45 protein-coding genes, 1 tRNA gene and 1 pseudogene (1 of these 47 running past the window's edge) are annotated in these 57,671 nt (G+C 60.7%); 23 read left to right on the top strand and 24 right to left on the bottom strand.

The window, feature by feature from the left end; translation table 11 throughout:
- Positions 1-743: the 3' portion of a dTDP-4-dehydrorhamnose reductase gene (gene rfbD / locus M729_RS0132830; RefSeq protein ID WP_027164109.1), read on the top strand. It extends 160 nt beyond the left edge of the window; the window shows 743 of its 903 coding nt (coding positions 161-903); its start codon lies beyond the left edge, outside the window; it ends in the stop codon at positions 741-743.
- Entirely contained in the window at positions 740-6,043 is a 5,304-nt protein-coding gene (locus M729_RS1000000136730; protein ID WP_050596408.1) for a glycoside hydrolase family 99-like domain-containing protein, read from the top strand. The genes rfbD and M729_RS1000000136730 overlap by 4 nt, the downstream gene beginning before the upstream one ends.
- Positions 6,044-6,202: 159 nt before the next feature.
- Here the strand turns inward: M729_RS1000000136730 and M729_RS0132820 are convergent, their stop codons facing one another.
- From M729_RS0132820 to M729_RS0132775, 10 genes are all read right to left on the bottom strand, one after another.
- A complete protein-coding gene (locus tag M729_RS0132820) occupies positions 6,203-6,850 on the bottom strand; it encodes a sulfotransferase (RefSeq protein ID WP_027164108.1) in 648 nt (215 codons plus the stop codon).
- Positions 6,847-7,707: a class I SAM-dependent methyltransferase gene (locus M729_RS0132815; RefSeq protein ID WP_198032160.1), complete on the bottom strand. Its 861-nt coding sequence runs from the start codon at positions 7,705-7,707 to the stop codon at positions 6,847-6,849. Before M729_RS0132815 ends, M729_RS0132820 begins: the two co-directional genes overlap by 4 nt.
- A gap of 234 nt (positions 7,708-7,941) precedes the next feature.
- Positions 7,942-9,084 (bottom strand): acyltransferase, encoded by a 1,143-nt coding sequence (locus tag M729_RS0132810; RefSeq protein ID WP_027164106.1) that lies wholly within the window; start codon positions 9,082-9,084, stop codon positions 7,942-7,944.
- Between the two features lie 80 nt (positions 9,085-9,164).
- Positions 9,165-10,676: a glucosyltransferase domain-containing protein gene (locus M729_RS0132805; protein WP_027164105.1), complete on the bottom strand. Its 1,512-nt coding sequence runs from the start codon at positions 10,674-10,676 to the stop codon at positions 9,165-9,167.
- Complete coding sequence (locus M729_RS0132800; RefSeq protein ID WP_027164104.1) at positions 10,670-11,050, bottom strand: GtrA family protein; 381 nt, start codon at positions 11,048-11,050, stop codon at positions 10,670-10,672. The genes M729_RS0132805 and M729_RS0132800 overlap by 7 nt, the downstream gene beginning before the upstream one ends.
- On the bottom strand, positions 11,040-11,990 hold the full coding sequence (locus M729_RS1000000139805) for a WxcM-like domain-containing protein (protein ID WP_027164103.1): 951 nt from the start codon (positions 11,988-11,990) through the stop codon (positions 11,040-11,042). Before M729_RS1000000139805 ends, M729_RS0132800 begins: the two co-directional genes overlap by 11 nt.
- A complete protein-coding gene (locus M729_RS0132790; RefSeq protein WP_198032159.1) occupies positions 11,987-12,925 on the bottom strand; it encodes a glycosyltransferase family 2 protein in 939 nt (312 codons plus the stop codon). Before M729_RS0132790 ends, M729_RS1000000139805 begins: the two co-directional genes overlap by 4 nt.
- Positions 12,922-14,040 carry a DegT/DnrJ/EryC1/StrS family aminotransferase gene (locus M729_RS0132785; protein ID WP_024503679.1) on the bottom strand — a complete coding sequence of 373 codons (1,119 nt, stop codon included), beginning with the start codon at positions 14,038-14,040 and terminating at the stop codon, positions 12,922-12,924. Before M729_RS0132785 ends, M729_RS0132790 begins: the two co-directional genes overlap by 4 nt.
- A 33-nt stretch (positions 14,041-14,073) precedes the next feature.
- Positions 14,074-14,814: an ABC transporter ATP-binding protein gene (locus tag M729_RS0132780; protein ID WP_024503680.1), complete on the bottom strand. Its 741-nt coding sequence runs from the start codon at positions 14,812-14,814 to the stop codon at positions 14,074-14,076.
- A 7-nt stretch (positions 14,815-14,821) separates the two neighbouring features.
- The gene (locus M729_RS0132775) at positions 14,822-15,613 is read right to left on the bottom strand and encodes an ABC transporter permease (protein ID WP_024503681.1); all 792 of its coding nucleotides are present in this window, start codon (positions 15,611-15,613) and stop codon (positions 14,822-14,824) included.
- Positions 15,614-16,024: 411 nt separating this feature from the next.
- Here M729_RS0132775 and M729_RS0132770 point away from each other — a divergent pair, with 411 nt between their 5' ends.
- From M729_RS0132770 to M729_RS0132760, 3 genes are all read left to right on the top strand, one after another.
- Entirely contained in the window at positions 16,025-18,013 is a 1,989-nt protein-coding gene (locus tag M729_RS0132770; RefSeq protein ID WP_027164101.1) for a nucleoside-diphosphate sugar epimerase/dehydratase, read from the top strand.
- A gap of 93 nt (positions 18,014-18,106) precedes the next feature.
- Positions 18,107-19,042: a glycosyltransferase family 2 protein gene (locus M729_RS0132765; RefSeq protein ID WP_027164100.1), complete on the top strand. Its 936-nt coding sequence runs from the start codon at positions 18,107-18,109 to the stop codon at positions 19,040-19,042.
- A 122-nt stretch (positions 19,043-19,164) separates the two neighbouring features.
- Positions 19,165-19,704 (top strand): sugar transferase, encoded by a 540-nt coding sequence (locus M729_RS0132760; RefSeq protein ID WP_024503684.1) that lies wholly within the window; start codon positions 19,165-19,167, stop codon positions 19,702-19,704.
- Positions 19,705-19,766: 62 nt separating this feature from the next.
- Here the strand turns inward: M729_RS0132760 and M729_RS0132755 are convergent, their stop codons facing one another.
- Genes M729_RS0132755 through M729_RS1000000138695 form a run of 3 tightly spaced genes read right to left on the bottom strand, consistent with a single transcriptional unit; the run spans position 19,767 to position 22,194 of the window.
- Positions 19,767-20,702, bottom strand: a complete 936-nt coding sequence (locus tag M729_RS0132755) for an NAD-dependent epimerase/dehydratase family protein (RefSeq protein ID WP_027164099.1) — start codon at positions 20,700-20,702, stop codon at positions 19,767-19,769.
- The gene (locus M729_RS0132750) at positions 20,699-21,997 is read right to left on the bottom strand and encodes an O-antigen ligase (protein WP_027164098.1); all 1,299 of its coding nucleotides are present in this window, start codon (positions 21,995-21,997) and stop codon (positions 20,699-20,701) included. The genes M729_RS0132755 and M729_RS0132750 overlap by 4 nt, the downstream gene beginning before the upstream one ends.
- Entirely contained in the window at positions 21,994-22,194 is a 201-nt protein-coding gene (locus M729_RS1000000138695; RefSeq protein WP_027164097.1) for a hypothetical protein, read from the bottom strand. The genes M729_RS0132750 and M729_RS1000000138695 overlap by 4 nt, the downstream gene beginning before the upstream one ends.
- Before the next feature lie 287 nt (positions 22,195-22,481).
- On the opposite strand from M729_RS1000000138695, the gene cysD reads away from it, so the two are divergent.
- The 3 genes from cysD to cysQ are packed head-to-tail and all read left to right on the top strand — an operon-like array spanning position 22,482 to position 26,129.
- The gene (gene cysD / locus M729_RS0132740) at positions 22,482-23,387 is read left to right on the top strand and encodes a sulfate adenylyltransferase subunit CysD (RefSeq protein ID WP_013532711.1); all 906 of its coding nucleotides are present in this window, start codon (positions 22,482-22,484) and stop codon (positions 23,385-23,387) included.
- Between the two features lie 2 nt (positions 23,388-23,389).
- Complete coding sequence (cysN, locus tag M729_RS0132735) at positions 23,390-25,327, top strand: sulfate adenylyltransferase subunit CysN (RefSeq protein ID WP_024503688.1); 1,938 nt, start codon at positions 23,390-23,392, stop codon at positions 25,325-25,327.
- Between the two features lie 10 nt (positions 25,328-25,337).
- The gene (gene cysQ / locus M729_RS0132730) at positions 25,338-26,129 is read left to right on the top strand and encodes a 3'(2'),5'-bisphosphate nucleotidase CysQ (RefSeq protein WP_027164096.1); all 792 of its coding nucleotides are present in this window, start codon (positions 25,338-25,340) and stop codon (positions 26,127-26,129) included.
- Between the two features lie 14 nt (positions 26,130-26,143).
- On the opposite strand, the gene M729_RS0132725 is transcribed toward cysQ, so the two are convergent.
- The 4 genes from M729_RS0132725 to M729_RS0132710 form a co-directional block, all read right to left on the bottom strand.
- Complete coding sequence (locus tag M729_RS0132725; protein WP_024503690.1) at positions 26,144-27,286, bottom strand: DegT/DnrJ/EryC1/StrS aminotransferase family protein; 1,143 nt, start codon at positions 27,284-27,286, stop codon at positions 26,144-26,146.
- Positions 27,287-27,533: 247 nt separating this feature from the next.
- Positions 27,534-28,457, bottom strand: a complete 924-nt coding sequence (locus M729_RS0132720) for a carbohydrate kinase (protein ID WP_027164095.1) — start codon at positions 28,455-28,457, stop codon at positions 27,534-27,536.
- Entirely contained in the window at positions 28,454-28,900 is a 447-nt protein-coding gene (locus M729_RS0132715; protein WP_027164094.1) for an RbsD/FucU domain-containing protein, read from the bottom strand. The genes M729_RS0132720 and M729_RS0132715 overlap by 4 nt, the downstream gene beginning before the upstream one ends.
- Positions 28,900-30,126 (bottom strand): ROK family protein, encoded by a 1,227-nt coding sequence (locus M729_RS0132710; RefSeq protein ID WP_024503692.1) that lies wholly within the window; start codon positions 30,124-30,126, stop codon positions 28,900-28,902. The genes M729_RS0132715 and M729_RS0132710 overlap by 1 nt, the downstream gene beginning before the upstream one ends.
- A 228-nt stretch (positions 30,127-30,354) precedes the next feature.
- Here M729_RS0132710 and M729_RS0132705 point away from each other — a divergent pair, with 228 nt between their 5' ends.
- The 10 genes from M729_RS0132705 (at position 30,355) to M729_RS0132660 (ending at position 46,623) form a co-directional block, all read left to right on the top strand.
- Positions 30,355-31,371, top strand: coding sequence for a sugar ABC transporter substrate-binding protein (locus M729_RS0132705; protein WP_024503693.1), 1,017 nt, complete (start codon positions 30,355-30,357; stop codon positions 31,369-31,371).
- Between the two features lie 159 nt (positions 31,372-31,530).
- Positions 31,531-32,592 carry an ABC transporter permease gene (locus M729_RS0132700; RefSeq protein WP_013532703.1) on the top strand — a complete coding sequence of 354 codons (1,062 nt, stop codon included), beginning with the start codon at positions 31,531-31,533 and terminating at the stop codon, positions 32,590-32,592.
- Positions 32,568-33,377: an ATP-binding cassette domain-containing protein gene (locus M729_RS0132695; protein WP_224621066.1), complete on the top strand. Its 810-nt coding sequence runs from the start codon at positions 32,568-32,570 to the stop codon at positions 33,375-33,377. The genes M729_RS0132700 and M729_RS0132695 overlap by 25 nt, the downstream gene beginning before the upstream one ends.
- Positions 33,378-33,609: 232 nt before the next feature.
- Positions 33,610-36,078 carry a glycogen/starch/alpha-glucan phosphorylase gene (locus tag M729_RS0132690; protein WP_024503694.1) on the top strand — a complete coding sequence of 823 codons (2,469 nt, stop codon included), beginning with the start codon at positions 33,610-33,612 and terminating at the stop codon, positions 36,076-36,078.
- 108 nt (positions 36,079-36,186) lie between these two features.
- Positions 36,187-38,400 (top strand): 1,4-alpha-glucan branching protein GlgB, encoded by a 2,214-nt coding sequence (glgB, locus tag M729_RS0132685; RefSeq protein WP_027164093.1) that lies wholly within the window; start codon positions 36,187-36,189, stop codon positions 38,398-38,400.
- Between the two features lie 52 nt (positions 38,401-38,452).
- Entirely contained in the window at positions 38,453-39,718 is a 1,266-nt protein-coding gene (glgC, locus tag M729_RS0132680) for a glucose-1-phosphate adenylyltransferase (protein WP_027164092.1), read from the top strand.
- 3 nt (positions 39,719-39,721) lie between these two features.
- Positions 39,722-41,167 carry a glycogen synthase GlgA gene (gene glgA / locus M729_RS0132675; protein WP_027164091.1) on the top strand — a complete coding sequence of 482 codons (1,446 nt, stop codon included), beginning with the start codon at positions 39,722-39,724 and terminating at the stop codon, positions 41,165-41,167.
- Positions 41,168-41,170: 3 nt separating this feature from the next.
- Positions 41,171-42,799, top strand: a complete 1,629-nt coding sequence (locus tag M729_RS0132670) for an alpha-D-glucose phosphate-specific phosphoglucomutase (protein WP_027164090.1) — start codon at positions 41,171-41,173, stop codon at positions 42,797-42,799.
- A 199-nt stretch (positions 42,800-42,998) separates the two neighbouring features.
- Positions 42,999-45,014, top strand: a complete 2,016-nt coding sequence (glgX, locus tag M729_RS0132665) for a glycogen debranching protein GlgX (RefSeq protein WP_027164089.1) — start codon at positions 42,999-43,001, stop codon at positions 45,012-45,014.
- Positions 45,001-46,623 carry an alpha-glucosidase family protein gene (locus tag M729_RS0132660; RefSeq protein WP_027164088.1) on the top strand — a complete coding sequence of 541 codons (1,623 nt, stop codon included), beginning with the start codon at positions 45,001-45,003 and terminating at the stop codon, positions 46,621-46,623. Before glgX ends, M729_RS0132660 begins: the two co-directional genes overlap by 14 nt.
- 10 nt (positions 46,624-46,633) lie before the next feature.
- Here M729_RS0132660 and M729_RS0132655 read toward each other — a convergent pair whose 3' ends face one another.
- A complete protein-coding gene (locus tag M729_RS0132655) occupies positions 46,634-48,415 on the bottom strand; it encodes a TadG family pilus assembly protein (RefSeq protein WP_013532694.1) in 1,782 nt (593 codons plus the stop codon).
- Positions 48,416-48,829 carry a TadE/TadG family type IV pilus assembly protein gene (locus M729_RS01000000136355; RefSeq protein ID WP_174564973.1) on the bottom strand — a complete coding sequence of 138 codons (414 nt, stop codon included), beginning with the start codon at positions 48,827-48,829 and terminating at the stop codon, positions 48,416-48,418.
- 412 nt (positions 48,830-49,241) lie between these two features.
- On the opposite strand from M729_RS01000000136355, the gene M729_RS0132645 reads away from it, so the two are divergent.
- The 4 genes from M729_RS0132645 to M729_RS0132630 all read left to right on the top strand — a co-directional run bounded on the left by M729_RS0132645 (position 49,242) and on the right by M729_RS0132630 (position 54,706).
- Positions 49,242-50,834 (top strand): peptide ABC transporter substrate-binding protein, encoded by a 1,593-nt coding sequence (locus tag M729_RS0132645; protein ID WP_013532692.1) that lies wholly within the window; start codon positions 49,242-49,244, stop codon positions 50,832-50,834.
- Positions 50,835-50,998: 164 nt separating this feature from the next.
- Complete coding sequence (locus M729_RS0132640) at positions 50,999-51,922, top strand: ABC transporter permease subunit (protein WP_013532691.1); 924 nt, start codon at positions 50,999-51,001, stop codon at positions 51,920-51,922.
- Positions 51,915-53,039 carry an ABC transporter permease subunit gene (locus M729_RS0132635; RefSeq protein WP_013532690.1) on the top strand — a complete coding sequence of 375 codons (1,125 nt, stop codon included), beginning with the start codon at positions 51,915-51,917 and terminating at the stop codon, positions 53,037-53,039. The genes M729_RS0132640 and M729_RS0132635 overlap by 8 nt, the downstream gene beginning before the upstream one ends.
- A gap of 47 nt (positions 53,040-53,086) precedes the next feature.
- Positions 53,087-54,706, top strand: coding sequence for an ABC transporter ATP-binding protein (locus M729_RS0132630; RefSeq protein ID WP_013532689.1), 1,620 nt, complete (start codon positions 53,087-53,089; stop codon positions 54,704-54,706).
- A 33-nt stretch (positions 54,707-54,739) separates the two neighbouring features.
- On the opposite strand, the gene M729_RS0132625 is transcribed toward M729_RS0132630, so the two are convergent.
- The 5 genes from M729_RS0132625 to M729_RS0132600 all read right to left on the bottom strand — a co-directional run bounded on the left by M729_RS0132625 (position 54,740) and on the right by M729_RS0132600 (position 57,081).
- Complete coding sequence (locus M729_RS0132625) at positions 54,740-55,084, bottom strand: hypothetical protein (protein WP_027164087.1); 345 nt, start codon at positions 55,082-55,084, stop codon at positions 54,740-54,742.
- Between the two features lie 222 nt (positions 55,085-55,306).
- Complete coding sequence (locus M729_RS1000000139610; RefSeq protein WP_027164086.1) at positions 55,307-55,747, bottom strand: hypothetical protein; 441 nt, start codon at positions 55,745-55,747, stop codon at positions 55,307-55,309.
- A 6-nt stretch (positions 55,748-55,753) separates the two neighbouring features.
- Positions 55,754-55,996: a hypothetical protein gene (locus tag M729_RS0132610; RefSeq protein ID WP_027164085.1), complete on the bottom strand. Its 243-nt coding sequence runs from the start codon at positions 55,994-55,996 to the stop codon at positions 55,754-55,756.
- Between the two features lie 180 nt (positions 55,997-56,176).
- A complete protein-coding gene (locus M729_RS0132605) occupies positions 56,177-56,467 on the bottom strand; it encodes a hypothetical protein (RefSeq protein WP_024503706.1) in 291 nt (96 codons plus the stop codon).
- Positions 56,468-57,004: 537 nt separating this feature from the next.
- Positions 57,005-57,081, bottom strand: a tRNA-Pro gene (locus M729_RS0132600).
- 201 nt (positions 57,082-57,282) lie between these two features.
- On the opposite strand from M729_RS0132600, the pseudogene M729_RS01000000136350 reads away from it, so the two are divergent.
- A pseudogene (locus tag M729_RS01000000136350) lies at positions 57,283-57,671 on the top strand (phosphomannomutase/phosphoglucomutase); the annotation flags it as partial.

Below are 57,671 nucleotides of genomic sequence, written 5' to 3'. Positions count from 1 at the left end.
ATATCGTCGTGTCGGCTGCCGCTTACACGGCGGTGGATCAGGCCGAGGACGAGCCCGATCTGGCATTCGCGGTGAACGCCGTCGGCGCCGGCAAGGTGGCGCAAGCGGCGGCGCTGCTTGGCGTTCCCGTCATCCATCTTTCGACCGACTATGTTTTCGACGGCACCAAGGACGCAGCCTATGTCGAGACCGACGTGACCGCACCAGCCAGCGTCTATGGCGCCTCCAAGCTTGCCGGCGAACAGGCGGTTGCATCGGCCAATCCGCGCCATCTGATCCTGCGCACGGCATGGGTCTACAGCCCGTTCGGCAAGAATTTCGTGAAAACCATGCTGCGGCTGGCCGCCGACCGCGACGAGATTTCGGTTGTGGCCGATCAGTGGGGAAATCCAACATCGGCACTTGATATCGCCGACGCAATCCTGCATGCGGCGGCACGGCTGCACGAGGGCGCCGCCACATCCGGCATCTATCATCTGGCCGGAACCGGCGAGGCCAACTGGAGCGGCTTTGCCCGCCATATCCTCGACACAAGCCGCGTGTTGGGTGGTCCCTGGGGGCGGGTACGGGACATTGCTACGATGGACTACCCAACCAAGGCGCGCCGCCCCGCCAATTCCCGGCTATCGAACGCGAAATTCGCCGACATGTTCGGCTGGAATGCACCGGACTGGCGTCAATCGACGGAGGCAGTGGTGCGCCGGCTTCTCGACGGTGAGACGAAGCAGGCATTGACGGCATGAACAAGCACCCTTCGCCAGACGCGGTGCGCGACGCGATACCTGCCGGCAAGGCACGCGCCAAAGCCAAAACGGCAAAGCAGGTCCTTTCACTTCGTGACCTGTATGACGCGCATCGCGGCAAAGTGTCGGATAAATGGTCGATCTATCTCAGCACCTATGACCATATTTTTTCAGAGTATCGAGACAGGCCGGTTCGAATCCTGGAAATCGGAGTTCAGAACGGCGGCTCCCTGGAGATATGGCAGAAATATTTCCCCAATGCTGAGATAATCGTTGGCTGTGACGTCAATCTGGCTTGCGGAAATCTCGTTTTCGACAGCCGGAAGATAAAGATCGCCGTAGGTGACGCCAATACTGATCAAACAGAGCGCGACATCATGTCGATGTCGGAAAAATATGATATTATAATTGATGACGGATCGCACCTATCCTCGGATATAATACGCTCGTTCGCGCGATATTTCCCTCATCTTTCCGAAGGGGGCATGTACATCGCCGAAGATCTGCATTGCAGTTATTGGCAGGAGTTCGAAGGCGGTCTCTACGATCCGCTTTCCTCGATGTCGTTTTTCAAACGCCTGCTTGATGTAGTCAACCATGAGCATTGGGGACTGGATCGTCGTCGGGTCGATGCCTTGGCCACTTTCGCCGACAGGCACCAAGTCGCATTCGACGAAGCTTCTCTCGCGTCGGTTCATTCCGTCGAGTTCTTGAACTCGCTTTGCATTGTAACGAAGCTGCCTATTCCGGAAAACGTCCTCGGCGCGCGCAACGTGCACGGCCGGGCGGCGCTCGCAGACGGGAGCGTGGTTCCTCTCGACGACACGAAGAGCAAGGCGATCGATCAAACCGGAAATCCATGGTCGTTGAAGTCAACAACCATGGAGGAGGAGATCGGAACCAACAGGAAGTTGGTGGGCCGTCACGGGGCACGCATCGAGGCTTTCTCCAGCGAGATGGCTGAAATGCGCGAACAAATCCGGACCCACAAAGACGAGATCTCAAGCACAAGGGCACAAGTCAGCGCGCGAGACGGAGAGATCGCGCGAGGACGGACACAGATCATTGCGAGAGACAAAGAGATCGAACTCTTGCAAGAAAATTTGTCGATGGCGCACAGGGCGACGAGTGTGCTGCTTGCGGATCGCGACGAGGCGCGATCCGAGGAAATCCGGTTGCATGATGTTCTCGATGCCGTTTATGCCAGCACATCCTGGCGAGTGACCAAGCCTCTGCGGGGGATTGGGAGCCGCGTCCGCGCTATCGGCGATGTTCGCATAAGGCTCCGCCGCTTGGCGATTCGAGGTGCCTACGGTTGCTGGCACAATCTGCCGCTCTCCATCGACCTCAAGCGAAAATTGAAGAGAGCGGCGTTTTCGACCTTTCCTTCGCTGTTTGGTGTTACGAATGCCTACCGCGCCTGGAGAAGCATGGAGGCGCCCCAAGCGCCTGTGGGCAGCAACGAGATGGTCTTGCGCGGGGCGCTGGTCAGTTCCGGCCCGATCTTCTCGCCCGAACCAGTCTATGTGCCGCTTCTCGATGCGCCGCCGCTGCTCCTGAAGCCGGTGCGCGTCATCGCGTTCTATCTCCCGCAATTCCACCAGATCCCCGAAAACGATGAATGGTGGGGACAGGGCTTCACCGAATGGACCAATGTGAGGCCCGCCGAGCCGCAATTCATCGGTCACCATCAGCCTCACGTGCCGGATTCCCTCGGCTATTATGATCTGCTCGACACTGCAGTTCAGCGCCACCAGATAGAGCTGGCAAAGCTCTATGGCGTGGAAGGTTTCTGCTTCTATTTTTATTGGTTCGCCGGCAAGCGGCTCTTGGAAAGGCCACTCGAGAACTGGCTCGCGGACAAGAGCCTCGACATGCCGTTCTGCGTCTGCTGGGCTAATGAGAATTGGTCGCGCCGCTGGGACGGAATGGATCAGGAGATCCTCATCGCGCAGGATCACTCCCCCCAGGACGATCTCGCCTTTATCGCCGAGGTCGCGCCTTATCTTCGCGACCCACGCTACATCCGCATCGATGGCAAGCCGCTGCTGCTCGTCTATCGACCAAGCCTGCTCCCGGCGGCGGCTGAGACAGCGCGGCGCTGGCGGACTTGGTGCCGGGAGAATGGCATCGGCGAGATTTTCCTGGCCTATACCCAGTCCTTCGAATCTGTGCCCCCTCATCGCTACGGGTTCGATGCCGCCGTGGAGTTTCCGCCAAACAATTCCGCGCCGCCAAATGTCACGCATACAGTGACGCCGCTGCATGAGGATTTTGCCACGACCGTCTATGACTGGTCGATTTTCCCGCAACGCAGCGAAACCTACTCATCCCGCAAATACAAGCTTTTCCGTTCGGTTTGCCCCGGCTGGGACAATACGGCACGCCGCAAGCGCGGCGGCACCGTGTTCATCAACAACACCCCCGCGCTCTACCGTAGATGGCTGGACAATGTCATTGAGGACACCTTGGCCCATGTCAGCGAGCCATCCGAGCGGCTGGTCTTCGTCAATGCCTGGAACGAGTGGGCGGAAGGCGCGCATCTGGAGCCCGATAGCGCAAACGGCCACGCCTACCTGCAGGCGACCCGCGACGCCCTGGAGGCGGCTAACAGGAAATGCAAATCCCGAATCGTAGTCGTTTCCCACGACGCCCACCCGCATGGGGCGCAATTGCTGGCTCTCAACCTGGCCAAGGGGTTCAAGCAGCTTGGTTTTGAGCCCGATCTCATCGTGCTAGGCGACGGGCCGCTGCTCGGCCGTTTCGCCCACGCCGCGACCGTGCACAGGATCGACTTGCCTGAGCAAGGCGATGCCGATGTGCTGAAACGCTTGGCCGCCATCAGAAACAACGGCGCCGAAGTGGCCGTCGTGAACACCACCGTATCCGGAAAGCTCGTCCCGTTGCTGAAGCAGGCAGGGTTCCGCACCGTTTGCCTCGTCCACGAACTGCCCGGAATATTGGCGTCCTACGGTCTTGCCGATGCTGCCGCAGCCATTGTCGAGAGCGCTGATACGGTCGTTTTCCCAGCCGAGATCGTCAAAGCCGGATTCGAAGAGTTTGTTGGCCAATCGGTCAGTCAGTCGGTAGTCAGGCCGCAAGGACTCTATCTGCGTACGCCCTACCTCGCCGATGATCGTCAGCAGGTCCGCGAGGCGGTCCGCGCAAGATTAGGGCTTTCGACAAGTGAAAGCATAATCCTATGCGCGGGATATGCCGACCATCGCAAGGGCCTCGATCTTTTCATTGATGCTTGCCTCAAGGTTATGGAATCCAGACCGGATGCGGTTGCTGTCTGGGTCGGCCATGTCGATACCGTCTTTCACGCCAAGCAAATGCGACGGGTGAAGGACGCGGGACTGGAGGGCCGCTTCGTCTTTGTCGGATTGGTGGAAAATCCGCAGGAATACTATTTCGCCGCGGATATCTATGCCTTGACCTCGCGTGAGGATCCGTTCCCCTCGGTGGTGCTCGAGGCGCTGGATGCCACAGTGCCGGTCGTTGCCTTTGAGGGCGCTGGTGGCTTCCAGGATCTGCTGAAGCGGGATTGCGGAATCCTCGTGCAGGCATTCGACACCGATGCGATGGCCAAGGCTATCACCAATCTGCTCGACAATGCGGGCGAAGCCCGGCGTCTCGCCAGCGTTGGCCGCGATATCGTCCGCCAGGAGTTCAGCTTCAGCCATTACCTGCATGACCTGCTGATTTACGCCGAAAAGCCGTTGCCGCGGGTGTCGGTCATCGTGCCGAATTACAACTACGCCCGATACCTGGACGCACGTCTAGGTTCCATCGTCGATCAGACGACAAAGCCCTACGAGTTGATCGTGCTTGACGATGCTTCGACCGATGAGAGTGTCGAAGTCATCGAGAAATTTCTGACCGGTTGCGACATTCCATACCGGCTGGTCGCCAACGCGCAGAATTCAGGCTCGGTATTCCGCCAATGGATGCGGGGAGTCGAAATGGCGCGCGGCGATTATGTCTGGATCGCCGAAGCCGACGACCTCGCCGATCCCGATTTTCTCGCCGAGCTTCTGCCCGCCTTCGAGCGCGAGGAGGTGGTGATGAGCTATTGCCAGTCGCGCCAGATGGACGGCGCCGGCCGCATCTTGTCCGAAGACTATCTCGACTATGTCTCCGACATCGACCGGTCTCGCTGGACAAAACCCTACGTCGTGGACGGCCGCCAGGAAATCGCCGAGGCGCTTTACCTTAAGAACACCATTCCAAACGTCAGTGGCGTCTTGTTTCGAAGGGAGGCGCTGCGTGAGAGTCTCAACCGGAGCCTCGACGAAATCGCATCCTACCGGAATGCGGGCGACTGGGTCGCGTATCTGCGATTGCTGGAGAAAGGTGACATCGCGTTTCATCCTCGCGCGTCCAATTCGCACCGACGGCACCCATCAAGCGTCACGATAGGGAATTTTGACGCCAGGCATCTGCAGGAGATCGCGCGGGTGCAATCCGAAACGATCGCCCGCTTCGACCTGGGAGCGGCGGCCCGAGCTTCGGCAAGCGCATATTCCCAACGCCTCTACGAGCAGTTCGGCCTCGCGACGGGTGACAAGCCACGCTTTGAGGATCCTTCAAATTTGGGGGGACACAGACTAGGGGCAGGAGAACCAAGCGCTGCCAATGCCAACATAGCCAATTCCGATCTGACCAAAAGGCTTGACAGGTCAGTAGCGGTCGTCGGTGCCGCTTGGGTTGAGAGCCCGTACTATGACGACGCCGAGCGCTGGACGCATCTGTTTTGGGACGAAGACACGGACTTTCGCCGTCTCTTCAACAAACTGGACTTGACGTCGGTTCTCGAATTGTCATGTGGGCATGGCCGGCACGCTGAGCAGGTGGCCCATGTGACAGATCGCCTGACGCTGATGGACATCCACGACGCCAACCTGGATTTCTGCCGAAATCGACTGCGGGCGTATGCATTTGTCAGGTATGTCAAAGGAAACGGCTACAACTTTGAGCCGGTGGAGCCGGAAAGCAAGACTGCCATCTATTGCTATGACTCCATGGTGCATTTCAGCCCGGATATAGTCGAGAGCTATCTCAAGGACACGGCCCGAATCCTGCGGCCCGGCGGGATGGGACTGTTCCACCATTCCAACTATCCAGCGTCGATGGATGGGCACTACGGTCGCAATCCCCATGCGCGAAATCACATGACCAAGAAACTGTTCGAGACCTACGCCAAACGCGCGGGCCTCATCGTTCGCGAAAGCCATATTTTCAAATGGGGCGGCGTGGATGAACTGGATTGCGTGACGCTCGTGCAGCGGCCAAGTTGAGGTTGACAGAGTTGCTGATGCACGCGACAAATTACCAGGATGTTCACCTGCGCGCTTCGAAATCCATATCGTTGACCGGTCGGATTGTGCGCTGGCAGCGTTGTGGAACCGACGGATTAGGCCGCCAACTTCGTGGCCCCACTCTATCGAGAAGCTGGTTTATCCTGAGTGCTTTGTATCCAAGACATTTTGCAATGTGGCTCGATCAATATGTGCGCCAATGAAATCGAATAGAGGCCCAAGGCGGTCAAGGTCATGGCGGTATTCGTCATAGTGTATGTGGAAGACGTCATTTGCAGATGATTTAGCCGTACTGCGAAGCATTTGATCGACCGCTATCAGGTCTTCTTCTGAGACGTCATGGCCGGCTCTTATATTGCTTTCTATAGTGTCTTCGAGATCTCGCGTGTTGATCAAGAAAGCACTGCGTGGGAAGAACCGCCGCATGAATTCCATCTCGAATGCCAGTTCGTCGGCGGCCATATGGTAGCGGATTTCCTTGAAACCTGTGGTGCGAATATCTGGCGGTGGTTTCAGGATATTCCGTATGAAACTGGCGGCAAGATCCTGTCCGTACGAATCAAGGTCCATGTCCGCTGCGCCAAACCATGGACTGGTGGACTTGTCGCTTTCGGCCGAGAATAAATCCTGCGCAATCTTTATTGCTTGCCATGACCCGACGAGACCATGGAGAGCACCGGCATTTTCGCCTCTGATGAGCACGCCTGGGATGGTGTTCAGTACCCCTTGAAGCAGGGTTGAACCTGACCGCCCATAGGTCACGATAAAGAGAAAGTCAAAATTCATAGAAGGTCAGGCTGCATCAGGACCGATACCTGAAATGGATCGACTACGGATCGATCATACCCTACGACCGTCCAACCACTTCCCTTGAAAAAGTCGATCTCGCAAGAGATGTCGCCATATGTTTCGCCTTCGGCGCCGCCGTGGGGAAGATATGCAAATCCATGAAGATGATGGTCCGCCTGCATCTTAGCAGCGACGGAAGTCTTCCGAATGCCATCGATAAACGGCCAGAACTCGACCGGCCGAATAGTGGCCACGAACAACCCGCCAGGCTTGACGTGATTGCGAAGCGCGGCGAGGCAGGCTCGCGCGGTTGCAGGGGCAAGATGTGTGAATATCGAAAAGGCGAAAATCAGATCGAATTTCTGATCGCCTACGGGCATCGCTGAAGGTATCCGCTCCGATTGGGCCAACTTGCCGGGCAATCTTGCCTCTCGGCATAGCTCCAGGGATTTGGCCCAAGCATCGACGCCCCAGATTCGGGTTGGGTCGCTGTAGTAGTACATCATGCGCAAGATACGCCCGTAACCGCAGCCGAAGTCGAGGATATCAGAGCCAGCCAGCGGTGCCTTGGCATATCTGGTGAAATTGTTCTCCAGTTGACGCGTAAACGCTGAAGTCTGCTGGTACAGGTCGAGGCCGGATGCTCCGGTCCATGTCTTTTGCACATCGTCGCTGGCCATGGCGGGCATGAGACGTGACAAACCGGGATAGTCCTTGTTCGGCAAGGAAATCATAAAGAGGCCGAAGTCGTCCAGGCCCATCCGGCGCAGGAAAACAAGGGCCTCCTCGACGGTGCATCCGTTAGCCGCCGCGTGCTCGGCAGCCTGCAAGTGTGGGACGGCCGTGGAAAACATGCGAGGCTCCAAACTCTTGGTAGTCACGCGGCCATGTAGCACACGCCGGACTGAGGTCAACCAATCGAGGGTCATAGGAATCGCCACAAATTACCAACCCAACAACCATCGATCCACGGTCTAGACACCCGGGCTAGAAATCTCAATATCTCAATTGAGACCGCCCCTCAAAAGGTGACGCCATGCCGCCGCCTTACCTTGGTCGACATCAGGACGGAAAGGCAAAGAGGTCCGTCAAGCTGGCCGGAGACGACCAAAGCGGGTTCCCAAGGCCATGCCGGGTCGCTCGATATACCGATAGCTTAACAACGATAGTGGCATCAACACCACAAAGGTAGCAATCACCGAGACGACGAATGGCAAGGATGCCCCATCAAAGGATGCGTAGATCGTTTGATACAGACCTAGGCTATCCAGGATAACGATGACGACTGGATGCCAGAGGTAAATGCTGAAGCTGGCGTTGCCGAGCAGCTTCGCGACAGGATTCACGAACCACCTTTGCGGATACAGGGAAACTCCCACGACAGCGCCTGCCAATGTCACCGCCCAGGCGGTTTTGACGCCGGCGCCGCCGCTTGGCCCTAGTATCGCTCCGAAGAATGCTGTGATCTGGCTGGCGAAACAGATCAGGCCAACGATTGTCAGAAGGCTGGCGGCAAAGACTATTCGGCCAATCCGAGGCGAAGTGCGACGAAGTCTCAGCCAAACATAATATCCGGCTACTCCTGCCGCAAAGTAGAACAGGTGAGCTACTAGAGAGGTTTGGCCAAAGAGGGCCAACGCGCCCTCCGTCCCTTGGAACGCCAACGCCCAGTTAGCTGCTAAGAATACTGCTACCGCAAGAAACACCATTGAACGAGCAAGTCCGGTGATGGCGAAAACCAACAGCGGCAGGATGGCATAGAACGCCATCTCCACACCGATCGACCATGACGCCATGACGAACCCGGTGACGTGATTCGGCACAAAGTTGAAGATGAACAACGCCGAGCTGACGAACTGAGAAAGCGGTATCGTCGTCCCCCACATTGCCTTACAGAACGGGATGTAGAATAGCATTACGAAGTAGAACAGTGGTGCAATTCGTAAGAAACGTCTCAGATAAAAGTCTCGCAACTCCTCCCGCGTCTCGATCCTGCCTCCGTATCCTACAAACAAGCCGAATGCGCTCACTACGTAGAACAGCGGCACTCCGTTGCCGAAATGTGCTGGCACGAACCACAGGTAGCTCGGAATGTTCAGTTTTGGCAGTGCAATTAAATGAGCAAGGACAATCGACAGTGCTGCATAGCAACGCATTGCCAAAAGACCAGGCAGTTCAATCCGCAACTTAGGAGGCGCTAATTCCTTTCCCTCTTTGCTCCCGGTGTTCATCTTGCCCCCGATTCCATAGTGTGGCTTCTAGCTCGTTTGATATCTCTCACAACTGAGAGCCTACCAAGCATCCTGGCTCCTTAACGATTGGCCAACCTTGCAAGCGCTTGCTGATACATGTAGCTGGGTGTCTCGCCGAGTTTTATCAATGCGATGTCGTCCTGGATTTCCACACTGCCTGGGGCTGGCCACGCCGGCATCAATGAAAGATGGACGACTGTTCGGTCGATTTGATCCGGGGTAGGAGCCATCAAATTGGAGTAGCCCAGAAGTCTCATATAGGGAGCAATGCGCCCAGGATTGCCGCCGTCCCATTCGAAGAAGGAATGACCGACTGTCGAGTCCGGCGGTTTCGGATAGTTGGTCACAAATGGCTGCGAGCCGAACACACTTATGGCGTAGTTCCGCTTCGCATCGAAACCGGGCATGGCCGACAGCCTGTCATAGATGGCTCCCGCCAGAAGGGTGTCGTGCTTGTCGACCAGATAGCTGGACGCCTGACGATAGTTCTGGACGACCTGGATCTGAAAGAGCGCCACCGCCAGCAAAATCGCCGAGGCGACACGGATTCTAGAATTTCTGCTCGTCACCGCGATATAGGCGAACAGCCACACTGCGATCGGCACCCCGACGAGGCTCCGGACGGGCATGCTGCCCGCGGCGAGGAAATGAAGACCGAAGGGGACAAGCAACGAAACGAAGGCCGCTGCCGTCAAAAATACTCTTGTGCGGGGCGCCTCCTGGAAAAGTGCCCAGCCGCCCAGGATCAGCAAGAGAGGAATTGCCCACAAGGCAACGCCATAGGTGCTCTGGTTCAGGGCATAGATCCCGCCTATCGCCTCCGCCACGCGCCCAATGACTACAACCGGGTGTTGAAACAAAAACCCAGGTTGGGAAAGTGACTCGAAATACGCGTTGCTGCCGGGGACGAACGATCTGGAAATGGCGTTACCGAGAGCATAGAACACCGCCGCGCCAATCAACAGGAAGACTGTATGAAGCAGGCCTCTCCCCAATGATTTGCCGGCGCCAGCCCGCGCTTGCAAAATTATGATGGCAATGCCCAGCACCAGAATTGCCGGCGCGAAACTCTGATAAATCGAGATCGCGAAACCACCTGCGGCCACCGCGCCAAGAAAGCGTAGGCTGTGCGGCGAAGTGTCCTCCTTGCTGATCAGCCAAAGCGCAAGGGCGGTACCGAACAGACCGATCCCGACAGCGGCAATGTTCGAATAAAACTCGACAATGAAGAACCAACTCGGGAAACCGCAGAAGATTGCAAAGCATGCATACTCCGCGATGGAGAGTTCCTGCTTGCCGATCGCGTCCATAACGAGGAGATAGGCGGCCACGCAACCGGCACCGAACACGGCTGGTGTCAGCAAAGGCATCACTGAATGTGGGATGAGAAATTTCTCGATGAGATACGCACCCCAGCGCCCCTGAATGATCCAGATCGACGCATCCGTTCTGAACGCGGCCAGTTCCTCGTCGACTGATAGCGAAAAGGAAGCCAGCTCGGAAAAATACATCGCGACGAAAATCGCGAAGAGATTGATGGCGGGTCGTATTGTGCTTTGGCGCGTCAGCATGGTCTGCGGAGTATCCATCGAGAAATCACGAAGTTGAGGACGGTCGTGATGGCAAGGGTGACGAAGAAGGGAACTGCGGTGTTTTGCAACACGCTCTCGAGTGTTTTAAGAATTGCCAGTCCCAGCACGAACACGACCGCAATCGACGCTCCGATCGCCAGTCGATCGGCGATGCCTGTGCGACCTCCGGGAAATACGCGATCGGGATAGAACACCATCACGAACACGAGGCCTGCCAGCCAGGCGAGCGCGTAAGACAAACTTGAGGGCAGGACAACAAGGCCGGCAAAATAGACAAGGCTGGTCAGGGCGGTGTTCAGGCCGCCGGCGACAAGGAACCGGACGGCGTCTCCGCCGATGCGGTCAGCGGCCATCCTGCCTGACCGTATCCAGGAAATCCGCATAGTCCCTGATGTAATCGCCAGCATCATAGCTGTGCGAAGCCATGACCAGCAACGCGGTGTCCGGCTGGAATTTATATTGAATTCCCCAAATGCCGGGTGGGATGTAGAGACCGATCGAGGGTTCGGTCAACGATACCTCTTTTCTGTCATGGCCATCATCGACGACGACGGACAGGCGGCCGTGGGCCGCTATCAGGAATTGATGGCACTCGCGATGCGCATGCTCACCCCTGACCTTGTCGGAGGGAACGCCATAAACCAGAAAGGACCGGGCCGGCTTGAACGGCAGGTTTGCACCGAATTCGAGCGGGGCGAGTTCGCCCCGCAGATCGCTAAAATGCGGCAGCCGCCAGAGCTCGGTACCACCGACCCCAAGCGACATTTTCTCGCCCACTGTGCCTGGGGAGTTCTGGGTGACCGCGGGCACGATCTGCGGACCTGTCTGATAGCCGATGATGACGGCGGGATTTCCGACCACAACGGCATTGGCGGGAACGCTCTTGGTCACCACGGCGCCGGCGCCGACCATCGCCTGGCGGCCGATGACAATGCCCGGCAGGATTGTGGCATTGGCGCCGATAGACGCACCGTCCTCGACCGTCGTCAGCAGAAACGTCTCGGGATATTCCTTGGAGCGTGGGAAGCGATCGTTGGTGAAGGTCGCATTCGGGCCGATAAACACACGATCGCCCAGGCGCACCCCGTCCCACAGCTGGACGCCGCTCTTGATGGTCACGTCATCGCCGACGATCACGTCATTTTCGATGAAGACGTGATCGCAGATGTTGCAGCTCGAGCCGATCACAGCACCAGGCAGCACGTGGGCGAAGGCCCAGATACGCGTTCCGTCGCCGACATGCGGGCTTTCGCAGATACCACGCTCATGGACGAAAAAAGGCTTGTCGGTCATTTGGCGGTTCCGTCAACGACGCGGCTGATGATCCTGAGCGGGCGCGACTTGGTGTTTTCAACAGCCCGCCAGAGATAGCAACCAAGAATCCCCTGAACCAGCAGACTGGCCGAACCGAAGCCGGTGATCAGCAGCACCAGTGTCGTATAGCCAGCGGGGTCGATATTGCCAAGCAGCCGCGCAATCACGGTAACGACTGCAAATAGAAGACTTAGCACACAGCCTGCAAAACCCACCCAAAGTGTGAGCATGATCGGAAAATCAGAGAACGAGAAAATGCTGTCCATCATGTATCGGAAACGCCGCGCCATGCCCCAGGCGCTTGTTCCATGCTCTCGTTCGCGCCGCCGATAGGGCACGAATTTCCGCCTGAACCCGACCCAGAACAATTGCACGACAAGCGAGCTGTTCGGCTCCTCGATCGACAGGATCGCTTCCAGAACCTGGCGATTGCAGGCAAAGATATCCACCCCGCCACTCGGCATGCTGGGCAGGACCAGCCTGCGGTAGGCCGTCCAGAAAGCCCTCGACAGAAATTTGGTCAAGGGCGGATCGCTACGCCCGGTTCGCTGCCCAAACACGACGTCAGCCTCATCCTTTTCCAGCTTCGAAAAGAACTCGACGATCAGTTCTGGCGGCTCCTGCAGGTCGGCGGCCATGGCCGCGACCTGATCACCCGACGCGTGTTCGAGCCCGGTTCGAATTGCGGTGAACGAGCCAAAGTTCCGGCTATGGAAAATGATCTTGTAATCGTAGCCCGAGGCTTTCAATTCCTCGACCAGCAGAGGGCCGGATTCATCCGGTGATCCGTCGACAACGAAGACGAACTCGATGTCGCCTTGATATCTGGAATGGAAATCGGCGACCGCCTGCAGAAGGGAAGGGATGTTAGCCTGATTTCGATAGATCGGGAAAACGATCGAGCGTGTCGTCACATTGCCTCCCATTCGCGCAGGGCCAGGCACACTTGCTCTATTTCGTCACTCGTCATGTCCGGATAGCAGGGGACGGAACAAAGACGGCTGACGCTGGCCCTTGAAACGGCGAGATTTTCGCTTCCCTTCATCGGCAGATCCGCCCAGCCGACCTGGTCGCAATCCAGCACAGGATAGTGAATGTCGGTGTCGATGCCGCGCTCTTTCATAAACGCTCTGAATGAATCCCGGTCGTCGCAGAGCGCGACGGCGAGGTGCGCAACAGCGCCGTCGCCGCCTTCCAGGAATTGCAATCGACGTCCGGCAACCGACTTGTACTGGCTCAGGATGCCGCGCCGCTGCCGGTTGCGGCTATCCACATCGCCCAGCAGAACGTCCAGTATCGCAGCTTGAACTTCGTCCATGCGAGAGTTGCGGCCATAGGGCACGCCGACGTGATATTTTGAACTCCAGCCATATTGCTGCAGTTGCCGTACATGCCCGGCGATTACCGTGTCGGAGGTGAGAACGGCGCCGCCGTCACCCATGGCTCCGAGATTTTTCGTCGGGTAAAAGCTGAAAGTGGAGATATCTCCCAGCGAACCCGCAACGTCGCTTCCTATTCTCGCCCCGTGCGCCTGCGCGCAATCCTCCACGATTGGAATGTGCGAGAGGCCAGCCTGGTCAAGTCCGTCCCTGATGGCGCGGACATCGACAACGCCGCCATAAAGGTGGGTGACGACGATCGCAGCGGTATCTACGCTGGCTGCTTTCAGCACCGATTGAATGTCCACGAGCTGGCTGGCCGGTTCGATGTCGACATAGTGCGGAATGAGATCGTTGTGCCAGCAGGCGCAACTGGCATAGCCCCCGGCATTGGCCGCGACGACAACCTCGCGTCCGCGCGTGGTGACCGCGGCCAACGCAAGTTCGAGCGCATCCGTGCCGTTGGCCACGAGGACGCATTCCGAAACACCTATGAACTTGGAAAAATTTGCAGCGAATTTTTTGCCGGCCGCGCCATTGAGCCACCATCCGGAACGCAACGTGCTGGTTACTTCATGCTCGATCTCGACCTGATAGCGCTGATACAGGCGCTTCAAATCGTTCATCGGAACGGCTTCTTGTTTCGTCATATGTCAGTCTCGCTACCCAGTACGCGGAAAGGATTAGGCTTTGGACACCTTCCCTGCACGCTTGATCGGCTCTGCCGTGAACGATTCGATCCGACCCCCTTTGAGTGTCAGTTTTTTCGTGCACACACTTTGGATAAGAGCCTCGCTATGGCTGGCCAGAACGATGATGCCCGCCTTTTCCGCCAGTTCGTCCATGCGCCGTTTGGCCTTGTCCTGGAATGACGCGTCGCCGGCGCCGATCCACTCATCCATCAACAGAATCTCGGGATCGAGCGCGGTCGCCGCCGAAAAGGCCAGTCGCGCGGCCATGCCCTGGCTGTAGGCCTTGAACGGCAGATCAATGAAATCCCCGAGTTCGCTGAAGGCGATGATGTCCTCCATCTTCTCTTCGATCTCGGCTTCCGTCCAACCGCTGATCAACCCACGCAGCATGATGTTCCTGCGCCCTGTGGCCTCACGACGGAAGCCTATGTTGATGTTGAATAGGGCGTCGACTTTGCCTTCGATCGCGACGCTTCCCCCGGATGGCTCGTAGATCCCGTACAGCACCTTGAGAAGGGTAGTCTTGCCGGCCCCGTTTGGGCCGACCAGGCCCAGTCGGTCGCCGGCCTTCAATTCGAAACTGACGCCGTCGAGCGCCTGCACAAACTGCTTTCTGCCCGAGCTTTCGATTCTGCCGCCTGGCCCAGCCACACGACGATCCGGCGCGGAAAGCGTCAGCTTCTCGTGCAGCTTGTAAACAAGGCTAACGTTGTCCAGCTTGATAGAAACCATGGAAAACTCAGATGAGGAAGACGACTTGTTTGCGGTATCGGCCGAGCAGCAGCAATGCAATCGCCCATGTAACCAAAGATGCAATGATAGTTACAGTGAAAGCATGAGCTGGAAATTCTCCATTGATGACCGGCAAACGGACGATCTCCAGAAAATAAGTGAACGGGTTCCACTCATAGGCGTATTTTTGGATGGGGTCGTGACCGTTGTTCATCCAGAAGACGGGCGTGAAGAACATGCCGACCCGCAGCAGGTTGCCAACGATGAACTGGCTGTCGGGAAAGAAAGCTCCGAGAAACGCGAAGACGGTGACAAGAGCGGGTGTGGCGAACAAGATCAGCAACAATCCTACCAGTGACCACAGCCATGGAGTTGCGACCGGGGAGCCGCTCATGACCAGAATGACAACGCAACCTGCGATCGCATAACCCGCCCTGATGGCGGACTGCAATGCCAGTCGCATCACATAAACAAACAAAGGCAGTGTCGTGCCTTCGATGAAGCTCTCTTCGCGCTGAAAGAGCGCCACGCTCATGGACATGACTTCCATCAGGTAGAACCATACCAGAAGGCCGATCGCGACATAGGCGGCATAACCCGCGGCCCCCTTTCCGGCAGGCTGGAACACGAAAACGAATGTGCCCACGAAGGCGACGTAGTTTACCAGCATCCAAAGCGGGCCGAGCGTCGTGCGTCTGTGCTGGTCGCCGATGTCCTCGTGGGCAAGCGCGATCCAGACCCGGTGTAATCTCATGGCCTTTGAGATGTCGTCAAAAGCGCCGTTTAGTGCCGCAATCATAGCTGAGAGTATCGCAATCCGTTATTCTGGCGCATTATTCTTCGCTGGCCATAGCGAACCACCAAGCCCGTCTCTAATAGCCATTTCGATGGGCATATGGCAACGCATTGCGTCGTAACGCGGTGGGGAGCAGAGTCAACTGCGGCAAAACTGAACGCATGCTGATGCTGTGTGACTTATATATTAGCTCTTGATAATGTTTCCTTTGCGGCAATCGCCCCAGCATGATCCATGTTCTCCACTGGACGCCTCTTCCCGAAAAAATCTCTAGCTATGCCCTCCGCCCCGCAGTATGCGATACACCACGGCGGGGGCCGGGGATGGCACTTAAGGTGGATTGGTCGCGAAGTATCTTCGTGTTCGCACTTCGCTGGTGTCGATGCCCTTGAGCCTGGAGTCTAGTGCCGTCCAATGAATTCCCACCTAGAAGCTGTGTTCGGGCTCAGGCCACAGATGCGGCGCGCCTTCATCATGGTCCAGGACGTGGTCATGGTCCTGGTGGCCGTGGCGCTCAGCCTTATCCTTTCGCGGTCGAATCTTTCGTTCGAAGCGCTCTCCAACGAGGGTCTGGCGACATGGGCGGGCATCGTCGTCATCAGCCATTTGCTGTTCCGCTACAGCGGCCTCTACACCACCGTCTGGCGCTTCGCCTCGACGCCGGACTTTTTCAACATCCTGAAGAGCTGCGCGATTTTGACGTTCACTCTTTACATGGCGTCGCTGCTGCTGCGTTTTTACCGGCCGGTGGCGGGGCTCAACGAGCGTCAGTTCATCGTCTTCTTCCTCGTCTCCTTCACCATCATATCGGCACCCCGGCTGTTCTACCGCTTCCTGCGTGACGGCGCGAGCTGGGGGATTCTGGGCCGCAAGACCGACGCCAGGCAGGCCAAGCGCGCTCTGTTTGTCGGCCGGCTCGGCGAGGCCGACCTGATCATTCGCTTCACCCGCACGGCGCAACCGGCGGACTATTCCATCGCAGGCATCATGGCGACCGAGCGCGGCGCACCGTTGGGCACGCGGATTCAAGGTGTTCCCGTGGTGGCGACCATGCCGCGCCTGATCGATGTCCTGGAAGACTATGCGACCGGCACCAAAAGCCTGGACCTGCTGATTTTCGGCAGCGGCGCCGAGCATGAAATCGAGGACTATCCGGAACTTGTGCGCATTGCCCGGCACGGCGACATAAATGTGGTGCAGTTCTCAGGCCTTTCGGAGTTGGAGCAGCACGGAAAGCTGGTTCTCGACACCGTCGAGATGGAAACGATCCTGCGCCGTCCGACGGTCGCGGCCGACATCCAGCGCATCGGCGCCTTTGTGGGGGGCAAACGCGTTATTGTGACCGGCGGTGCCGGTTCGATCGGCCAGACGCTGGTCAGGCGGTCGCTGGAACTGGGAGCCGAGGCGGTGCTGGTCGCCGACAACTCCGAGTTCGGCATTTTCCAGCTGAGCCAGTACGTTGACGAGAAGGACCACGACCGCCTCAAGGTGCGCATCGTCGATGTCGCGGACCGGCGCCAGATAACGCGTGTCGTCACGGAATTCCGGCCGGACATCATCTTTCACGCCGCGGCGCTCAAGCACGTTCCGCTGCTCGAGGAAAACTGGGATTCGGCCATCCAGACCAATATCTTCGGAACGCTCGTCTGTGCCGAAGTCGCCGCCAAGTGCGGGGTTGCGCAATTTGTCCTGATATCGAGCGACAAGGCGGTGGATCCCTCGTCGGTGCTTGGCATGACGAAGCGGGCCGCCGAACAGATCATCAGCGCCTTGCATGGCACGCCGGCAGGCGAGACGGGTGGGCGTCGTCCGGCCACCAAGTTCATTGCAGTGCGGTTCGGCAATGTCTTCGGCAGCAATGGTTCTGTGGCGACCATATTCCAGGCGCAGATCGAGGCTGGAGGGCCGGTCACCATCACCGACCGGCGCATGACGCGCTATTTCATGACCGTGGCCGAAGCCGTCGATCTCGTCATCATGTCGGCGGCCGATGCCGCGTCGCGGCAGAGCGGAGACGATTATGCCGTCTATATGCTCGACATGGGCAAGCCGGTGCCGATCCTTGAAGTGGCCGAAACGATGATCCGCTTGTCCGGAAAGAGCCCATACAAGGACGTCGCGATCCGGTTCACCGGCATAAGGCCGGGCGAAAAACTCCACGAAACGCTGCATGGCGAAGACGAGGAACTCGTCGAACTCGGCATCTCGAAGATTTTCGGCCTCAGCACGGACGTCGTGGAATGGTCGGATGTCCAGGTCGCGCTCACGGCGCTGCAGCAATCGGCGAAAAACCAGGACAAGGCTGCCGCGCTCGCCGCATTGGCAGGTCTCGACCGCGCCAAGAAGGCCAGGGCAAGTGCACGTCAAGACGCGATTCCGAAGACGGCCGGGCAGGCGACCTAGAACAATTCCGGGAAAAGCGCACGGCGCTTACCTTTGGGAATTGCGCCAAATCAAAGAGATAGATCCAATCAGAATCAGAAAGCGATCTTGCTCGTGAGCAAAGATGATCTGCGCATCGCGGTCCTGATGGGCACGAAAGACGGCGCCGCCTTCATCGAGGAGCAGCTGCAGTCCCTGCTCGAGCAGTCGCACCCTCTGGTCGACCTGTGGATTTCAGACGATGGCTCCACCGATGGCACGACCGCCATCATCGAGGCATGGAAATCCCGCTGGCGGCCCAAGGGTCGAATGACGCTCGTCGAGGGGCCGCGGCAAGGCTTCGCCGCCAATTTCCGCTCGATGATCGTCGATCGACGCATCGAGGCGGACTGCTATGCCTTCTGCGACCAGGATGATATCTGGGAGCCCGACAGGCTGGAGAGCGCTATCGACTGGATGCGGACCCAGGATGCGAAAATCCCGCTGATGTTTTGTTCGCGAACCGCGACCATGACGGAAACAGGAAGCCTTGTCGGCCATTCGCCTTTGTTTGCCCGGCCGCCAACCTTTCGCAACGCGCTTGTGCAAAGCATCGCCGGCGGCAACACCATCCTGCTCAACGCAGCGGCACGCGACCTGCTGGCCAGGGCCTGCATGCGGACCGGGTTCGTCAGCCACGACTGGTGGGCCTATCTCATCGTGACCGCTGCCGGTGGCATCGTCCGCTACGATCCGCGGCCGCTGGTGCGCTACCGGCAGCATGCGGCAAACCTGGTCGGCGCCAACGTATCCTGGAAAGCAAGGGTGTCCCGGCTTGGCCGCCTGTTCAAGGGGGAATTCGCCGGCTGGACGGACCTCAACCTGGATGGCCTCGCCGTCAATCGCGACCTCCTGACCGAGGACGCGGCGGCGTGCCTCGACCTTTTCACCCGCGGGCGCGACGGCGGCCTTTTCCGCCGCTTGGCAGGCTTGCGCCGAAGCGGCGTCTATCGGCAGACCGTTTCCGGAAACCTGGGGCTCTATCTCGCCTTCGTCCTGGGGCGCATCTGAACATTGCGACGGTTGCGTGGCGCGCTTGGTCAAGAGATCGGCTCATGCTACGTCGACCGGATTGACGGCATTGGCCTGCGGCATTGCCTCGGGACTTCGGCAGGGAGCACTATCGGCCGTTCATGAAGGCAGCCAAGCAAATCTTCGATCTTGCCGGTGCGGCTCTGCTGCTGGTGGCGACATCTCCTGTCTTGGCGCTCACCGTCCTTGCCGTTCGGGCATCGTCGCCGGGCCCGGCCATTTTTTCACAGGTGCGGGTCGGCCGTGACGGTCGGCTTTTCCGCTGCCACAAGTTGCGCACGATGTATGTCGGGACGCCGTCGCTACCCTCGCATGAGGCGCCGGCGGATTCCGTGACATCGGTTGGAAAAGTCTTGCGGAAGTTCAAGCTGGATGAGCTGCCGCAATTCTGGAACGTCTTGAAGGGCGAAATGAGCCTGGTCGGGCCGCGGCCCTGCCTGCCGACCCAGACGGAATTGATCGAGTGTCGCAGGCGGCTGGGGGTTTTGGCGGCGCTGCCGGGCATAACAGGCCTGGCCCAGATCAGGGGCATCGACATGTCTAACCCGGAGCTCTTGGCGCAAACGGATGCTGCCTACCTCCGCACCGCGTCGTTCTGGCTCGATCTTCGGATCCTGTTTGGAACGCTCTACCGAAGCTGAGCAGACCATGATCCCAAAAGTGGAAACCGGTTTTTGGAAAAGATCATGGTCAAGCAAGAAAGTCAGGATCTGCTGAGCCGCGCCAGCTCGGCCAGCCGCTCAAGCGTGCCGGCTTCGGGCGTCCACCCCTGCGATATCAGCAGGGCGGGGTCGCATATCTGTGTGGCGGTCAGGCTGTCCCAGAACGCCCGCCTGCCGAGTGCGGCCACCACCGGCCGTATCGGCCCGGCCGGCACCGCCATCAGGCGCACAGGCCGCCCCAAACCTCTGCGAAAGGCGGCGATGACGGCGTCGAGGGCGACCGGCGGCACATCGGCGCCGACATAGATCGGGCGAAGCGGCCCGGAATGGCTGAGCAGGTGCGACACTGCTCGCACCGCGGCCTCGGAAGACATCAGCGAACGGATTCCGGTCAGGGCACCCGTCGGCAGCGGCAGCGGCGTATCGGCAAGGCGCATCAGCGTTGCCAGATTTCCCCTCATGCCGCTTCCATAGACCGGAGGCAGGCGCAACACGGCGGCGTCGGAGCGGCCATGCGACGCATAGGCGTCCAAAACCGTGATCTCGCTTTCGCGCTTCGAGCGTCCATAGGCGCATTGTGGGGCAGGAAGCGTGTCCTCGTCGATCGTTGCGCTGACGTGCGCGCCGATCACCGCCCGGATCGAGGAGAGATGAATGAAACGTCCGCTTATCTGGGCCACCGCTGCATGCGCCAGCCTTGCGCTCAGTTCCACATTGGCCGCCTGGTAATCGGCTTCGGTTGCATTTCCCCGATCATTGTTGAGGCCAGCGCAATGGACGACGTCAGTCATATGCCGGGTCAGTTCCAGAAAGGCGGCGGCCGGCGCATCGAAGCCGGGCATCGGCACAGTCTCGTTCTCCGAACCAAGCCTCTCGGGATGGCGGGAGGCGAGGCGAAGCTCGGCACCGGCTTCGCGTAAGTGGCGCACGACAAGACGCCCGATGAAACCTGTCGCGCCCGTGACCAGAACCTTCATGGCCTTGCCCGAGACAGGTCTTGCGTGACTGGTGCAAGTGCCGGTTCGTCCAGCAAAGGAACATGGCGTCCGGAGGCGAGATATGTTCCGCTCACCAGGAAGACCATCAGCACCGAGTCCAGAATGTCATGGCCGACCAGGATGCCTGTCATTCCGGCCGTCAGATAGGTGATCACCACGACGATAATCATGGTGGCGCCGAACCGCTCGTTCGGATCGCTGCTGTTTCGCAAGACCCGGGCGGCATTTCCAGCAGCAACGATAAAGATCGCTGCCAGCGTCACGGCGCCCAGAATTCCTGCTTGCACCAAGGCGGTCAGGAAGCCGTTGTGGAAATGGTTGAAGCCTGTGTCCATCGCGAACTGCTCATGAAAGCCCTGTTTGATCAGAAGCTGGGTTGCACCCACACCGTGCCCGAACAGTGGCATGTCATGGAATGCTTTGAGGCCGATCTCCCAAAGCGCAACACGTATTCCCAACGAGGTGTCGTAGTTGCCGCTAGCTCCAAGCGCACCCCAATCGGAGCGCAAAAAGTCGACTCGCCCGGATATCGCCTGGAAGCTGGAAGCGGCGATCACGACGCCGACTGCCGCCAGCAGCAGCAGCAGGCGAACGGCATTCCTGCCCCTGAGCCTGTGCCGGTTGATCAACATGACGGCTATGCCGGCGATCAGCAGTGCCAGCCAGATGGTACGCGAGCCGGAATAGATCACGGCGATCGTCCCGGCCAGTATCGCGTAGAAGAGGGGTGTCCGGGCTTGCTCAATACTGGACAAGGCGCCAGCCACACACGTCACCACGGCAAGGCAGACGACGGTTGCGAAGACGATCGGATTTCCGGCTCCCCCCTCCGCCCTGACGCCAATCCAATATTGCTGGATGACGGCCATGAGCAGCGCGACAAAGCAGGCGGCCATGCTGGAAAGCACGACGATGCGGGCAAGCGTGGTTTTCTGCGTGTTGCTCCAGGTCGAATAGGACACGGGAAAAAACAGGAAGGTGACGAGCGGGATAAGATGCGGCGCATCCCGGACAAACGAGTTGTTGACGATGGACGCCAGGAGATTGGCGGCGCAGTAGGCATAGATCGCGACCGTCATCCAGATCATGGGCCGGTCGGCGTTGAAGCGCCTTTTCCCTAAAGCAATCAGCAGCGCGGACGAAAGGCCTCCGCCATTGAACACAAAGCTGACCACCGACCCCAGAACCGGTGGAAAAAAGAAGCAAAGGATGGAGAAGTAGTTGTTGATCCGCGAAGGCGAGAATTGCTGTGTGAGGGATGAAAGCCGGCTCAATTTTCGGGCTCGCTGTTTTCGGCAAGTTTCATGCGGCGGATCTTGTTTAGCGAAGTTGAATGCGCTCGCCTCGAAATTGCCCAGGCCTCATAAAGCGCTTGCCCGCTGCCGAAGCTGGTATAGCGGCCGCCCCCCGTTTTCGATAGTGTATCTGGTGGATTGCCACCGAAAATCGGCGGCAGGCGACGGTCGGCCAAGGGAAGTCGCTTGAAAGCCGTAGCCGGTCATTCAAGCAATATTTTCCCCGCGTTTTCTCGGTTGTTGAGCTTGCGGGCAGGAATTTCCGGGTTTGATGGTATCTGTGGAAAATTCATTCTCGAACCATGTGCGGCCGGGCCAGTCTTGCATTGTTCTTGACAACGGCGATCTGCTAGAACGCCGGCACGAGGAAGATTGTCCAGAAACAAGGCTCGAACCGGGCGCAAAAGCTCGATGATTTGAGGCAAGGTCTTCTGTTGGAAATACGAAAGAACGCCCACGGTCCATGACAACAGCGCTTACGCATCTTCAGCGGCTTGAGGCCGAGTCCATCCATATATTCCGCGAGGTTGCGGCCGCCTTTGCCAAGCCGGTCATGCTCTATTCGGTCGGCAAGGATTCATCCGTGTTGATGCATCTGGCGATGAAGGCGTTTTATCCCGCCAAGCCGCCATTTCCCTTTCTTCACGTCGACACGACGTGGAAGTTCCGCGAGATGATCGCCTTTCGCGATCAGATGGCGCAGAAACTCGGCTTCGATCTCCTGGTTCATGTCAACGAAGACGGCGTGCGCGACAACATCAATCCGTTCGACCATGGTTCGAACACCCACACCCATGTCATGAAGACCGTGGCGCTGCGCCAGGCGCTCGACAAATACGGCTTCGACGCGGCCTTTGGCGGCGCACGTCGCGACGAGGAGAAATCGCGCGCCAAGGAGCGCATCTTTTCCTTCCGCAATGCCCAGCATGTGTGGGATCCGAAGAACCAGCGCCCCGAAATGTGGAAGATATTCAACACCCGCATCGCATCGGGTGAATCGATCCGCGTCTTTCCGCTGTCGAACTGGACCGAGCTGGATATCTGGCAGTACATCCTGCAGGAAAGTATCCCGATCGTGCCGCTCTATTTCGCCAAGGAACGGCCGGTGGTGGAACGCGACGGCATGCTGATCTTGCGGGACGACGAGCGCATGAAACTCCGCCCCGACGAGACAGTGGAGAACCGGCTCGTGCGGTTCCGCACGCTTGGCTGCTATCCGCTGACTGGCGCCATCGAATCGGAGGCCGACACGCTGGAAGCCATCGTCGGCGAAATGCTGACGGCACGGACATCCGAACGGCAGGGTCGCCTGATCGACCGCGATGAAGCCGGCTCGATGGAAAAGAAGAAGCGCGAGGGGTACTTTTGACCATGCGCCACATCATGGCAAAGAGCCTCGCCCCCACCGACGGCGTTCGCGACTATCTGGCGGCGCAGGAGAAGAAGTCGCTGCTGCGCTTCCTGACCTGCGGCTCGGTCGATGACGGCAAGTCGACGCTGATCGGGCGCCTGCTGTCCGACACCAAGCAGATTTTCGAGGACCAGCTCGCCGCGCTCGAACGCGATTCGCGCAAGCATGGCACGACGGGCGACGACATCGATTTCGCGCTGCTGGTCGACGGCCTCGAGGCCGAGCGTGAGCAAGGCATCACCATCGACGTCGCCTACCGTTTCTTTGCCACGCCGAAGCGCAAATTCATCGTCGCCGACACACCTGGCCACGAGCAATACACCCGCAACATGGCCACCGGCGCCTCGACCGCCGACCTGGCGATCGTGCTGATCGATGCCCGGCAGGGTGTGCTTCGCCAGACAAGGCGACATTCGATCATCGCCTCGCTGCTCGGCATCCGGCACGTCGTGCTGGCCGTCAACAAGATCGATCTTGTCGATTTCGATCAGACGGTTTTCGACCGGATCGTCGAAGACTACGGGCAATTCTCGCGCGATCTCGGCTTCCAGACGATTGTGCCGATCCCGATGTCGGCCCGTTATGGCGATAATGTCAGCCGTCGGTCGGAAAGCATGGAATGGTATTCCGGCCCAACGCTGATCGAGCATCTCGAAACCGTGTCGGTCGACCAAGCGATGGTCGAACTGCCGTTCCGTTTCCCGGTCCAGTATGTCAATCGTCCCAATCTCGACTTTCGCGGCTTTGCCGGCACGGTCGCTTCCGGCTCGGTTGCGCCCGGCGACGAGGTCGTTGTCGCCAAGTCGGGCAAATCCTCGCGCGTCAAGCGGATCGTCTCGTATGGCGGCGATCTCGCCCAGGCGGCTGCCGGACAGGCCGTCACGCTCGTCCTCGACGACGAAGTCGAAATCTCGCGCGGCAACATGCTGGTTTCGCCTGCCGCACGGCCGCAGGTCGCCGACCAGTTCGCCGCCAATATCGTCTGGTTCGACGAGCATGCGCTGCTGCCGGGCCGCTCCTACATCCTGCGCACCGAGACCGACCAGACCAGCGCCACCGTCACCGATCTGAAATACCGGATCAACGTCAACGACTTTGCCCATGAAGCGGCCAAGTCGCTCGAAATGAACGAAGTCGGCATCTGCAACATCTCGACGCGGACGCCGATCGCCTTTGATCCCTTCGCCGAAAACCGCACAACCGGCGCCTTCATCCTGATCGACCGCATCTCCAACGCCACGGTCGGCGCCGGCATGATCCTGCACTCGCTGCGCCGCGCCGAAAACATCCATTGGCAGTCGCTCGATGTCGGCAAGCGCGTGCGCGCCGACATGAAGAACCAGCGGCCCGCCGTGTTCTGGTTCACCGGGCTGTCGGGATCCGGCAAGTCGACCATCGCCAACCTGTTCGAAAAGAAGCTGTTCGCCACCGGCCGTCATACTTATATCCTCGACGGCGACAACGTCCGTCACGGTCTCAATCGCGATCTTGGCTTTACCGATGCCGATCGCGTCGAGAACATCCGCCGCGTCGCCGAGGTGGCGCGTTTGATGGCCGATGCCGGGTTGATCGTCATTGTTTCGTTCATTTCGCCGTTCAGCGCCGAACGGCGCATGGCACGTGAATTGATGGCCGACGGAGAATTCGTCGAGGTGTTCGTCGATACGCCCTTCGAGGAATGCGCCAGGCGTGATCCGAAGGGCCTCTATGCGCGCGCGCTGAATGGCGAGATCAAGAATTTCACCGGCGTCGATTCCCCTTATGAAGCGCCGGAAACCCCGGAGATCCATCTGCAGACACTCGGCAAATCGGCCGAAGAGATGGTCGACGCCCTGGAACACTGGCTGAACGAGCGCGACATTGCCGAAGACCAATACGATAGCGGCGGCGGCATCTGACGACAGGCTGATGCTTGAAATCTTCGAGCGCCTGGCCTTGTCGGCCGGGCGCGAGGTGATGCGCGTGTTCCACGCCGGCTGTGCGGTTGACCGCAAGTCCGACGCCTCGCCGGTGACCGAGGCGGACCGCGAGAGCGAAAAGATCATTCTCGCCGGACTGCGTGCCGCATTTCCCGATGTCCCCTGCGTGGCCGAGGAAGAAGCTTCCGCCGGCATCGTGCCGCCCGACCTAAATGGGGCTTTCTTCCTGATCGATCCGCTCGACGGCACCAAGGAATTCGTCAACCGCCGCACCGATTTCACCGTCAACATAGCGCTGGTACGCGATGGCGTGCCGGAAGTCGGCGTCGTCTTTGCGCCCTGCACTGGCCGCTTCTTTTCCGGCCTGCCGGGAAGGGCGGAATCTCTCGAGATCGATGGCGGCTACCAGATCGTCGGCCGCCGGCCGATCTCGGTGAGAACGGCCGTGGCGCCGCTGGCCGTCGTCGCCAGCCGTTCCCACAACACGCCGGAAACCGAGGCCTATATTCGCGACCTTGGTGCCGCCGAAATCGTCTCGGTCGGTTCGTCCTTGAAATTCTGCCTTCTCGCCAGTGCCGAGGCTGATGTCTATCCGCGCTTCGGCCGCACCATGGAATGGGACACGGCGGCAGGCGACGCCATCCTGCGCGCCGCCGGTGGCATGACGCGCACGCTCGATGGCCAGCCTCTGGTCTATGGGAAGCGCCGGCAAAGCGACGACGAGGATTTCGCCAATCCGCATTTCATTGCCAGCGGCGGGGCAGGGGTCAGCCCCGCCTGAGAAGGCCCGGTAGCTTACTCGGCCGCTGCCTGCGCCGAATTCGAGCCTATATAGTTGCGGATCGTCTCGATGATGCGGTCCTGGTCGGCTTCGCTGAGATAAGGGTGCATCGGCAGGCACAGGATCCGCTTCGGCAGGTCTTCCGAAACGGCAAGGCCGGTCGGCGTACGCGGATAGTCGCGATAAGCGACCTGGGCATGCAGCGGCTTCACATAGTAGATGACAGACGGAATGCCCTTTTCGCCGAGATGCGCCCTCAGCCCGTCGCGCTTCGGCGTCTCGATAGCGTATTGCGCCCAGGCCGAACGGCTGCCGTCCAGATTGCGGGCGGCGGTAACGACGTCGCCAAGCCCATCGGCATAGCGCTTTGCCACGACCTGCCGGGCGACCATCTCGTCTTCGAGAATGGCCAGCTTCTCGATGAGGATCGCCGCCTGTATCGTGTCGAGCCGCGAATTGATGCCGACGCGGACATTGTCGTACTGCGTCTCGCCCTTGCCATGAAAGGCGAACGAGCGAAGCTGTTCGGCCAGCGCATCGTCATTGGTGAACATCGCGCCGCCGTCGCCGTAGCAGCCAAGCGGTTTTGCCGGATAGAAGCTGGTCGAGCCGACCGCACCGAAGGAGCCGCACATCTTGCCGTCGAGCGAACCGCCCATCGACTGGGCGGCATCCTCGATCACCATCAGGCCTTCGCGGTTGGCGATCGCCATGATCGCCTCGTAATCGGCGGCAAGGCCAAACAGATCGACGGGAATGATTGCCTTCGGCTTCAGCCTTCCTTCCTTCTTGATCATGGCAATGGCCGCTTCGAGGCTGGCAATGTCGATGTTGTAGCTGTGCGGGTCGACATCGACGAACACCGGCTCGGCCTTGGCCAGCGCCACCACTTCGGCGGTGGCGGCGAACGTGAAGCTCGGCACGAACACCGCGTCACCCGGGCCGACGCCGGCTGCAAACAGCGGCAACAGCAGCGCGTCGGTGCCGTTGGCGCAGGCCACGACATGCTTGGTACCGATATAGGCGGCAAGCTTGTTCTCGAATTCGGTGACTTGCGGGCCAAGAATATAGCGGCCCTCGTCGACGACACGGTCGATCGCGGCCTTCAGCCGGTCGCGGATTCGTTCGCGCTGCGCGCCTAGATCGATGAACTGCATGTCGGCCTCAAAATGGGTTAGCCAGATAATCGGCCGCTGGTACCAGAGTTGCGCTTGCCGAGAAAGCCGGGCAGGCGGAGCCCTAAATTGCGGAAGTGTCGCAGTCCGTTACCAGTTTTCCCGGCGAATGTCAGTCAGATGCCGGAAATCCGGGCTTCGTCGGGCGCCATCCCGCCCTTATAGCCTTGGAAAGAGCCCCTGCGAAACATAAAGTGATCGATTGGGCTCAACTTATGTTGAGCGTTGCTCAGGCGATTTCATGTCGCCAGGGTGGGTTGGCGCCGGCCCGCGACACGGTCACTGCCGCCGCCTTCGCGCCGAGCGCCAGCGCCTTATGGATGGCGTCTTCCGACAGTCCGGAAATCGCCGCCTTCGTCAGCAGGCCTTGCTCGTGCAGCGAGGCGAGGATGCCGGCGTTGAACGTGTCGCCGGCGCCGACCGTGTCGACCACCTCGACCCTTTCGGGCATCACCGTGACGGCGTGCTCCTTGCTGTAGCCGATCGCGCCTTCGCCGCCATGGGTGACGACGATCAGCTTCGGACCGCGGTCCAGCCAGTTGCGGATGACATCCTCATGCGAGCCGGCTTCGCCGAACCAGTTCAGGTCTTCGTCCGACAGTTTCACGATGTCGGCCATCGCCATCATGGTGCGAATGCGCTTGAGGTGCTTGGCCTTGTCCGGGATGAAGTTCGGCCGGATGTTGGGATCGAGCATCATGACGCGGCTTTCATGCTCGCGCCGCATGAACTCTTCATAGGCACTGCCGGCGGGCTCGGAAATCAGGCTGATGGCGCCGAACAGCATGGCTTCGATCTCGTTGCCGAGCTGCGGCAAATCGTCGATCGTCAGCATGCGTCCGGCGGTGTTCTCGTCATAGAAAGTGTACGTCGCCTGGCGGTTGGTGAGCTTGACGAAGGCCAGCGTGGTTGGCCGTGGCGAGGTGTGTGCATAGGTGGAACTGACCTTGCTCGCCCCAAGCGCATCCCGGAATTGGCCGCCGAACAGATCCGACGACAGGCCGGAAAAGAAGCCGGCCGGCGCGCCGAGCCGGCCAAGTGCGATTGCCGTGTTGAACACGGCGCCGCCGACATAAGGCGCAAAGGCCGGCTCGCCCGCTGTCGTCGTGCGCGGCAGCATGTCGATCAGGGCTTCGCCGCAGCAGAGAATCATGGCTTCTTGGTCTCCGGCGGATAGATCACGCCCTTGCGTATGATGATGTTGGCGTAGAGCCGCGGCTCGCTTGTCGCGACGATGGCATGCGCCGATTTGACCCGTGCATAGAAGTCGGCGCCGGCCAGCGCAACCACCTTGCGGCCTGGTACCCGTTTGGCGCAGATCGCTTCGATCTCATGATGGACAGGATCGGCAAGCGAGGGATCGCCTCGGACCGAGGCGCGAAACAGCGCCTCCGGCACGGCGTCATCGACAGGCAGGACACTCAATATCGCGTCGAGTACCGGGATAAGAGGGTGGCCATCGGCGCGTACCAGTCGGGTTGCCTGCTGTTCCGCCGGATAGTTTCCGTCGACAAGGGCGATTTCGTCGCCATGGCCCATGCCGCGCAGGATCGCCAGAAGCTCCGGACCGAGCAGCGCCGGGATTCCGATCAGCATCAGGCGCTCCTGGAAATCGTCGTCGAGCCGATCAGGAAGCGTTCGGAAAGCGGCAGGCTGGCGCCGCCGAGCGCCCGGGCATGGATACCGACGGTTCCCTCGCGAATGGCGGGCAGCTTCAAGCCTTCGCCGTCGATCGTGGCGATTGCCGCAATGATGGCGTCGACCAGCTGGCGGCGCACCGCCTTCGGCATCCAGCCGTCGATCACCGCCGCTTCGAAATCGATGATCGAGGATGCGGCGACGATGGCGTAAGCGAGCGCCCTTGAGGCGCTGGCGATCCAGCCGTCGAGTTCGGGTCCGATCTCGCCCCAGTCTTCCGGCGAGGTCCACAGATGCGAGGCCTCGATGCCGCGCGCATTGAGCGCCTTTTCGAGCATGGCGATGGAAGCGACATCGATCAGTTGGGTCGGCTTGCCGTCCGGCCCGGGCACGGGCATGGAGCCGAGCGCTCCGGCATTGCCGGTCGGGCCGCCGAAAAGCCGGCCGTTCAGCACGATGCCGCCACCGGCAAAGGCGCCGATATAGAAATAGACGAAGTCACGCGCAGCGCCCGCCTGCCCGAAGACGAGTTCGGCGCCGCAGGCCGACGTGGCGTCGTTCTGCAAATAGACCGGAAAATCGCATTGCGCCTGGATGTCGGCCCTGATGTCGCGGTGACGCCATTCGTCCATCACGTCGCGCGGGGCGCCGGCGGTATCGGCCCAGTTCCACAATTCGAACGGCATGGCGATGCCCAGCCCGGCGATGCGCTTGTCTTGCGCGGGCGTGAGCTCGCCGCGCATCTGCCGCATGCCGTTGCTGACGAAGTCCACCGTCTCGCGCGGCGCCGGGTAGCGATAGGAATGCTGCAGCATCGAACGGACATTGCCAAGGAAATCGATCAACACCAGTTCAGCGCTGCGGCGGCCGATCTTCAGGCCGATGAAGAAAGCGCCTTCGGGATTGAGCGCCATCGGGATGGAAGGCTGGCCGATCTTGCCGCGCAACGGCGCCTGACGCAGCAGGAGGCTTTCTTCCTCCAGCTCGCGCATGATGACGGAAACCGTCTGCGCCGAAAGTCCGGTCATGCGGGCGATGTCGGATTTTGCCAGGCTGCCGTGTTGACGCACCAGCGACAGCACCAACCGCTCATTGTGGTCGCGCATGCCGCTCTGGTTGGTGCCGCGGTGAATGAGACTGTCATTCACCTCGGGCGAACCGTGCCTCGCAATGGCCGTTTCCACCCTGTTCCTCCCGTCGTTTCCCCTCAATGCTTTTGGGCCAGAATGGGTGAACGAAGCAATGCTGTCAATAATAAATAAGAGTGATTTAATTATTGACAGGGGCTTCGGCCTGGTGTCTGTTAAGGCAGCGTCCACGCTGGGAGAATTTCGTTGGATGCGCTGCAGGTGCCGGTTGGCCGGCATCGGAATGGTTCCACTGGGAGGAAAATCGTGACCAATACAAAATTGTTGAAATCGACCGTGTTTGCCGCCGCGGCTCTGGGGCTGATGGCGTTTGCCTCGTCCGCATCCGCCGCCGGTGTCGGCGCCTGCCTGATCACCAAGACCGACACCAATCCCTTCTTCGTCAAGATGAAGGAAGGCGCGACCGCGAAGGCCAAGGAGCTCGGCGTCGACCTCAAGACCTATGCCGGCAAGATCGACGGCGACAGCGAGAGCCAGGTCGCGGCGATCGAAAGCTGCATCGCCGACGGCGCCAAGGGTATCCTGATCACCGCATCCGACACCAAGGGCATCGTGCCGACCGTGAAGAAGGCGCGTGATGCCGGCCTGCTGGTGATCGCGCTCGACACGCCGCTCGATCCGATCGACGCCGCCGATGCGACCTTCGCGACGGACAATCTCGAGGCAGGCAAGCTGATCGGGGCCTGGGCCGCCGCCACGCTCGGCGACAAGGCCAAGGACGCCAAGATCGGTTTCCTTGACCTGACGCCTTCGCAGCCGACTGTCGACGTGCTGCGCGACCAAGGCTTCATGATGGGCTACGGCATCGACGTGAAGGATCCCAACAAGATCGGCGACGAGACCGATCCGCGCATCGTCGGCCATGACGTCACCAACGGCAACGAAGAGGGCGGCCGCAAGGCGATGGAGAACCTCCTGCAGAAGGACAACACCATCAACGTCATCCACACCATCAACGAGCCGGCCGCTGTCGGCGCCTATCAGGCGCTCAAGGCTGTCGGCCTCGAAAGCCAGGTGCTGATCGTTTCCGTCGACGGCGGCTGCCCCGGCGTGAAGTCGGTGGCCGAAGGTGTCATCGGCGCCACTTCGCAGCAATACCCGCTGCAGATGGCTGCACTCGGCATCGAGGCGATCGCCGCCTTTGCCAAGGACGGAACCAAGCCGAAGCCGACCGAAGGCAAGAACTTCTTCGACACCGGCGTCAACCTGGTGACCGACAAGCCGGCCACCGGCGTCAAGTCCATCGACACCAAGGAAGGCCTCGCCAAGTGCTGGGGCTGATGCCGTTCTGACCGGCATCCAAGGAACCTGAGCGGTCGGGGCTTGATCCCCGGCCGCTTCGGGTGGACGATGGCTCGCGTGGCCGCGAACAATCCCGGCAGCAGACCGGAAAGGCGTGGACTGGCGTCGGCGTTTGGCTGAAGCCTACGGGGAGAAAACATGGCTCAAGCTCAGGAATTCGAGAAGGTTCTCTCGAGCAGCGACACCAGCGTTGCTGCTTTTGACGAGCACAAATCGGCCGTCAAGCGTATCCAGCATTTCTTGCATTCGACGCCGGCCGCGGTGCCGCTGATCGTCCTGGTTCTGGCGATCATCGTCTTCGGCATCACCATCGGTGGGCGTTTCTTTTCGTCCTACACGCTGACGCTTATCCTGCAGCAGATCGCCATCATCGGCATTCTGGGGGCTGCGCAGACATTGGTCATCCTGACCGCGGGCATCGACCTGTCGATCGGTGTGATCATGGTGATTTCAGCGGTGATCATGGGCAATTGCGCGGTCTCCTACGGCATGCCGAGCGCGCTCGCAGTGGCGATCGGGCTTGCCGCCGGCGCCGCCTGCGGGCTGCTCAACGGGGTGCTTGTCGCCTACATGAAGCTACCACCCTTCATCGTGACGCTTGGCACCTGGAACATCGTCATGGCCACGAACTTCATCTATTCGGCCAACGAGACGATCCGCGACACCGACGTCGATACCCAGGCGCCGCTGCTGCATCTCTTTGCCATCAGTTTCAAGGTCGGCACTGCGGTGCTGACGCTCGGCGTCATTGCCACGGTCCTGCTCGTGATGATCCTCTGGTACGTGCTCAATCACACGGCGTGGGGCCGCCATGTCTACGCCGTTGGCGATGACCAGGAGGCGGCGAAGCTGTCGGGCATCCAGACCAAGAAGGTGTTGATGACGGTCTACACCTTGGCCGGCCTGATCGCCGCTTTCGCGGCCTGGGTCTCCATCGGCCGCAACGGCTCGATCTCGCCGTCGGCTGCCGTCACCGACTACAATCTGCAGGCCATCACCGCGACGGTGATCGGCGGTATTTCCCTCTTCGGCGGACGCGGCTCCATCCTGGGCACGCTGTTCGGCGCGATGATCGTCGGCGTCGTTTCCATGGGCCTCAACATGCTGGGCGCCGATCCGCAATGGAAGGTGCTGCTCACCGGTGTGCTGATCATCGGCGCCGTGGCAGTCGACCAATGGATCAGAAAGGTGTCGGCATGACCATGACCCAGGAACCCATCCTCACCGCGCGTGGCCTGATCAAGCGCTATGGCCGTGTCACCGCCCTCGACAATGCCGACTTCGACCTTTATCCCGGCGAAATCCTCGCCGTCATCGGCGACAACGGCGCCGGCAAGTCGTCGCTCATCAAGGCGATTTCCGGCGCGGCCGTGCCCGACGAAGGCGAGATCCGGCTTGAAGGCAAACCCGTCGCCTTCAAATCGCCGATGGAGGCACGCGAAGCCGGCATCGAGACCGTCTACCAGAATCTGGCACTGTCGCCGGCGCTCTCGATCGCCGATAACATGTTCCTTGGCCGCGAGATCCGCAAACCGGGTTTTCTGGGCGATTGGCTGCGTATGCTCGACCGTCCGGCGATGGAAAAGCGCGCCCGCGACAAGCTTACCGAGCTTGGCCTGATGACCATCCAGAACATCAGCCAGGCTGTGGAAACGCTCTCGGGCGGCCAGAGGCAGGGCGTTGCGGTGGCGCGCGCGGCCGCCTTCGGCAGTCGTGTGGTGATCATGGACGAGCCGACGGCCGCCCTTGGCGTCAAGGAAAGCCGCCGCGTGCTCGAGTTGATCCTCGACGTCAAGAAGCGCGGCCTGCCGATCGTGCTGATCTCGCACAACATGCCGCATGTCTTCGAAGTGGCCGACCGCATTCACATCCACCGGCTCGGCCGTCGCCTCTGCGTCATCGATCCCAAGCAATATACGATGTCCGATGCCGTGGCCTTCATGACCGGAGCAAAGGTTCCGCCCGAGGCAGCGCTGGCGGCCTGATACATGTCGCCCAAGTGCTGGAGGGTTGGCGGCACGGCAAGCACGGAACAGGAATTTGAAGCGCGTCGCGCGACCGTCTTGGCGCGTCACACTTGCGAATTGCCAAATTGCCGCAGGGGGCATGCCGGTTCGGGCATGTTTAAATCGATTGAATATATAGCGGTATCAGCTAGCATGGGCTGGGAGGAGCGATGAAAGCCGGTATGATCATGGCAACCGCACGAGAGGCATCATGACGAGCGCGATGACATCCGAACCCCTTCCTCCACTGCTCGAAAATCCTGATCCCAAGACACTCGCACGTGAAGTCTTGGTGGCCCTCAAATACCGGGTCGGCAAGGATACCACCGTTGCGACCCAGTACGACTGGCTGACCGCCTCGATCAAGGTCGTGCGCGACCGGATCGTCGATCGCTGGATGCAGGCGACGAAGGAGGCGTACGATCAGAAGGAAAAACGCGTCTATTATCTGTCTCTGGAGTTCCTCATCGGCCGCCTGATGCGCGATGCCTTCTCCAATCTCGGCCTGATGGACAACATGCGCGAGGCCCTGTCGTCCCTGGGCGTCGATCTCGATCTCATCGCCGCACTCGAGCCGGATGCCGCACTTGGCAATGGCGGCCTCGGGCGGCTTGCGGCCTGCTTCATGGAAAGCATGGCGACCGTCGACATTCCCGCGCATGGCTACGGCATCCGCTACGCCAACGGCATGTTCCGCCAGGAGATTCACGACGGCTGGCAGGTCGAATTGCCTGAAACCTGGCTCGATCACGGCAACCCGTGGGAATTCGAACGCCGTGAGCGCTCGTTCGAGGTCGGTTTCGGCGGTTCGGTGGAATCGATCACCTCCAAGGACGGCCGCCTCGAACGCCATGTCTGGAAGCCGACCGAGCATGTGCTGGCCGTCGCCTATGATACGCCCGTCGTCGGCTGGCGGGCCAACCGCGTCAACACGCTGCGGCTCTGGTCGGGCATGCCGGTCGATCCGATCCTGCTCGACAAGTTCAATGCCGGCGACCACATCGGCGCGCTCGCCGAAAGCAACAAGGCCGATGCCTTGTCGCGCGTGCTCTATCCCGCCGATTCCCACAAGGCCGGGCAGGAACTGCGGCTTCGGCAGGAATATTTCTTCTCCACCGCATCGCTGCAGGACATCGTCCAGCGCCATCTCAGCCAATATGGCGACCTGAAGTCCTTGCCCGACAAGGCTGCGATCCACCTGAACGACACCCATCCGGCCATCGCTGTGCCGGAGTTGATGCGCCTGTTGATGGACGTCCACGGCATGGACTTCGATCAGGCCTGGGACATCACCCAGCGCACCTTCGGCTACACCAACCACACGCTGCTGCCCGAGGCGCTGGAAAGCTGGCCGGTGCCGCTGTTCGAGCGGCTTTTGCCGCGCCACATGCAGATCGTCTATGCCATCAACGCCGAAGTGCTTCTGGAGGCGCGTGCGTCCAACCAGTTCTCGGACGAGCAGATCGGCCGCATCTCGCTGATCCAGGAAAATGGCGACCGCCGGGTGCGCATGGGCAATCTGGCCTTTGTCGGTTCGCACTCGATCAACGGCGTTTCGGCGCTTCACACCGACCTGATGAAGGAGACGGTGTTCGCCGATCTGCACAAGCTCTATCCCGATCGCATCAACAACAAGACCAACGGCATCACGCCGCGGCGCTGGCTGATCCAGTGTAATCCCGGGCTGACGTCGCTTGCCCGCGAGGCGATCGGCGACCGCTTTCTCGATGACATCGACGCCATCAAGGATCTCGACGGTTTCGCCGGCGATGCCGCCTTTCGCGACAAGTTCGCCGCCGTCAAGCGAGCCAACAAGGCGCGGCTGGCCAACCTCGTCGCCGACCGGCTCGGCATCAAGGTCGATCCCTCGGCGCTTTTCGACATCCAGATCAAGCGTATCCATGAATACAAGCGCCAGCTTCTGAATATCCTCGAGGCGATCGCCCTCTACGACCAGATCCGCTCGCATCCCGAGCGCGACTGGATGCCGCGCGTGAAATTCTTCGGCGGCAAGGCGGCGCCCAGCTACCACAATGCCAAGCTGATCATCAAACTCGCCAACGATGTCGCCAAGGTCATCAACCGCGATCCGGCCGTGCGCGGTCTCCTGAAGGTGGTGTTCGTGCCGAACTACAATGTCAGCCTTGCCGAGATCATGATGCCGGCCGCCGATCTGTCCGAACAGATCTCGACCGCCGGCATGGAAGCGTCGGGCACCGGCAACATGAAGTTCGCGCTGAACGGTGCGCTGACCATCGGCACGCTCGACGGCGCCAATGTCGAGATCAAGGAATGCGTCGGCGACGACAACATCTTCATCTTCGGCCTGACCACCGCCGAGGTCGCCGAGCGGCGCAACAACGGCTACGATCCGCGCGCCGTCATCGAAGGCTCGCCTGAGCTGGCGCAAGCGGTTGCGGCTGTTTCGTCAGGCGTCTTCTCGCCGGACGATCCGGAGCGTTACCGCGATCTCATCAACGGTCTCTACAACAGCGACTGGTTCATGGTTGCCGCCGATTTCGATGCCTATGCCGCCGCCCAGCGCGAGGTCGATGCGGTCTGGCGCAACAGTCCCGACTGGTACGCCCGGGCAATCCGCAACGTTGCGCGTGTCGGCTGGTTCTCCTCCGATCGCACGATCCGCCAATATGCGAAAGAAATCTGGAACGTGCCTGTCTGATGTGATTGCATGAGGCCGCAAACAATGTGGTCCCGGTGATGTGAATTTGAATGTTGGATTCACATCACTAGAAACAAACACTTGGTGCCCGGGGAGGGACACTGCCTGATGAAGAAGCCGCGCGCGACCGCTGCGACAAGCGGGCCGGATGGACTGGCGCCAGCCGGCGATGTCGCGGCGATTGTTGCCGGCACGCACGGAGATCCCTTCGCCGTCCTTGGTGTCCATGAGGTCGGCAAGAGCCTGTATGCCCGGTGCTTTGTTCCGAATGCCGAATTCGTCACCGCCTACACGCTGACCGGCACCATCGCGGGTGAATTGTCCAGGCGCGACGATGGCGGCTTTTTCGAAGGCAAGCTCTCGATCAAGAAGCGGCAACCCCTGCGCTATCATGCCAGGAACGCCGGCGGCGACTGGTGGCTGACCGATCCCTATTCGTTCGGTCCGGTGCTGGGCCCGATGGACGATTACTACATCGCCCAAGGCTCGCATCTCAGGCTGTTCGACAAGCTCGGCGCCCATGTCATTGATCACGAAGGCGCCACCGGAGTGCATTTCGCCGTCTGGGCTCCCAATGCGCGGCGCGTCTCTGTGGTCGGCGACTTCAACGAGTGGGACGGCCGCCGGCACACCATGCGAGACCGGCGCGACACCGGTATCTGGGAACTGTTCGTACCCGACATCGGTGCCGGACGACCCTACAAATACGAGATCATCGGCCCCGATGGTGTGAGGCTGCCGCTGAAGGCCGACCCGTTCGCCTTCAAATCCGAACTGCGTCCGGCTACTGCTTCGGTCGTGGCGGTGCCGCCGGCGCATGAGTGGGGCGACGAGGCGCATCGCAATTTCTGGCGCAATGCCGATCACCGGCGAGAAGCCATCTCGATCTACGAGGTCCATGCCGGCTCCTGGCAGCTTCGCGACGACGGAACGTTCCTGTCATGGGACGAGTTGGCCGACCGGCTGATCCCCTATGTGGTCGAGACCGGTTTCACCCACATCGAATTCATGCCGATCTCTGAACATCCCTACGACCCGTCCTGGGGCTATCAGACGACCGGCCTTTACGCGCCGTCGGCCCGCTTTGGGGACCCGGACGGCTTTGCCCGTTTCGTCGATGGCGCCCACCGCGCCGGCGTCGGCGTCATCCTCGACTGGGTGCCGGCACATTTCCCGGTCGACGCGCATGGCCTGGCCAATTTCGATGGCACCGCGCTCTATGAACATGCCGATCCGCGCAAGGGTTTTCATCCCGACTGGAACACCGCGATCTACAATTTCGGCCGCCGCGAGGTGGTGTCGTTCCTGGTCAACAATGCGCTGTTCTGGGCCGAGAAATACCATGTCGACGGTTTGCGCGTCGACGCGGTCGCCTCGATGCTCTACCTCGACTATTCACGCAAGGCCGGCGAATGGATCCCCAACGAGAAGGGCGGCCGCGAGAATCTCGAGGCGGTCAGCTTCCTGCAGAAGATGAACAAGGAGGTCTACGGCTATCATCCGGGCGTCATGACCATAGCCGAGGAATCGACCTCATGGCCGAAGGTCTCGGCACCGGTGCATGAAGGCGGCCTCGGCTTCGGCTTCAAGTGGAATATGGGCTTCATGCACGACACGCTGGAGTATTTCTCCAAGGAGCCGATCTTCCGAAAACACCACCACAACGACCTCACCTTCGGCCTGACCTACGCCTTCTCGGAGAATTTCGTGCTGCCGCTCTCGCATGACGAGGTTGTGCACGGCAAAGGCACGTTGCTTGGCAAGATGGCCGGCGACGACTGGCAGAAGTTTGCGACGCTACGCGCCTACTACGCTTTCATGTGGGGCTATCCCGGCAAGAAGCTGCTTTTCATGGGGCAGGAGTTCGCGCAGCGCCGCGAATGGAGCGAGGCGCGCGCGCTGGACTGGAATCTGCTGGAGTTCAGGCCGCATCGCGGCGTCTGGCAGACGGTGCGCGATCTCAACTATCTCTACCGTTCGCGCCCGGCACTGCACGGCCGTGATTGTGAGCCGGAAGGGTTTTCTTGGCTGATCGTCGACGACAGCCAGAATTCGGTTTTTGCCTGGCTGCGCAGCGCGCCGGGCGGCAGCCCGGTGGCCGTCATTTCCAATTTCACGCCGGTGCCGCGCGATAATTATCGCGTGCCGTTGCCGACATCAGGCAAATGGCGCGAGATCATCAACACCGACGCTTCTGAATATGGCGGTTCCGGCAAGGGCAATGGCGGCATGGTCGAGGCGCGGGCGGAGGAAGGAAGCATCGCCGCGACGATGCTCTTGCCGCCGCTGTCCACGATCATGCTCGAGCTCGTCGCCGACTGAACCCATCGACACTGAGTAACATGTCGAGATCGAGTAACTTGGGAGGGTAGAAATGGCAGACTTGAAACGGACCCAGCCGCTGGCGCGCGATGCCATGGCCTATGTATTGGCCGGCGGCCGTGGCAGCCGCCTCAAGGAACTGACCGACCGGCGCGCCAAGCCGGCCGTGTATTTCGGCGGCAAGACGCGCATCATCGACTTCGCGCTCTCCAACGCGCTTAACTCCGGCATTCGACGCCTCGGCGTTGCCACCCAGTACAAGGCACATTCGCTGATCCGTCATTTGCAGCGCGGCTGGAACTTCCTGCGCCCCGAGCGAAACGAAAGCTTCGACATCCTGCCGGCCAGCCAGCGCGTCTCGGAAACGCAATGGTATGAGGGCACGGCTGACGCCGTCTATCAGAACATCGACATCATCGAGGCCTACGGACCCGAATACATGGTCATCCTGGCTGGCGACCACATCTACAAGATGGACTACGAGATGATGCTTCGCCAGCACGTCGACGCCAATGCCGACGTCACCGTTGGCTGCCTCGAAGTGCCGCGCATGGAAGCCACCGGCTTCGGCGTCATGCATGTCGATGGCAAGGACAACATCATCGCCTTCGTCGAAAAGCCCGCCGATCCGCCCGGCATTCCCGATAAGCCGGAGTTTGCCTTGGCCTCGATGGGCATTTACGTCTTCAAGACCAAGTTTCTGATGGAGCAGTTGCGCCGCGATGCGGCCGAGCCGGGCTCGAGCCGCGACTTCGGCAAGGACATCATCCCCTATATCGTCCAGAACGGTAAGGCGATCGCGCACCGCTTCGCCAAGTCCTGCGTCCGCTCGACCGCCGAGAACGAGGCCTACTGGCGCGATGTCGGAACGGTCGACGCCTATTGGGAAGCCAATATCGACCTGACCGATATCACGCCGGAGCTCGACCTCTACGACCGCGACTGGCCGATCTGGACCTATGCCGAATTGAAGCCGCCGGCAAAGTTCGTGCATGACGAGGATGGCCGCCGCGGTTCGGCTGTGTCTTCGCTGGTTTCGGGCGATTGCATCGTCTCGGGGGCTTCGCTGAAAAAAAGCCTGATCTTCACCGGCGCGCGCATCAATTCCTATTCGACGCTCGAAGAAGTCGTCATGCTGCCCGACGTTCATGTCGGCCGGAACGCAAAGTTGAAGCGCGTGGTCATCGACCACGGTGTTAGGATACCGGAAGGGCTGGTGGTCGGCGAAGATCCTATTCTCGACGCCAAGCGCTTCCGCGTTTCCGAAAAGGGCATCTGCCTGGTCACCCAGGACATGATCGACAAGCTGGGGCTCTGACGCATGCAGGTTCTGTCGGTCACGCCGGAAATTTTCCCGCTCATCAAGACCGGTGGGCTTGCCGACGTGACCGGCGCGCTGCCCATTGCCTTGGCGGCCAAGGGCGTGACCGTGCGCACGCTCATGCCCGGCTTTCCGACCGTCATGGCTGCCTTCAAGAAAAAGCGGGCGGTTCTGCAATACCCCTTGCTGCAGGGCGGCAAGGCCTCTGTCCATTCCGTCCAACTCGCCGGGCTCGAACTGTTCGTGCTCGATGCGCCGCATCTGTTCGACCGTCCCGGCGGCCCCTATGGCAATGCGACTGGCGTCGACTGGCCAGACAATTGGCGGCGTTTCGCGGCGTTGAGCCAGGTCGGCGGCGACATCGCCGGCGGCGCCATCTCGGGCTACCAGCCCGACATCGTGCACGCCCATGACTGGCAGTCGGCGATGACGCTGGCCTATATGCGCTATGGCAAGGCGGTCGGCGTGCCTTCGATGATGACCGTCCACAACCTCGCCTTCCAGGGCCAGTTCGGCGCCGGCATTTTCGGCGAGCTTGGCTTGCCGGCGGCGGCGATGGCGCTCGACGGCGTCGAATATTATGGTGGTGTCGGCTTCCTCAAGGCGGGCCTGCAGGCCGCCTGGGCGATCACCACGGTCAGTCCGACCTACGCGCAGGAAATCCGCTCGCCCGAATTCGGCATGGGCCTCGACGGCCTCATCAACATGCGCTCCAGCGATCTCCATGGCATCGTCAACGGCATCGACACCGGCATCTGGGATCCGGAAACCGACAAGCATCTGGTGTCCAACTACACGGGCAGCACGCTGAAGGCGCGCGCACCCAACAGGGCTGCCGTGGAGGACCGCTTCAGCCTTGAGCGCGATGACAGCCCGATCGTCTGCGTGGTCAGCCGCCTGACCTGGCAAAAGGGCATGGACATATTGGCGCTGGTGGTCGACGGCATTGTCGCGACGGGTGCGCGGCTCGCCATCCTGGGATCGGGCGATGCCGGTCTCGAAGGCGCGCTGCTTGCCGCCGCCGCCAGGCATCGCGGCCGCATCGGCGTCGTCGTCGGCTACGACGAGGGGCTGTCGCACATCATGCAGGGCGGCTGCGACGCCATCGTCATTCCCTCGCGCTTCGAACCGTGCGGGCTGACGCAGCTTTACGGCCTGCGCTATGGCTGCGTGCCGGTGGTCGCGCGCACCGGCGGCCTCGCCGACACGGTCATCGACGCCAATGAGGCTGCCGTCTCTGCCGGCGTCGCCACCGGCTTCCAGTTCGCGCCCAACGATGGCGGCGCCCTCCTGCACGCTATCCGCCGCCTCGTCGACGCCCATGCCAGTCCGACGGTCTGGGAATCGCTGCAGCGCCAGGGCATGAAAGCCGATGTGTCGTGGGACAAGAGCGCCGAAAAATATGTCGAACTCTATCGTTCGCTGCTTTCGAAAAGGGTTGCCTGAAGCATGATACGGACCGTTCCCACCAAGCCTTATTCCGACCAGAAGCCCGGCACGTCGGGCCTGCGCAAGAAGGTGCCTGTCTTTCAGCAGGAGCACTATGCCGAGAATTTCATCCAGTCGATCTTCGACGCGCTCGACGGTTTCAAGGGCAAGACCCTGGTGATCGGTGGCGACGGCCGCTTCTACAACCGCGAGGTCATCCAGAAGGCCATCGCCATCGCAGCCGCCAACGGTTTCGGCAAGGTGATGGTCGGGCAGGGCGGCATCCTGTCGACGCCAGCCGCTTCGCATGTCATCCGCAAATACAAGACCTTTGGCGGCATCATCCTGTCGGCCAGCCACAATCCGGGCGGCCCGCATGAGGATTTCGGCATCAAGTACAATGCCGGCAATGGCGGCCCGGCGCCGGAAAAGCTTACCGACGCGATCTTCGAAAAGACCAAGGCGATTTCGAGCTTCAAGATTGTCGATATCGATCCGATCGACATCGACACAACAGGCACGGTCAAGGCCGCCGGCATGACGGTCGAGATCATCGATCCGGTCGTGGACTATGCTGCGCTGATGGAAAGCCTGTTCGATTTCGACGCCTTGCGCAAACTCTTCAAGTCCGGCTTTCGCATGCGCTTCGACGCCATGCACGCGGTGACCGGTCCCTACGCCAAGGAGATCCTGGAAAACCGGCTCGGCGCGCCCAATGGCACCTGCCGCAATTTCAAGCCGCTGCCGGATTTCGGCGGCCACCATCCGGACCCGAACCTTGTCCACGCCAAACACCTCTATGACGAGATGATGGGACCGGACGCGCCGGATTTCGGTGCCGCCTCGGATGGGGATGGCGACCGCAATCTGATCATCGGCAAGGGCATTTTCGTCACCCCGTCGGATTCGGTCGCCATGCTCGCCGCCAATGCGCGTCTGGCGCCCGGCTACAAGGCCGGTTTGAAAGGCATTGCACGCTCGATGCCGACCAGTGGCGCGGCCGATCGCGTTGCTGAAAAACTCGGCGTCGGCATCTATGAGACTCCGACCGGCTGGAAATTCTTCGGCAATCTGCTCGATGCCGACATGGCGACGATCTGCGGTGAAGAGAGTGCCGGCACCGGCTCCAACCATGTCCGCGAAAAGGACGGCCTGTGGGCGGTGCTTTTGTGGCTCAACATCCTTGCCGCGCGTGGCGAAAGCTGCAAGCAGATCGTCACCGAGCACTGGGCGACCTACGGTCGCAACTACTATTCGCGGCACGATTATGAAGAGGTCGAGAGCGACCGCGCCAACGCGCTGGTCGACGAACTGCGTGCCAAGCTCGGCTCGCTGCCTGGCACCAGCGTGCGCGGCCTGAAAATCGCCAGTGCCGACGATTTTGCCTATCACGATCCGGTCGACGGTTCGATCAGCGAGCATCAGGGCATCAGGGTTCTGTTCGAAGGTGGTTCGCGGGTCGTCTTTCGGCTGTCCGGCACCGGCACGTCGGGCGCGACGTTGCGCGTCTACATCGAGCGCTACGAGCCGGACAAGTCTCGGCACGATCTCGACACCCAGGCCGCCCTTGCCGATCTGATTGCCGCGGCTGACGATATTGCCGGGATTCACAGCCATACCGGCCGCCCCAAGCCGAGCGTGATCACTTGAGAGTGGCTGCGCGCGTTTCACCTTCTCCCCTTGTGGGAGAAGGTGGCCGAGCGAAGCTCGGTCGGATGAGGGGTGCTCCAGCTTGGCGCAAACCGATGTCCAGATCACTAACGCCGCGTTCCTTCCAACACCCCTCATCCGTCTCGGCGCTGCGCGCCGATCCACCTTCTCCCGCGAGGGGAGAAGGTGAGGCGCGGGCATGACCCAGCTCGGCGCCACAGTCACCCGCGAAGGCATCCGCTTTGCCGCCTGGTCGCAGGCCGCCCGTCGGCTTTGGGTCTCGATCTTCGACGAGCAGGGCATGCGGGAAATCGAACGGCTCGAACTGCAGCGGGAAGGCGAGGGCGTCCACGCGCTGTTCGTTGCAGGTCTTGGCTCCGGAACCCGCTACGGTTTCCGCGCCGACGGGGACTATGCGCCGGAGCATGGACTGTGGTTCGACCCCGACAAATTGCTGACCGATCCCTACGCCGTCGAGATTGACAGGCCTTATGCCTATGACTGGCGGCTGGCCAATCGCCGGGGCGAGGGGGGCGATACCGCGTCGCTGATGCCGAAGGCGATCGCGGCTGCGCTACCGAAGCCTGTGCAGGCTGCGCCGCCGCTCTTCCGCGCCGGCGGCCTGGTCTACGAAATTCCGGTGCGCGCCTTCACCATGCTGCATTCGGACGTTCCCGAAAAATTGCGCGGAACAGTCGCCGCACTTGCTCAACCGGCGATCGTCGAGCACCTGAAAAAACTCGGCGTTGGCGCGGTCGAACTGATGCCGGTGACCGCGTCGATCGACGAACGGCATCTGCCGCCGCTCGGGCTGCGCAACGCCTGGGGCTACAATCCCGTGACGTTCATGGCCCTCGATCCGCGCCTTGCGCCGGGCGGCATCATGGAACTGCGAAACACGGTCGCTGTGCTGCGCCAGGCTGGTATCGGCGTCATCCTCGACCTCGTCTTCAACCACACCGGCGAGAGCGACAGGCTTGGTCCCACGCTGTCGCTGCGCGGCTTCGACAACCAGGCCTACTACCGGCACACACCTGATGGCAGGCTGGCCAACGACACCGGTACCGGCAACACAGTCGCTTGCGACCATCCTGTGGTCCAGGAGATGGTCCTCGACACGCTTCGCCATTTCGTCAGGGATGCCGGTGTCGATGGCTTCCGCTTCGACCTCGCTCCCATTCTGGGGCGGGTCGAGGGCACATTCGATGCCGAGGCGCCGCTGCTGAGAGCGATGCGCGATGACGCACTGCTGGCCGATCGCGTGTTGATCGCCGAGCCGTGGGACATCGGCCCCGACGGCTATCAGCTCGGCAATTTTCCAGCGCCCTTCCTCGAATGGAACGACAAGTATCGCGACGATGTCAGACGGTTCTGGCGCGGCGACGCCGGCATGGTCGGCGCCCTGGCGACCCGGCTCGCCGGTTCGTCAGATGTGTTTGCCGCGAACGGGCAAGGCGCCAGCCGCAGTGTCAATTTCATCGCCGCCCATGACGGCATGACGCTCGCCGACATCGTGCGCTACGAGCGCAAGCACAACGAAGCCAATGGCGAGCAGAACCGCGACGGCCACAATGAAAACCTGTCCTGGAACAACGGCGTGGAAGGTGATGCGGACAACCCGGCCGTGGCAGCGGCTCGCCAGAACGATCAGCGCGCGCTGCTCGCCACGTTGTTTGCCTCGCGCGGCATCATCATGCTGACCGCGGGCGACGAATTCGGCCGCACCCAGCAAGGCAACAACAACGCCTATGCCCAAGACAACGAGATCACCTGGCTCGACTGGGCCGGCCGCGACCAGGCGCTGGAGCGCTACACAGCGGCACTCTCGAGGCTGCGCCGATCGATGCCGGCGCTTTCCGACACAAGCTTCCTCACTGGCCAGCCGCCGGCAGGTTCGGAGATACCGGACGTCGCATGGCTTGCTGAGACGGGCGCGCCGCTCGATGAACAGAGCTGGCAGGATCCGCAGCGGCACCGTCTTGTCATGGTCCTGAGTGGCGCCAGCGATGACGGCCGCCGTCTTGCGGTGCTTATCAACGGCGATCGCCGGGCCTGCATGTTCACCTTGCCTGAACGAGACGGATTCTTCTGGGCCCCAGATATCGAAGCGCCGGATGCGGCGGATATCTCGCGGCCAATATCCGGGCGGACGATGATCTTCATGATCGAACGAGCGCAGGCCGGCACAAGGGAGAAGCGCAATGGCGGCGAGTGACAAGAAGGGATGGTGGCGCGGTTGCGTCATCTACCAGATCTATCCGCGCTCCTTCCAGGACACGACCGGCGATGGCAGCGGCGATCTCGCCGGTATCACATCGAGGCTCGCCCATGTCGCCTCGCTCGGTGTCGACGCCATCTGGCTGTCGCCTTTCTTCAAGTCGCCGATGGCCGATATGGGCTACGACGTGTCGGACTACTGCGATGTCGATCCGATGTTCGGCACGCTCGAGGATTTCGATGCGCTGGTCGCCGAGGCGCATCGTCTCGGCCTGAAGATCATCATCGACCAGGTGCTGTCGCATTCATCCGACAAGCACGACTGGTTTGTCGAAAGCCGCGCCAGCCGCGATAACCCCAAGGCCGACTGGTATGTCTGGGCCGATACCAAGCCAGATGGCAGCGCGCCAAACAACTGGCTCTCCGTCTTCGGTGGCCCGGCCTGGGAATGGGATTCTACCCGCCGGCAGTATTACATGCACAATTTCCTCCCCTCGCAGCCCGATCTGAATTTCCACAATCCGGAGGTTCAGGACGCGCTTCTGGAAACTGTGCGCTTCTGGCTGGAGCGCGGCGTCGACGGTTTTCGGCTCGATACGGTCAATTACTATGTCCACGACCGCTGGCTGCGCAGCAATCCACCCTTGGCATCAAGCGTCGCCGGCACCAACAGCGAGACCAACACCTACCTTTACCAGGAGCACCTGTTCGACAAGACGCAGCCGGAAAACCTGGCGTTCCTGCGCCGCTTCAGGGCGCTGCTCGACGAATATGACGACCGTGCTGCCGTCGGCGAGATCGGCGATGAAGGCCGCTCGCTGCAGACGCTCGCCGCCTATACCTCAGGCGGCGACAAGCTGCATATGTGTTACACCTTCGACCTGCTCGGTCCGCAGTTCTCGGCCGCGCATGTGCGTGGCTGCGTCGAAGCCTTCGAGGCGGCCGTCTCCGACGGCTGGGTCTGCTGGGCCTTCTCCAACCATGACGTGGCGCGCCATGTCAGCCGCTGGACAAGGCCGGACAGCGAGCCCGACGCGGTCGCAAGATTCTCGATCATGCTGCTCGCCTGCCTGCGCGGCTCGATCTGCCTCTATGAGGGCGAGGAACTCGGGCTGGAGGAGGCGGAGCTGGCCTATGAAGATCTGCGCGATCCCGTCGGCATCCGCTTCTGGCCAGGCGTCAAGGGCAGGGATGGGTGCCGCACGCCGATGGTGTGGGAGGCCGGCGCCGACAATGCAGGCTTCTCCACGGCCAGGCCCTGGCTGCCGATACCGGCCAGCCATCGCGCTCGCGCCGTCGACGTCCAGAATGCCGACACGGTCTCTGTGCTCGCGTCCTACCGGGCTGCGCTGGCCTTGCGCGGGGAGCATGAGGCGCTGATATCCGGCTCGATCCGCTTTCTCGACGCCGAGGGTGACCTGCTCGCTTTCATCCGCGACGGTGGCGGTGAAAGACTGCTCTGTGTCTTCAATTTCGCCGGAGGACCGGCCAATTGGCCGTTGCCGGGGGACATCGGAGCGGTTGCGCAGCTGGATGGCAATGCCGCGCTCGTCGAGACTGAGCTTTTGCTGCCAGCGCTCGGAGCCTTTTTGGGCAGGCTCGACTGATATCCCGACGTTACTGCACCAGCACGGCACGTCCGCATGTCGCGCCGGTGACCCGGACATCGGCCACGCCGAGATGCACGCCGAGCGTATCGAGTAGATTGTAAAGCAATGTGTCGACTGGTGCGGTCACGGTTTTCAGAAGCGTCGTCACAGCTGGCTTCACGGTGCCGAGCAACGCCGTTACGTCAAGCCCGAGGATACCAAGCGCATTGACGGAAAGCGACAACTTGTCGACCAGTGACGTTGTCAGCGTCTGGGTAATGTCCCGTGTCGGCGTCGTCTTGATGGTTTTGGCGGCGATCTCGGTTTTGTTGAAGACCAGGTTGGTCGGGCTGACGTTGGTGATGTCGGCACCCGCCGAACCCTTCACCAATATTAGCGGGATTTTTAACAGCAGCAGATTGAGGCTGACATCCGCGATGTTGGCGTCGGAGAACGACTGCGGGTTGCTGAAATCCGCGAAGGCGGTGGGGCTGTTATCGGCATCGCTGGCGGCAAGGTTCACCGCCGCGATGCCGGGCTTCGCGGCAATGGTAACCTTCAGGCTGTCGGGGCCGGTCGGGCAGTTGATGTCGGTCAGCTTGGCCTCGGCGTAGGCTACTTCGACATTCAGCGGCAGCTTGACCGACAGCAGGCTGATACCGCCGCCCAGGTTTGGGTTGCCGACGCCGACCGTGACAAGCAGCTTGATGCGCGTTTGCGCGGTGCGAACCACGGTGCCGGCTTCTCCAACCGCCAGCCATGGCGAGGATTGCGGTGGTTCGCCGATGGCGATGGCGAGCGTGGTCGACAGCACCCCGGGAATGGTGGCTCCGAGGGCGACGTCGACCTGTTTTGAACCGTTTGCCAGTCCGGCGGCGGCCGTCAGCATTCCCAAGGCGCTGGCGTCGACGCCGAGGCCGGCGGGCCTTTGGCCGAGGCCCAACTTGCCGACGGAGCCGAGATCGACCAGATGACTGAGCGGGATCTGGACCGTGCTGGTCGACTTGGACGCGATCGTCTGCAGGGCGACCTTGGCCGTGTTGCCAAGCCCAGGCACATTGGCCATGGCCGTGGCGATCTGGCCGACGGTCGCCTTCGATGCCAACACATCCGAATACGAGACGCCAGTTAGGTTCAGCTGTGTGGCAAGGCCGTCCACGAAGGAGAGCACGCTCACATCCGCGGAGATCAGCGCGTTGTAGTCCATGACACTGAGCGAGATGTTGCTGCCGAGCAGTCCGCCGAGAAGCGCGTTGAGGATACCGCCATCGAGGCTGGCGAGCCTCGATCCGACCGAGAACGTCGCCTGTGGCGTCATGCTGGCGGTGGCTTGGGTGCCGATGACGGGAGTGGGGATCAGCGAACTCGCGAAATAGCGGGCGGGGATCTTCTTCAGGGTGACACGGACGGCATTGTAGGGGGTTATGCTGGCCTGGAAACGCTGGCCCACATTGGCCCCGGATGCCACATATCGCCCGGGCGTGACCGTCACGACGGTTTTGCCGACCGCCGGCTCGATCGTCTGTCCCGAGCTTTGAACGACAACCCCTGGCATGCCGTTGTCGGTCAGCGTGGTAACGACCGCTGTATTGACATTGGTCATGTTCGAGGCGGCGGTGATCGCCGCCAGATCCACCATTGCCTGCGCTTCGCGGCGCTCGGTGTAGATCGAGGCTTCGTCGATGGCCACTGCGGCCAGCGCCAGCGCCACCGGCGCGCTCAATGCCGCCATGACGGTGAAGTTTGCTTTCCTGTCACTCAGCATCAACCGGGCAAGCCGACCGATCCCATTGCACGCATGCAGCAGCATTCAAATGCCCCCGACCCTGATCGTTGACTGGCGCCTGATCGTGGTCCCGGGCATGGCTATGCCCGGGAAAAGGTTCCAGATCGGCAGGTTGCGGGCGTCGTATTGTATGGACACCACGAACTGGCTTCCATCGGCCGAGCTGTCGTTGGCCTGGTAGGTCAACTTGCTGACATCCACGAAGGGATATCCGCCGGCATTGTTGGTGACGAAGCTGGCTACGAGCGTTTGACGTTCGGTTTGGTTCAACCCGGCAATTGCCGTGCGGGCGGCATCCGCTGCGATCTGCTGGATCGAGTTGGCGGCGCCGAAGTATATACCGTATGCAACCATTCCGAGTAGAAGAAGAATGAAAATCGGTGAAAGTAAGGCAAACTCAACCGCAGAGGTACCGCGCTCTTCTTGAAATTTCCGCATTAGTTGACGGATTTTGGGCAATTTACTTGCTCCGTTACTCATAGCCGCCGCGCGTCTGAAGCTCGAACTGTATAGAAGGTACTCGTAATGTAACCTCAGGTTGCTTAAGAACGCATTAAGACATTCCGGCAAACTGGCATGGCTCCCGATTCGCGGTGAAAAATAGCGTCGAGGTGAAGAAACCAAGTCAAGCTTTTGGTTTCGGCTGGTGTTTCAGCGGCCACACCATAGCTTTCGTCCGCCTTACTTTGGGTGACCCAGAGAGTCTGTTGAAATAAAAATTCTCCGCGTTAGTGTCTGGGCACGAGCCGCAGGACGGGAACCAGCGGCGCGCTCAAAGGGGTCAGATATCGGCTCCAGGGCGTCAACACTTAATAGGCGCGCCAACGGCGGCGCCGACAGGGAGAACTTCATGCTGAAAAACATGCTGAAGGCGACTGTGTTCGCCACGACGATGACGCTGGCCGCCGGGACGTTCTACACGCAGGCCTTTGCCGAGACCGTCTATAACAGGGGCACCGCCGCTGAATCGGAGTCGGTCGATCCGCACAAGACCTCGACGGTTTACGAAGCCAATGTCCTGCGCGACCTGTTCCAGGGCTTGGTCATGCAGGACCAGAAGGCCAATCTCATTCCTGGTGCCGCCGAGAGCTGGACGGTTTCGGACGACGGAACCGTCTATACGTTCAAGCTGCGCAAGGACGGCATGTGGTCGGATGGCAGCCCGGTTACGGCGGACGATTTCGTCTATGCCTTCCACCGGCTGGAGGATCCGGCGACCGGCGCCGAATATGCCTCGATGCTGTATCCGGTAAAGGGTGCGGAGGACGTCAACACCAAGAAGGGCAAGCCTGAGGACATGGGCGTCAAGGCGATTGACGCAAATACGCTGGAGGTCACGCTGAAGGCGCCGACGCCCTACTTCCTGGAGATGCTGACCCACCAGGCGACCTATCCGGTGAGCAAGGCCTCCATCGAAAAGCTCGGCGCCGATTGGATCAAGCCCGGCAATCTCGTTTCGAACGGCGCCTATACGCTGGCCGAATGGGTTCCCAACGATCATATGAAGCTGGTCAAGAACCCGAAATTCTGGGATGCGGCGACCGTCAAGTTCGACGTCGTCAACTACATCCCGACCGAGGACCGCTCTTCGGCGATGAAGCGCTTCGAGGCAGGCGAACTGGACAGCTACGACGACCTTCCGACTGAACAGCTCGCCGATCTCAAGACCAAGTTTGGCGACCAGATCCACGTCGGACCGTATCTCGGCACCTATTATTATGCGATCAAGACCGACAAGGCGCCGTGGGATAATGTAGAGCTGCGCAATGCCATCTCGATGGCGATCGACCGCGACTTCCTCGCCGAAAAAGTCTGGCAGAACTCGATGCTGCCCGGCTATTCGATGGTGCCTCCCGGCATCGAAGGCTACACGCCGGCAATGGCCAAATATGCGGACATGCCGCAGATCGACCGCGAGGATGCGGCCAAGAAGATCCTCGAGAAACTCGGCTATACGCCCGAAAAGCCGCTGAAGATGGAAATCCGCTATAACACGTCGGAAAACCACAAGAACACTGCGGTGGCGATCCAGGAACAGCTGAAGCCGCTTGGCGTCGATGTCACGCTGCTCAACACCGACACCAAGACCCACTACTCCTTCCTCGAGCAGAAGGGTAACTATGATCTGGCACGTGCCGCCTGGATCGCCGACTACAAGGATCCGGAAACCTTCCTCGGCATCTCGCGCAAGGCCAGCGGCAACAATTATTCGGACTACAACAGCCCGGCCTATGAGGCGGCCATGGACAAGGCGGCCGCCGCCGGCGGCAACCCCGAACAGCGCATGAAGGAACTGGCCGACGCCGAACGCATCCTGGTCGACGATGTCGGCCAGATACCGCTCCTCTATTACAGCTACCACGATATCGTCTCCTCGAAGCTGCATGGCTTCGTCGACAACGTGATGGACGTGCATCCGTCGCGCTTCGTCAGCAAGGACTAACCCTGGCCAAGCCACCGCGCCCTCCAGGCGCGGTGGCGATGGTTTGCCATCGCATCGGCCCGGGTACCGGAATTCCATTTCGGCAAATGTCGGTGCGAAGATTTGAAAGCTGGAGCGCGGCCGTCTAACTGGACGCGCGCGGCTCTGGATCAAGCGGGGCACCGATGCTGCGATACGTATTACGGCGGCTTCTGACCGCCATTCCAACGCTGTTCGTCATCGTGACAATGGCGTTTTTCCTGATGCGCGTCGCGCCGGGCGGTCCATTCAACCAGGAGCGGGGGCTCAGTCCCGAGATCAGGGCCAATCTCGAAGCCCAGTTCGGCCTCAACGACCCGCTCTGGCTACAATTCGTCCACTATCTCGGCAATTTGTTGCGCGGCAATTTCGGCCCGAGCTACAACATGCCGGATTTCACCGTCACCGAACTGTTCGCCAAGGGGCTGCCGATTTCGGTTCAGCTCGGCGCCTCGGCGCTCGTCCTGGCGCTGCTGCTCGGTTCCGTGCTCGGCACCATTGCGGCGCTCAATCAGAACAAGCTTGGCGACTATACGGTGATCGCGCTGGCGACGGCCGGCAGCACCATCCCAACCTTCGTCATCGCGCCGGTGATCCAACTCCTGTTCGGGCTGACCTGGAGGCTGCTGCCGATCGGTGGGTGGGGCGATGGCGCTTTCATCAACAAGGTCGGTCCGGTGCTGACGCTCGCCCTGCCGCAGATCGCCATCGTCGCCCGGCTGATGCGTGGCTCGATGATCGAATCCTTGCGGTCCCACCACATCCGCACGGCGCGCGCGCTGGGCCTGTCCGACTGGTCGGTGGTGGTCAAGCACGCGTTGCGCGGCGCCATCCTGCCGATCGTCTCCTTCACCGGTCCGGCGGCGGCGGCACTGCTGACCGGCTCGGTCATCGTCGAGACGATCTTCTCCATCCCAGGCGTCGGCCGCTATTTCGTCGATGCCGCGCTCAATCGTGACTACACGCTGGTGATGGGAACGGTGGTGGTGATCGCCATCTTTACCATTGTCTTCAACCTGATCGTCGACGTCATGTACGCGGTCGTCGATCCGAGGGTGCGCTATGACTGACATCGCGGCCACAGTCGCCCCCACCGTCATCGGCCGTTCGCTCTGGGGGGATGCCTGGGCGCGGCTCAAGGCCAATCGCGCCGCCATGTTCAGCCTGTATTACCTTGCCCTGATCGGTGTCGTCAGCGTGTTCGGGCCGTGGTTCGTGCCGCATCAATACACCACCATCTATGCCGACTATGTGCGCATGCCGCCAAGCCTGTCAGCCTATCCGAAGGCCGACATGATCGAGACGGCGCTCACCGAAGCGATCAAGCGCATGCGGGTCGACATCAAGGAATGGCGGCAGGAAGGCAACCAGGTCTTCGTCACCGTCAAGTCGACCAGGCCGATCGACGATCGCAACATCCGCTATCTTGACCGATCAGATGCCTTTGACGACACCAAGATCGAGAGCAAGTCGCCGGACGGTCTCGAAGTGACGATGAGCGCCTCGATCAAGCAGCAATATTTCCTGTTCGGCACCGACAACACCGGACGGGACCTGTTGTCGCGCACGCTGATGGCCGGGCGTATATCGCTGGCCATCGGCCTGCTCGCGGGCGTCGTGGCGGTGGTCATCGGCGTGGTCTACGGGGCCGCTGCCGGTTTTGCCGGAGGCAAGGTCGACGAGGTGATGATGCGCATCGTCGACGTGCTCTATTCCTTGCCCTTCATCTTCTTCGTCATCATGCTGGTGGTGTTCTTCGGCCGCAACTTCGTGCTGATGTTCCTGGCCGTCGGCGCCGTGCTGTGGCTCGACATGGCGCGCATCGTGCGTGGCCAGGCACTGTCGATCCGCCGCCAGGAATATGTCCAGGCGGCGGAAGCCATGGGCGTCGGCCAGCGCGGCATCCTGCTGCGCCACGTCATCCCCAATCTGCTCGGCCCGGTGGTCATCTACATGACGCTGCTGGTGCCGCAGGTGATCATACTGGAAAGCTTCCTATCGTTTCTCGGCCTCGGCGTGCAGGAGCCGATGACCAGCTGGGGCGTTCTGATCTCGGTCGGCGCCAAGAACATCGGCACCGCCAACTGGCTGCTCCTGTTCCCCGCCTTCTTTCTCGTCTCGACGCTGTTTGCGCTGAACTTCGTCGGCGACGGCCTGCGCGACGCACTCGACCCGAGGGATCGCTAAGATGGGGATCGCTAAGATGCGGATCGATAAAGAGGGGGACCGCTGAGATGGCTGCTTCCGAAACGATCCTCAGCGTCAAGGATTTGCGTGTCCGCTTCCGCACGCTCGACGGCGCCGTCGAGGCGGTCAAGGGCATAAACATCCATGTCAAATCGGGCGAGACCGTTGCCGTGGTCGGCGAATCCGGCTCCGGCAAAAGCCAGACGATGATGGCGGCGATGAGCCTGCTGGCGTCGAATGGCGAAGCGACAGGCAGCGTCGACTATCGTGGCCGCAATCTTCTAACACTCAGCAAATCCGAGCTCAACAAGGTCCGTGGCCGCAAGATCAGCATGATCTTCCAGGAGCCGATGACTTCGCTCGATCCGCTCTATTCGATCGGCAACCAGTTGATCGAACCGATCCGCCGTCATCGGGGCCTGAATGTCGCGGAGGCGCGTGAAGAAGCGCTCAAACTGCTGCGGCTGGTGCATATTCCCGATCCCGAGCGGCGGATGAAATCCTATCCGCACGAAATGTCGGGTGGCCAGCGCCAGCGTGTGATGATCGCGATGGCGCTCGCCAACGACCCTGACATATTGATCGCCGACGAGCCGACGACGGCGCTCGACGTGACCATACAGGCGCAGATCCTGATGCTTCTGGCCGAATTGCAGCGCAAGCTCGGCATGGCGATCGTCTTCATCACCCACGATCTTGGCATCGTCCGCCGCTTTGCCGATCGGGTCTATGTCATGCGCCAGGGCGAGGTTGTCGAGGAGGGGGAGGCGGAGGCCATCTTCGTCAACCCACAGCATGCCTACACGAAAATGCTGCTGGCGGCCGAGCCGACTGGCAGCAAGGCGCCGCCGCCCGCCAACGCCCCAGTGCTGCTCGAAGGCAGGAATGTCGAAGTGACGTTCAGGATCGGCGGCGGGTTTCTTGCTGGCGAACCGCTGATGCTGCGTGCAGTCGATCACATCTCGATCCGGCTGCAGCGCAACCAGACCATCGGCATCGTTGGTGAATCCGGCTCGGGCAAGTCGACGCTTGGCCGCGCCTTGCTGCGGCTGTTGCCGAGTGACGGGCTCATCCGTTTCGGCGATCGCGACATTTCCCAAGCCGACAGGCAGGCGATGCGGCCGCTGCGGCGCCAGATGCAGCTCGTCTTCCAGGACCCGTTCGGCTCGTTGTCGCCGCGCATGACTGTCGGCCAGGTCATCACCGAAGGACTTCTGGTGCATGAGCCTGACCTTTCGGGCAAGCAGCGTGATCAACGCGCGGTCGAGGCATTGCGCGAGGTCGGCCTCGACCCCAACGCCCGCAACCGCTACCCGCACGAATTCTCCGGCGGTCAGCGGCAGCGCATCGCCATTGCCCGCGCCATGATCCTGAAGCCCAGGCTGGTGGTATTGGATGAGCCGACTTCGGCGCTCGATCGCTCTGTGCAGAAACAGATCGTCGAACTGCTGCGCAAGCTGCAGGCGGACCACGAATTGTCCTATCTCTTCATCAGCCACGATCTGTCGGTCGTGCGCGCCATGGCCGACTACATCATCGTCATGAAACAGGGCAAGATCGTCGAGGAAGGGCCGACCGAGGCGATCTTCAGCAATCCGCAGCACGCCTACACACAGACGCTGATGGCCGCCGCGATCGACGTGACGCGATTTCGCCTGAGCGCCTGAACCGGGCTCTGCACCGAGGCGTTGGCTGTCCGCTCAATTCGCGGACCTCTGGCACTTGCGCGCTCGCACGGCGGCAATGGCATCCTGTTGCTGCTTAAGCCGGTCGATCCTGGCTGTTTCACGGTTGGCTACCGCGGTCTTCACGCGTGAGCCGCCGAGCAGCCAGCGTGGAACATTGGTGTTGGTGACCTTGCCGCGCGTGATTGCCGTTTGCGAGATGTCACGGGCGACGTCTCCCATCGCGCTGTTGAGGTCGGTGCACGTCATTGAATCGTATTTCGCTGGATCGACGGTTCTGCCGAGCGATGAACAGCCAGCGACGAGAACCAGCGTCATCACAAGAATCAAGTGCGGGGCTGTGGTTGAATTCAAATTCATGTCGCACTCGGCCCGCCGTTTCACTCATTCCATCAGGTCAATCGACCCTAGAGCCGACGGGCCTTTTCGTCAAAATATGCGGCCGCGAAGGAACCTGCCACAGGGCTCGGCCATGCGGTCGACAGCAGGAACATCCCCAGTCTGAATTGCTATTTGCCGGGTGTGGAGTTCAATCGCTGGCAAACGGAGAGTGCCGGTTCCGGCGACGTCGAGGCGGCTTTCCTAAGCTGCTTCGGCCACCAACGTCGACGGGGGACCGCCGAGCACTGTCTGAGCGATCTCGGCGTCATTTTCATCGACATGCGCCGTCACCAGGACGACGCCCTCGGCCACGTCCTGATCATCCGCCTTTATGGCGGCTTTGGCGAATGTTCCAAACAGACCGCCGGCAACGCCGCCACAGACCGCGCCAGCCACCGCTGTTGGCAATACGCTCGCAGCAACAGGATTGATGCCAACTGCCGCAACGGCGCTCAGACATGCCAACCCGCCGGCGGCAGCGCCCAGTACCGACCCCAAAGCGGAAACCCAAACAGATCCTGTCTCGTCATTGTAAGGCCCGATGATCGCGATCTGTACGCGAGGAATTCCGGCCGCCACCAAGTCGCTAGCGACCCGCGTCGCATCGGCGTGGGAATCAAAAAGTCTGCTAATCGTCGGCATGGTCGCTTAACGCTTCGGGCTGTTCAGCAGCGTGTCGGTGAGGAATGACGCGGCAATCAGGTCGTCAACCTCGATTCGGCCCTCGCCGCCCTCCATGATGGCCGCGACCTTCTGGAAGATCTTTATCTCGTCTTCGGTAATCTGGGCTTGCTGCATCCTGGCCTTGATCTCTGTTACTCGCGTGCTCAGGGCATCGGATCGTTTGGTCTCACGGTTCGACATGCTGCTGCTCTTGGTTTCATCGATCATTTTTGCCCGCCACCCCGAATTTGGGGCAAGCGCATGCGTTTCCAACCTGGACTTCGGTCGGGCAGGGGTCAGACCTAAGTCTGGCTAGGGGCAATTGTCTTGCCGACGATGCTGCCAAAAGCATGATCAAAGGGCCTCTCGTGGCCCGATTCCTTCAAGAATCGGGCCGGAGATCTGTGGTCAGTACCCGTCGTTCTCGATCACCACGGGATGGTGCCGATGGTGGTGGCGATGGGTGGAGACGGAACCTGTCACGACAACGGTATCGCGGTGATGATGCCGGCGCCCATGGTCGTAGAACGCCACAGTACCATGGCGGCGGTGGTGCAAGCGCTGACCGTCTTCGTTGATGATCTTGACGCTGCCGTGATGTCGATGATGGGTTCTAACAACCACATCGGCTTCGGCTGCCGAAGCCACGACGGGCAGTCCAATGGAAAGCGCCAACGCGCACATGATCATTGTTTTCATTGCAATTTCTCCGTTTTCTTAATTAGCCCTTCATTGGATTAACTGCCCCTGATCGCTTTGGTTCCGGTGGTCCGGCATCGGCCCGAACGTTCACTGTCACCGCCGGATCTCGTCAACGACGGAACATTAGACGTGCCTGATGGTTTTATTTCTCGCAGCCGGGATCACGATTTGGTGTCTGCTGCGGATCAGTCGGCAAAGACTGGTCGGCCCGCGTTCTCCGCCAGAGGCGCGGGCTTCCCCCAGGCAACAGGAGAGAGATCATGAACAATATCATTTGGCTCGTTGAAGCTGTGGTCATCGTGATAGCGATCTTGAGCTTTTTTGGCCTCCGCTAGCCGGACGCGCGTACCAGTTGAGATGTTTTCCGGAATCTGTCCGCGAGCGCACGCATGAAGGCATAAAGCGGCCGGTTGACCGTCTGGTTGCTGTTCAGTGCAACAGGCATCGCTGTCGGCCGGCGGGGAGACGCGAGTAATCTCGCTTGAGGGGCAGGTGGAGCGCCGAAGTCGGGATGCGCTAACTCTTTGTTTTTTCTGGTCGGAGTGGCAGGATTTGAACCTGCGACCCCCTCGTCCCGAACGAGGTGCGCTACCAGGCTGCGCTACACTCCGTGACCAGACCGCGGGCTTATAGCCGCCACACTTCGTTCCTGCAAGCGGCATGGCAGCACTTCTGTCGCATTTCATCGGCTTTCGTCGAGCATAGCCCGAAAGGCTCGGATTCCCTCCTGGGATAAACGTGGCTTAAAGCCTTCTGTGCTAAGCCGCAGTCCTCGACAACTCGTAATTTCCGCCACTCGGAGTTTTCCAGTCTTGTCCTTCAGCATCGTTGGCGACGCCCGGCCCAACAGTTTCGAGTTCGAAACCGAAGCGCTGATCAAGCCATCCGGCTTTCGAGAATATGATGCGCGCTGGTGGTTTGGCCATCCCGGCTCCGCGCAACTGCCGGAGCTCAATCTGATTGGCGTCCAGGCGCTCGGAATGGGGCTTGGCACGCTGATCCGCCGTGTCGGTGCCGGTCCCGATATCGTCACCGGGCACGATTTCCGCTCCTATTCGCTTGGCATCAAGCTGGCGCTGGTGTCCGGTTTGATGGCTGCAGGCGCTCGGGTGAGGGACATCGGACTGGCGTTGTCGCCGATGGCCTATTTCGCCCAGTTCGCACTGGACGTGCCTTCGGTCGCTATGGTCACCGCCTCGCA

The organism is Mesorhizobium sp. WSM1293, assembly GCF_000513875.1.
GTDB lineage: Bacteria > Pseudomonadota > Alphaproteobacteria > Rhizobiales > Rhizobiaceae > Mesorhizobium > Mesorhizobium ciceri.
The sequence above is the reverse complement of the archived record's forward strand: the minus strand, read 5'-3'. Positions and strand labels throughout refer to the sequence as shown.

Bases quoted from the DNA above. Each gene is read 5' to 3' on its own strand.
- M729_RS1000000139805 (WP_027164103.1), bottom strand. From the start codon at position 11,990: ATGACCGACAAGCCTTTTTTCGTCCATGAGCGTGGTATCTGCGAAAGC.
- M729_RS0132725 (WP_024503690.1), bottom strand. From the start codon at position 27,286: ATGCAGTTCATCGATCTAGGCGCGCAGCGCGAACGAATCCGCGACCGG.
- M729_RS0132775 (WP_024503681.1), bottom strand. From the start codon at position 15,613: ATGATTGCGGCACTAAACGGCGCTTTTGACGACATCTCAAAGGCCATG.
- M729_RS0132815 (WP_198032160.1), bottom strand. From the start codon at position 7,707: ATGTTTTCCACGGCCGTCCCACACTTGCAGGCTGCCGAGCACGCGGCG.
- M729_RS0132755 (WP_027164099.1), bottom strand. From the start codon at position 20,702: ATGAAGGTTCTGGTCACGGGCGCGACAGGTTTCATCGGGCGTCTTGTC.
- glgB (WP_027164093.1), top strand. From the start codon at position 36,187: ATGAAGAAGCCGCGCGCGACCGCTGCGACAAGCGGGCCGGATGGACTG.
- M729_RS01000000136355 (WP_174564973.1), bottom strand. From the start codon at position 48,829: ATGCGGAAATTTCAAGAAGAGCGCGGTACCTCTGCGGTTGAGTTTGCC.
- M729_RS0132820 (WP_027164108.1), bottom strand. From the start codon at position 6,850: ATGAATTTTGACTTTCTCTTTATCGTGACCTATGGGCGGTCAGGTTCA.
- M729_RS0132605 (WP_024503706.1), bottom strand. From the start codon at position 56,467: ATGAAAACAATGATCATGTGCGCGTTGGCGCTTTCCATTGGACTGCCC.
- M729_RS1000000139610 (WP_027164086.1), bottom strand. From the start codon at position 55,747: ATGCCGACGATTAGCAGACTTTTTGATTCCCACGCCGATGCGACGCGG.
- glgX (WP_027164089.1), top strand. From the start codon at position 42,999: ATGACCCAGCTCGGCGCCACAGTCACCCGCGAAGGCATCCGCTTTGCC.
- M729_RS0132610 (WP_027164085.1), bottom strand. From the start codon at position 55,996: ATGATCGATGAAACCAAGAGCAGCAGCATGTCGAACCGTGAGACCAAA.
- M729_RS0132645 (WP_013532692.1), top strand. From the start codon at position 49,242: ATGCTGAAAAACATGCTGAAGGCGACTGTGTTCGCCACGACGATGACG.
- M729_RS0132720 (WP_027164095.1), bottom strand. From the start codon at position 28,457: ATGATTCTCTGCTGCGGCGAAGCCCTGATCGACATGCTGCCGCGCACG.
- cysN (WP_024503688.1), top strand. From the start codon at position 23,390: ATGCGCCACATCATGGCAAAGAGCCTCGCCCCCACCGACGGCGTTCGC.
- M729_RS0132770 (WP_027164101.1), top strand. From the start codon at position 16,025: ATGAATTCCCACCTAGAAGCTGTGTTCGGGCTCAGGCCACAGATGCGG.
- M729_RS0132760 (WP_024503684.1), top strand. From the start codon at position 19,165: ATGAAGGCAGCCAAGCAAATCTTCGATCTTGCCGGTGCGGCTCTGCTG.
- M729_RS0132780 (WP_024503680.1), bottom strand. From the start codon at position 14,814: ATGGTTTCTATCAAGCTGGACAACGTTAGCCTTGTTTACAAGCTGCAC.
- M729_RS0132655 (WP_013532694.1), bottom strand. From the start codon at position 48,415: ATGCTGCTGCATGCGTGCAATGGGATCGGTCGGCTTGCCCGGTTGATG.
- M729_RS0132800 (WP_027164104.1), bottom strand. From the start codon at position 11,050: ATGGCCGCTGACCGCATCGGCGGAGACGCCGTCCGGTTCCTTGTCGCC.
- glgC (WP_027164092.1), top strand. From the start codon at position 38,453: ATGGCAGACTTGAAACGGACCCAGCCGCTGGCGCGCGATGCCATGGCC.
- M729_RS0132670 (WP_027164090.1), top strand. From the start codon at position 41,171: ATGATACGGACCGTTCCCACCAAGCCTTATTCCGACCAGAAGCCCGGC.
- M729_RS0132660 (WP_027164088.1), top strand. From the start codon at position 45,001: ATGGCGGCGAGTGACAAGAAGGGATGGTGGCGCGGTTGCGTCATCTAC.
- cysQ (WP_027164096.1), top strand. From the start codon at position 25,338: ATGCTTGAAATCTTCGAGCGCCTGGCCTTGTCGGCCGGGCGCGAGGTG.
- M729_RS0132630 (WP_013532689.1), top strand. From the start codon at position 53,087: ATGGCTGCTTCCGAAACGATCCTCAGCGTCAAGGATTTGCGTGTCCGC.
- glgA (WP_027164091.1), top strand. From the start codon at position 39,722: ATGCAGGTTCTGTCGGTCACGCCGGAAATTTTCCCGCTCATCAAGACC.
- M729_RS0132690 (WP_024503694.1), top strand. From the start codon at position 33,610: ATGACGAGCGCGATGACATCCGAACCCCTTCCTCCACTGCTCGAAAAT.
- M729_RS0132640 (WP_013532691.1), top strand. From the start codon at position 50,999: ATGCTGCGATACGTATTACGGCGGCTTCTGACCGCCATTCCAACGCTG.
- M729_RS0132810 (WP_027164106.1), bottom strand. From the start codon at position 9,084: ATGAACACCGGGAGCAAAGAGGGAAAGGAATTAGCGCCTCCTAAGTTG.
- M729_RS0132700 (WP_013532703.1), top strand. From the start codon at position 31,531: ATGGCTCAAGCTCAGGAATTCGAGAAGGTTCTCTCGAGCAGCGACACC.
- cysD (WP_013532711.1), top strand. From the start codon at position 22,482: ATGACAACAGCGCTTACGCATCTTCAGCGGCTTGAGGCCGAGTCCATC.
- M729_RS0132715 (WP_027164094.1), bottom strand. From the start codon at position 28,900: ATGCTGATCGGAATCCCGGCGCTGCTCGGTCCGGAGCTTCTGGCGATC.
- M729_RS0132635 (WP_013532690.1), top strand. From the start codon at position 51,915: ATGACTGACATCGCGGCCACAGTCGCCCCCACCGTCATCGGCCGTTCG.
- M729_RS1000000136730 (WP_050596408.1), top strand. From the start codon at position 740: ATGAACAAGCACCCTTCGCCAGACGCGGTGCGCGACGCGATACCTGCC.
- M729_RS0132695 (WP_224621066.1), top strand. From the start codon at position 32,568: ATGGATCAGAAAGGTGTCGGCATGACCATGACCCAGGAACCCATCCTC.
- M729_RS0132625 (WP_027164087.1), bottom strand. From the start codon at position 55,084: ATGAATTTGAATTCAACCACAGCCCCGCACTTGATTCTTGTGATGACG.
- M729_RS0132805 (WP_027164105.1), bottom strand. From the start codon at position 10,676: ATGCTGACGCGCCAAAGCACAATACGACCCGCCATCAATCTCTTCGCG.
- M729_RS0132785 (WP_024503679.1), bottom strand. From the start codon at position 14,040: ATGACGAAACAAGAAGCCGTTCCGATGAACGATTTGAAGCGCCTGTAT.